Source organism: Putridiphycobacter roseus (assembly GCF_003234935.1).
In the GTDB taxonomy this organism is placed as follows: domain Bacteria; phylum Bacteroidota; class Bacteroidia; order Flavobacteriales_D; family Crocinitomicaceae; genus Putridiphycobacter; species Putridiphycobacter roseus.
Genome location: NZ_QKSB01000002.1, coordinates 519,043 through 576,713 on the forward strand (window position 1 = coordinate 519,043; position 57,671 = coordinate 576,713).

At 34.9% G+C, this 57,671-nt stretch carries 54 protein-coding genes (2 of these 54 only partly in view); 29 read left to right on the forward strand and 25 right to left on the reverse strand.

Annotated features, from left to right (window positions below):
• Positions 1-683, forward strand: the 3' portion of a protein-coding gene (locus DNU06_RS06050) for a polysaccharide deacetylase family protein (RefSeq protein WP_111062327.1). It extends 580 nt beyond the left edge of the window; the window shows 683 of its 1,263 coding nt (coding positions 581-1,263); the start codon falls outside the window, past its left edge; the stop codon is at positions 681-683.
• A gap of 74 nt (positions 684-757) precedes the next feature.
• On the forward strand, positions 758-1,132 hold the full coding sequence (locus tag DNU06_RS06055) for a hypothetical protein (RefSeq protein ID WP_111062328.1): 375 nt from the start codon (positions 758-760) through the stop codon (positions 1,130-1,132).
• 34 nt (positions 1,133-1,166) lie between these two features.
• Here the strand turns inward: DNU06_RS06055 and DNU06_RS06060 are convergent, their stop codons facing one another.
• From DNU06_RS06060 to DNU06_RS06075, 4 genes are all read right to left on the reverse strand, one after another.
• On the reverse strand, positions 1,167-2,699 hold the full coding sequence (locus DNU06_RS06060) for a redoxin domain-containing protein (RefSeq protein WP_111062329.1): 1,533 nt from the start codon (positions 2,697-2,699) through the stop codon (positions 1,167-1,169).
• 75 nt (positions 2,700-2,774) lie between these two features.
• Positions 2,775-3,986 (reverse strand): ABC transporter permease family protein, encoded by a 1,212-nt coding sequence (locus DNU06_RS06065; protein ID WP_111062330.1) that lies wholly within the window; start codon positions 3,984-3,986, stop codon positions 2,775-2,777.
• Positions 3,983-4,624 (reverse strand): ATP-binding cassette domain-containing protein, encoded by a 642-nt coding sequence (locus tag DNU06_RS06070; RefSeq protein ID WP_111062331.1) that lies wholly within the window; start codon positions 4,622-4,624, stop codon positions 3,983-3,985. The genes DNU06_RS06065 and DNU06_RS06070 overlap by 4 nt, the downstream gene beginning before the upstream one ends.
• 30 nt (positions 4,625-4,654) lie before the next feature.
• The gene (locus DNU06_RS06075; protein WP_111062403.1) at positions 4,655-5,119 is read right to left on the reverse strand and encodes a GNAT family N-acetyltransferase; all 465 of its coding nucleotides are present in this window, start codon (positions 5,117-5,119) and stop codon (positions 4,655-4,657) included.
• 101 nt (positions 5,120-5,220) lie between these two features.
• Between DNU06_RS06075 and DNU06_RS06080 the strand changes: the two genes are divergently transcribed.
• The 4 genes from DNU06_RS06080 to DNU06_RS06095 all read left to right on the forward strand — a co-directional run bounded on the left by DNU06_RS06080 (position 5,221) and on the right by DNU06_RS06095 (position 9,550).
• On the forward strand, positions 5,221-6,015 hold the full coding sequence (locus tag DNU06_RS06080) for a T9SS type A sorting domain-containing protein (protein ID WP_111062332.1): 795 nt from the start codon (positions 5,221-5,223) through the stop codon (positions 6,013-6,015).
• Between the two features lie 53 nt (positions 6,016-6,068).
• Positions 6,069-6,725, forward strand: coding sequence for an HD domain-containing protein (locus tag DNU06_RS06085; protein WP_111062333.1), 657 nt, complete (start codon positions 6,069-6,071; stop codon positions 6,723-6,725).
• 9 nt (positions 6,726-6,734) lie between these two features.
• Entirely contained in the window at positions 6,735-7,346 is a 612-nt protein-coding gene (locus DNU06_RS06090) for an outer membrane beta-barrel protein (protein WP_111062334.1), read from the forward strand.
• A 77-nt stretch (positions 7,347-7,423) separates the two neighbouring features.
• Positions 7,424-9,550, forward strand: coding sequence for an OmpA family protein (locus DNU06_RS06095; protein ID WP_111062335.1), 2,127 nt, complete (start codon positions 7,424-7,426; stop codon positions 9,548-9,550).
• Positions 9,551-9,852: 302 nt separating this feature from the next.
• On the opposite strand, the gene DNU06_RS06100 is transcribed toward DNU06_RS06095, so the two are convergent.
• From DNU06_RS06100 to DNU06_RS06110, 3 genes are all read right to left on the reverse strand, one after another.
• Complete coding sequence (locus tag DNU06_RS06100) at positions 9,853-10,425, reverse strand: DUF4199 family protein (protein ID WP_111062336.1); 573 nt, start codon at positions 10,423-10,425, stop codon at positions 9,853-9,855.
• Between the two features lie 6 nt (positions 10,426-10,431).
• A complete protein-coding gene (gene yidC, locus DNU06_RS06105) occupies positions 10,432-12,366 on the reverse strand; it encodes a membrane protein insertase YidC (protein WP_111062337.1) in 1,935 nt (644 codons plus the stop codon).
• An 894-nt stretch (positions 12,367-13,260) separates the two neighbouring features.
• A complete protein-coding gene (locus DNU06_RS06110) occupies positions 13,261-14,070 on the reverse strand; it encodes a 2,3,4,5-tetrahydropyridine-2,6-dicarboxylate N-succinyltransferase (protein ID WP_111062338.1) in 810 nt (269 codons plus the stop codon).
• A 112-nt stretch (positions 14,071-14,182) separates the two neighbouring features.
• On the opposite strand from DNU06_RS06110, the gene DNU06_RS06115 reads away from it, so the two are divergent.
• The 6 genes from DNU06_RS06115 (at position 14,183) to DNU06_RS06140 (ending at position 18,024) form a co-directional block, all read left to right on the forward strand.
• On the forward strand, positions 14,183-14,473 hold the full coding sequence (locus tag DNU06_RS06115; protein WP_158526832.1) for a YbaB/EbfC family nucleoid-associated protein: 291 nt from the start codon (positions 14,183-14,185) through the stop codon (positions 14,471-14,473).
• Positions 14,473-15,258: a sulfite exporter TauE/SafE family protein gene (locus DNU06_RS06120; protein WP_111062340.1), complete on the forward strand. Its 786-nt coding sequence runs from the start codon at positions 14,473-14,475 to the stop codon at positions 15,256-15,258. Before DNU06_RS06115 ends, DNU06_RS06120 begins: the two co-directional genes overlap by 1 nt.
• Positions 15,255-15,806, forward strand: coding sequence for a 5-formyltetrahydrofolate cyclo-ligase (locus tag DNU06_RS06125; RefSeq protein ID WP_111062341.1), 552 nt, complete (start codon positions 15,255-15,257; stop codon positions 15,804-15,806). Before DNU06_RS06120 ends, DNU06_RS06125 begins: the two co-directional genes overlap by 4 nt.
• Positions 15,807-15,880: 74 nt before the next feature.
• Positions 15,881-16,912: an arsenosugar biosynthesis radical SAM (seleno)protein ArsS gene (gene arsS / locus DNU06_RS06130; protein WP_111062342.1), complete on the forward strand. Its 1,032-nt coding sequence runs from the start codon at positions 15,881-15,883 to the stop codon at positions 16,910-16,912.
• A 5-nt stretch (positions 16,913-16,917) separates the two neighbouring features.
• Complete coding sequence (locus tag DNU06_RS06135; protein WP_111062343.1) at positions 16,918-17,412, forward strand: rhodanese-like domain-containing protein; 495 nt, start codon at positions 16,918-16,920, stop codon at positions 17,410-17,412.
• A complete protein-coding gene (locus DNU06_RS06140; RefSeq protein ID WP_111062344.1) occupies positions 17,413-18,024 on the forward strand; it encodes a TIGR04282 family arsenosugar biosynthesis glycosyltransferase in 612 nt (203 codons plus the stop codon).
• A gap of 111 nt (positions 18,025-18,135) precedes the next feature.
• On the opposite strand, the gene DNU06_RS06145 is transcribed toward DNU06_RS06140, so the two are convergent.
• From DNU06_RS06145 to DNU06_RS06175, 7 genes are all read right to left on the reverse strand, one after another.
• Positions 18,136-19,326, reverse strand: a complete 1,191-nt coding sequence (locus DNU06_RS06145; RefSeq protein WP_111062345.1) for a peroxiredoxin family protein — start codon at positions 19,324-19,326, stop codon at positions 18,136-18,138.
• A gap of 224 nt (positions 19,327-19,550) precedes the next feature.
• Entirely contained in the window at positions 19,551-20,414 is an 864-nt protein-coding gene (locus DNU06_RS06150) for a hypothetical protein (RefSeq protein ID WP_146239163.1), read from the reverse strand.
• A 4-nt stretch (positions 20,415-20,418) separates the two neighbouring features.
• On the reverse strand, positions 20,419-21,324 hold the full coding sequence (locus DNU06_RS06155; RefSeq protein WP_111062347.1) for a hypothetical protein: 906 nt from the start codon (positions 21,322-21,324) through the stop codon (positions 20,419-20,421).
• A 420-nt stretch (positions 21,325-21,744) separates the two neighbouring features.
• Positions 21,745-22,935, reverse strand: a complete 1,191-nt coding sequence (locus DNU06_RS06160) for a peroxiredoxin family protein (protein WP_111062348.1) — start codon at positions 22,933-22,935, stop codon at positions 21,745-21,747.
• Positions 22,936-23,135: 200 nt separating this feature from the next.
• Positions 23,136-23,729 (reverse strand): hypothetical protein, encoded by a 594-nt coding sequence (locus DNU06_RS06165; RefSeq protein WP_111062349.1) that lies wholly within the window; start codon positions 23,727-23,729, stop codon positions 23,136-23,138.
• 140 nt (positions 23,730-23,869) lie between these two features.
• On the reverse strand, positions 23,870-24,019 hold the full coding sequence (locus tag DNU06_RS06170; protein WP_262510043.1) for a T9SS type A sorting domain-containing protein: 150 nt from the start codon (positions 24,017-24,019) through the stop codon (positions 23,870-23,872).
• 14 nt (positions 24,020-24,033) lie between these two features.
• Positions 24,034-24,243 carry a hypothetical protein gene (locus DNU06_RS06175; protein ID WP_111062351.1) on the reverse strand — a complete coding sequence of 70 codons (210 nt, stop codon included), beginning with the start codon at positions 24,241-24,243 and terminating at the stop codon, positions 24,034-24,036.
• Positions 24,244-24,322: 79 nt separating this feature from the next.
• Between DNU06_RS06175 and DNU06_RS06180 the strand changes: the two genes are divergently transcribed.
• The 6 genes from DNU06_RS06180 to DNU06_RS06205 all read left to right on the forward strand — a co-directional run bounded on the left by DNU06_RS06180 (position 24,323) and on the right by DNU06_RS06205 (position 31,288).
• The gene (locus tag DNU06_RS06180; protein ID WP_111062352.1) at positions 24,323-24,754 is read left to right on the forward strand and encodes a MarR family winged helix-turn-helix transcriptional regulator; all 432 of its coding nucleotides are present in this window, start codon (positions 24,323-24,325) and stop codon (positions 24,752-24,754) included.
• 19 nt (positions 24,755-24,773) lie between these two features.
• Entirely contained in the window at positions 24,774-27,176 is a 2,403-nt protein-coding gene (locus DNU06_RS06185; protein WP_111062353.1) for a 3-hydroxyacyl-CoA dehydrogenase/enoyl-CoA hydratase family protein, read from the forward strand.
• A gap of 49 nt (positions 27,177-27,225) precedes the next feature.
• The gene (locus DNU06_RS06190; protein WP_111062354.1) at positions 27,226-27,570 is read left to right on the forward strand and encodes a four helix bundle protein; all 345 of its coding nucleotides are present in this window, start codon (positions 27,226-27,228) and stop codon (positions 27,568-27,570) included.
• Positions 27,571-27,621: 51 nt separating this feature from the next.
• Entirely contained in the window at positions 27,622-28,800 is a 1,179-nt protein-coding gene (locus DNU06_RS06195) for an acetyl-CoA C-acyltransferase (RefSeq protein ID WP_111062355.1), read from the forward strand.
• Between the two features lie 162 nt (positions 28,801-28,962).
• A complete protein-coding gene (locus DNU06_RS06200) occupies positions 28,963-29,406 on the forward strand; it encodes a GNAT family N-acetyltransferase (RefSeq protein WP_111062356.1) in 444 nt (147 codons plus the stop codon).
• 79 nt (positions 29,407-29,485) lie between these two features.
• Complete coding sequence (locus tag DNU06_RS06205; protein ID WP_111062357.1) at positions 29,486-31,288, forward strand: acyl-CoA dehydrogenase family protein; 1,803 nt, start codon at positions 29,486-29,488, stop codon at positions 31,286-31,288.
• Between the two features lie 141 nt (positions 31,289-31,429).
• Here the strand turns inward: DNU06_RS06205 and DNU06_RS06210 are convergent, their stop codons facing one another.
• The 4 genes from DNU06_RS06210 to DNU06_RS06225 all read right to left on the reverse strand — a co-directional run bounded on the left by DNU06_RS06210 (position 31,430) and on the right by DNU06_RS06225 (position 40,352).
• Positions 31,430-33,244, reverse strand: coding sequence for a LamG-like jellyroll fold domain-containing protein (locus DNU06_RS06210; protein WP_111062358.1), 1,815 nt, complete (start codon positions 33,242-33,244; stop codon positions 31,430-31,432).
• A 151-nt stretch (positions 33,245-33,395) separates the two neighbouring features.
• Positions 33,396-35,237, reverse strand: a complete 1,842-nt coding sequence (locus tag DNU06_RS06215; RefSeq protein ID WP_111062359.1) for a LamG-like jellyroll fold domain-containing protein — start codon at positions 35,235-35,237, stop codon at positions 33,396-33,398.
• Between the two features lie 150 nt (positions 35,238-35,387).
• Positions 35,388-36,803, reverse strand: coding sequence for a DUF5723 family protein (locus tag DNU06_RS06220; protein WP_111062360.1), 1,416 nt, complete (start codon positions 36,801-36,803; stop codon positions 35,388-35,390).
• Between the two features lie 120 nt (positions 36,804-36,923).
• Complete coding sequence (locus DNU06_RS06225) at positions 36,924-40,352, reverse strand: methylmalonyl-CoA mutase family protein (RefSeq protein ID WP_111062361.1); 3,429 nt, start codon at positions 40,350-40,352, stop codon at positions 36,924-36,926.
• A 108-nt stretch (positions 40,353-40,460) separates the two neighbouring features.
• On the opposite strand from DNU06_RS06225, the gene DNU06_RS06230 reads away from it, so the two are divergent.
• Complete coding sequence (locus DNU06_RS06230) at positions 40,461-40,778, forward strand: hypothetical protein (protein ID WP_111062362.1); 318 nt, start codon at positions 40,461-40,463, stop codon at positions 40,776-40,778.
• Positions 40,779-40,821: 43 nt separating this feature from the next.
• Here DNU06_RS06230 and DNU06_RS06235 read toward each other — a convergent pair whose 3' ends face one another.
• Complete coding sequence (locus DNU06_RS06235) at positions 40,822-43,200, reverse strand: outer membrane beta-barrel family protein (protein WP_111062363.1); 2,379 nt, start codon at positions 43,198-43,200, stop codon at positions 40,822-40,824.
• Between the two features lie 198 nt (positions 43,201-43,398).
• Between DNU06_RS06235 and DNU06_RS06240 the strand changes: the two genes are divergently transcribed.
• A complete protein-coding gene (locus DNU06_RS06240; RefSeq protein WP_111062364.1) occupies positions 43,399-44,325 on the forward strand; it encodes an SRPBCC family protein in 927 nt (308 codons plus the stop codon).
• Here the strand turns inward: DNU06_RS06240 and DNU06_RS06245 are convergent.
• The 5 genes from DNU06_RS06245 to dnaA all read right to left on the reverse strand — a co-directional run bounded on the left by DNU06_RS06245 (position 44,322) and on the right by dnaA (position 49,332).
• Positions 44,322-44,786, reverse strand: a complete 465-nt coding sequence (locus tag DNU06_RS06245; protein WP_111062365.1) for a DinB family protein — start codon at positions 44,784-44,786, stop codon at positions 44,322-44,324. The two genes, DNU06_RS06240 and DNU06_RS06245, sit on opposite strands and share 4 nt — an antisense overlap.
• A complete protein-coding gene (locus DNU06_RS06250; RefSeq protein WP_317048233.1) occupies positions 44,786-46,651 on the reverse strand; it encodes a M1 family metallopeptidase in 1,866 nt (621 codons plus the stop codon). Before DNU06_RS06250 ends, DNU06_RS06245 begins: the two co-directional genes overlap by 1 nt.
• A 13-nt stretch (positions 46,652-46,664) precedes the next feature.
• Positions 46,665-47,372: an SAM-dependent methyltransferase gene (locus tag DNU06_RS06255; RefSeq protein ID WP_111062367.1), complete on the reverse strand. Its 708-nt coding sequence runs from the start codon at positions 47,370-47,372 to the stop codon at positions 46,665-46,667.
• Positions 47,373-47,828: a low molecular weight protein-tyrosine-phosphatase gene (locus DNU06_RS06260; RefSeq protein WP_111062368.1), complete on the reverse strand. Its 456-nt coding sequence runs from the start codon at positions 47,826-47,828 to the stop codon at positions 47,373-47,375.
• 64 nt (positions 47,829-47,892) lie between these two features.
• A complete protein-coding gene (gene dnaA, locus DNU06_RS06265; protein ID WP_111062369.1) occupies positions 47,893-49,332 on the reverse strand; it encodes a chromosomal replication initiator protein DnaA in 1,440 nt (479 codons plus the stop codon).
• A 224-nt stretch (positions 49,333-49,556) separates the two neighbouring features.
• On the opposite strand from dnaA, the gene DNU06_RS06270 reads away from it, so the two are divergent.
• Positions 49,557-49,964, forward strand: a complete 408-nt coding sequence (locus DNU06_RS06270; RefSeq protein WP_111062370.1) for an acyl-CoA thioesterase — start codon at positions 49,557-49,559, stop codon at positions 49,962-49,964.
• Here DNU06_RS06270 and DNU06_RS06275 read toward each other — a convergent pair.
• Positions 49,961-50,251 (reverse strand): hypothetical protein, encoded by a 291-nt coding sequence (locus DNU06_RS06275; RefSeq protein WP_111062371.1) that lies wholly within the window; start codon positions 50,249-50,251, stop codon positions 49,961-49,963. The two genes, DNU06_RS06270 and DNU06_RS06275, sit on opposite strands and share 4 nt — an antisense overlap.
• Positions 50,252-50,284: 33 nt before the next feature.
• Between DNU06_RS06275 and mnmD the strand changes: the two genes are divergently transcribed.
• From mnmD to DNU06_RS06315, 8 genes are all read left to right on the forward strand, one after another.
• Positions 50,285-50,953, forward strand: coding sequence for a tRNA (5-methylaminomethyl-2-thiouridine)(34)-methyltransferase MnmD (mnmD, locus tag DNU06_RS06280; protein WP_111062372.1), 669 nt, complete (start codon positions 50,285-50,287; stop codon positions 50,951-50,953).
• 51 nt (positions 50,954-51,004) lie between these two features.
• The gene (locus tag DNU06_RS06285; protein ID WP_111062373.1) at positions 51,005-51,826 is read left to right on the forward strand and encodes a TerC family protein; all 822 of its coding nucleotides are present in this window, start codon (positions 51,005-51,007) and stop codon (positions 51,824-51,826) included.
• Positions 51,827-51,840: 14 nt separating this feature from the next.
• The gene (gene ligA, locus DNU06_RS06290) at positions 51,841-53,841 is read left to right on the forward strand and encodes an NAD-dependent DNA ligase LigA (RefSeq protein ID WP_111062374.1); all 2,001 of its coding nucleotides are present in this window, start codon (positions 51,841-51,843) and stop codon (positions 53,839-53,841) included.
• 3 nt (positions 53,842-53,844) lie between these two features.
• Positions 53,845-54,324, forward strand: a complete 480-nt coding sequence (locus DNU06_RS06295; RefSeq protein WP_111062375.1) for a DUF6913 domain-containing protein — start codon at positions 53,845-53,847, stop codon at positions 54,322-54,324.
• A complete protein-coding gene (dapA, locus tag DNU06_RS06300) occupies positions 54,321-55,196 on the forward strand; it encodes a 4-hydroxy-tetrahydrodipicolinate synthase (RefSeq protein ID WP_111062376.1) in 876 nt (291 codons plus the stop codon). Before DNU06_RS06295 ends, dapA begins: the two co-directional genes overlap by 4 nt.
• Before the next feature lie 63 nt (positions 55,197-55,259).
• Positions 55,260-56,162 carry a hypothetical protein gene (locus tag DNU06_RS06305; RefSeq protein WP_111062377.1) on the forward strand — a complete coding sequence of 301 codons (903 nt, stop codon included), beginning with the start codon at positions 55,260-55,262 and terminating at the stop codon, positions 56,160-56,162.
• A 1-nt stretch (position 56,163) separates the two neighbouring features.
• Positions 56,164-56,700, forward strand: a complete 537-nt coding sequence (locus DNU06_RS06310) for a hypothetical protein (RefSeq protein ID WP_111062378.1) — start codon at positions 56,164-56,166, stop codon at positions 56,698-56,700.
• Positions 56,701-56,759: 59 nt separating this feature from the next.
• Positions 56,760-57,671, forward strand: the 5' portion of a protein-coding gene (locus DNU06_RS06315) for a DHH family phosphoesterase (protein ID WP_111062379.1). The gene runs 99 nt beyond the window's last position; 912 of the gene's 1,011 nt are visible here — the first part of the coding sequence; the start codon lies at positions 56,760-56,762; its stop codon lies off the right edge, out of view.

A 57,671-nucleotide genomic window follows, 5' to 3' on the forward strand; every position in this document is an offset into this window, starting at 1 on the left:
AAGCACTAAAAAAACGTCTTCGAATTTTAAATAAACAAAGTAAAGACCCTTACGACTCTTATGCCCTCATGCAAAAAGTACTTACCCAATACCAGGGGTATGTTTTTTTTCTATTGGGAGACTATGCCCCAAAGGACAAAAATATTCATTGGAAAAATAAAGCCTTAAGTAAATTGGTAAATACCATCAATACGACCGCAAAAACAGGCATACACCCGTCCTTTGCCTCCTTTTTAAACCAAGAAAAAGTGGCTATAGAAATCAACAGATTAAAAAAGATAAGCAAGGCGGAAGTCATCCATAGTAGACAGCATTTTTTACGCCTAAATTTACCCAAGTCTTACCAAATACTAATTGCCTTGGGGATTAAACACGACTTCAGTATGGGATATGCTGACCAAGTTGGTTTTAGGGCTGGAACGGCTTTCGTTTACCCATTTTTTGACTTGACAAGCAACAAAGTAACGCCACTTCAAATTCACCCATTCTGCTATATGGATGGTACCTTAAAAGAATACTTAAAACTAGAGGAGGAAACTGCCATGCAGGTCATCTCCAAATTGAAAAAAGAAGTAAAAGCGGTAGGCGGGAATTTTACAGGTATATGGCACAACCATAGTATTGGAAACCAAATGGAATGGGAAAATTGGCAAAAGGTTTTTCTACACGCATTCCCAACTTAAAATGCTTTTCTTATTCGCCCAAAACTAGCTTGTTTTTAAATTGTTATATTTGAATAAATTTTAAACCAAATACTATGAATGACAATTTTATTATTGACCAAGATGATGTTGGAGGAGCACCTTCTGAAACTGGAAAAACTAGAGCCATAATTGCACACATTACTTTAATAGGGACAATTATTGCTTTGGTCCAAAACAATAACGACAAAAATAGCTTTGCCAGCTTTTACATCCGTCAAATGTTTGGATTAGTGGTTGTAGGACTTGCTATTTATTTACTATCTTACATTATTGCCCTTGTGGTACCATCTCTTTTTATTATCGTCACCATATTAAGACTGGGCTTAATTGCTTTATGGATACTTAGCTTGATTGGCGCTGTAAATGGCGAGCGAAAATTAACACCAGGAGTGGGACAGATGTTCCAAGAATGGTTTAAAACCTTATAAAAAAAAGGGCTACAATTACTGTAGCCCTTTTTTTTTAATTTGTTGCGTTTTCTCTTTCTTCCGGATCTTCTTCCTCAATCGGGAATAACTTTTCTGCTTCTGGCACGCCTTGAATTTTATCTAAAATATCTTCCAATTGTGCAATAGAAATTCTTTTATAAATAATTTTATTGTCTTTATCTAAAACAAAAATTCTTGGTGTAGAAGTAACATCATATGTCTTGGTGTAGTTTAAACTTTCAATAGAGGTATTGTGGTCTTTAATGATACTATATGCATTCGTTTGCGCTTCTTCATATACCGACTTGGTTAAACCAACATTGATAAAAGTTAACTCATTATCTTTAATAAACTGCTTCCATTTAGCGAAGTCATCTCCCATTGCTTTACCAACAGCGTACACTTCAACATTTCTTGCTTTTAATTTTTCGGCATATAATTTTTGTAATTTTGGGGTAGATTTTTTACAATGCCCACAAGTAGCTTCCCAGAAATATAAGATTTTGTATTCTGAATCAATTTTATAAAAATCAATCCAATTTTTTTCTGTAGAATCAGGTAAACAAATTCTAGGTGCATAACTCCCAATTAAAGATGGTCGCATTTCATCTGCCCTTTTACACACTTTAGTTAAACCCTCTTCTGTCATCCATGTCGCAGTGGTTGGTGTTGGACAATAATAGGTATCTACCATGTGTACAAATACGTTTTCCATTCCCATTCTATCCGATTGCTCAGAAGTAGAAGTGACATGAGAAATAATATACTGTTTGATCGCACTTGAATCTAATGTTTTTTCAATCAAGATATCGGCATATTTACTAATCGTATCTGGAATTTGTAGCAAAACTTGACTCGACAAATATTGTTCTAGTTTTTTATGAAACAAAGGCGTTCTTACCAAAGCATCATTTTTTAAATTCGTATTGTCCCAAAAATGATGGATATAATAATTGTAAACATAATTAGAATCTGTAATTACGCCATTCTCATCTGTTGGAGCTGCTGGCAATTCCACTTCAAGCGACATGTTAATGATATCACTTAAAAATTTACCTTGAAAATCATCCACAATGGATTTTTGAAAAGCAATCACATCTTTATTAAGTCCTTTCAATTCGGCGGTAATTTCTTTTTTTCTATCCGCATCTGCAGTCTTCATTTCTTCGTTCAGCTTATTTGCTAAAATCTTCTTCGAAGTCATGTAATGTATGTACTTATAAAAAGCAATGTTTGTTCTTGATTTTTTGATCTTCATGGACCCCACTAAATCTTTTTCATTTTCAACTACCGCATCTATTTCCTCATGGTCATGTACAAAATCAAAATATTTTTGACCTGGTAAAAACACGGCATATACCCCATTTTTATGTTTGGCACCATCAAATTTAATCACCCCATTTTTCGACTGGGTAGTATCCGCATAATACATTCCCTTGCCAACATATTTTACTAAGTGAACTGTGGTATCTTTAAATCCATTTACTGTAAATTTTAATTCTTGACTCATTCCGGTATGCGCTAAAATAACGGCCAAAAAAAGTGTGAGTTTTTGTTTAATGTTCATGTTTTGAGTTTTTCTTTTTTTAAAGAGACGAAGATAATGTTAAAAGGGTTTTAACTTTAACAAAAATTTAACGTTTTAACTCTTTTTAAATATTTTTAATATAGTTTGACTTAAATTGAGCTTAAGTAGGTAATAAAATCCTACCAGGAAGATTAAAATCATGCCCACGCCGACAAATAAGCCGAGGAATGAAGGTAATAGACCTACCGACTGAAAGGAAGGATAAATAAACAGATACAAAAACAATACCACTAAAATACCTACCAGCACCCCTACCCATCCAATTATTTTAAAATTATGGGCCAATATATTTTTAGAAATTTGCTGTGGGTAATACCCCAACTTCATTAATAAGCCAATATCTTTTTTTCCATTTGCGACAATTAACTGTAAAAACTGAAGCATCACCAACACTGAAAGTAACAATATCAAGAAGGCGAATAGCATAAAAACCATCAATACTTTCATTAAGTAAGTCTTGATCTTACTCACACTTAAACTATTTTCAGAAATATCTAAATTCATTTCCTCCATTAAGGTTTGCAATTCTTGGTGGGCTCCTTTTTCCAACTTCAAAAACAAGCGGGTGGTGGGTGCATTTGCATTCCCAGTAGTACCGTATTTTTTATTAGAATATCGTATAAAAGATTCGGGCACCAATACGGAACTAACTTGTGCGGAAAACCCTACCACTTGTCCTAATACGACCCCCTTATTATTAGCGCCAATTAAATGCAGCCTTAGTCGCACTGATTTAATTAAGTCTTCAGAAATTTGGGGCAAACCTTGACTAGGCGCAATGCCGTAATTTACCAAGGTTAAAAAGTCACGTGGTAGTATAATGGGTACAATATCCTTTTCGCTTGCCCACTGCCACGCCTCCATATCTATTCCCTTGATAAAACGATTTGGTACAGACTGTAAAAACATATTGGCATAAAAGCCAGGTAAGCCATCTCCAGGATTTTCAGAAATCCCCACTTCATAATCTGCGGATTCAAATGGTGCAATATCCGTGATAAAGCTTTTATTACTAAGGTCTGTTATTTCGGCATCCGTAAAATTGGTATTATTCAGACCAAGACTAGTAAAGCTGGTTACTTTTTTTTGTATAATCACCGTATTGGAACCAAACACATCTGCATTTCCCTCCTTATTCTTTTGTAAATCGACATATAAAACTACGGTCAAAAAACTAACGAACAACCCAATAGAAAGCCCAATTACAGACAGTGTCAGCTGAAATTTTTGCTCTTTTTGCTTAAAAATATGTTTAATTACACTCACAATCTTAAAGTTTTAAGTGGATATGCTTCCAACTCATCTCCTAAGGAAGTGAGAATTAAACCTGCATTTTGTGCTGCACAAGCATCCAAAATTAACTGTAATGCCAATCCAGTATTTATTTGGTCCAAATGACTAAAAGGTTCGTCTAATAAAATCCATTCAAAAGGCTGGCAAAGTGCACGCACAATAGCCACTCTTTGCTTTTGTCCCATAGACAAGGTGCCAACTTTTTGATTTTTATGCGCAAGTACACCTAGTGTTCCTAACATTTCATCTACTTCTTTTTCCGTTTTAAAAGCAGTCAATTCATTCTTTACTTGGATATTCTCCATTAATGTTAATCCATCAAAAAGCGACAAGGTTTGAAAAACAGCCGCAATTTTTGATTGCCGATAAGCAATCCAATTGGAAAGGGACAAAGATTGTATGGAAACATCATCAAGCATGATAACTCCAGAATAATCAAAACGCAAGCCATATAGAAAAGCCATTAAGGAAGATTTCCCTTCCCCACTTTGCGCCTCTATAAGGTAATATTCTCCCGCATTAAAACAGCAGGCGTGGTTCCAAATACTATGCTCCTCAAAGACTTTTCCAATCAAAGGAGCAGGTACGATATTTTTTAAAAAAATATTCATTATTATTTCAACTTACAAATTCTTTGCCAATTAATCTTTTGGTATATAAAGCATTTCTAAATGTGGAATGCCATCCTCTAAATAGGATTTACCGGTAAATTTAAATAAAAAATGTTCATAAAACTTTTGAAGGTAAGACTGCGCAGAAATTCTGACAGGAACTTTTCCGTATAACTTTAAAACATGAGCCATGTTATTCTCCATCAAAAAGTAACCGATTTTATTCCCACGAAACTCCTTTGCTGTAGCCACCCTACCGATAGAAACTTCTGGGTAACTAATGTTTGGTGGTAAAATTCTTGAAACAGCAATTAATGTATTTTTATGATAAATTAACACATGAATAGCAACCTGGTCCTTATAATCCAACTCCGGATAAGGACAGTTTTGTTCTACTACAAACACATTTGTTCTTAAGGCTAACAAATCATATAATTCATTATTTGTTAATTCATTAAAAGCCTTAGCAATCACATTTATTTTAGTAAAGTTCATTTTATTCATTATTAACAAAATACTGTTTAGTTTTAACATTTAATAATTTGTTAAAGTTAAAATTATATAATAGCTTTGTTTAAACTTATAAAAAATATATTATGAAAAAAATTTTACTTTTTGCTTTAGCATTTGCAACTATTAATACAGCAACTGCTCAAATATATGAAGCTAGTGATTCCACTGCATTTTCAGCATGGACAGCTTATGATTTAGATGGTGACGGATTTGTATTCGAACCTTTTGGTGATGTTAATGGCATGTCTGCAGTGTCTTATTCTTATGACAATGCATCTTTTGCAGCATTAAATCCTGACAACTTATATGTATCACCTGCTATTGATTTATCAAGTGGTTCAAACTTAATGTTAAACTACCAAGTATCAGCAATTGACCAAGCTTGGTTAGTTGAAAAATATGCTATCTATGTGGTAAATAATCCTGCTGCATTAGCAGCTGGTAACTTTCCAACTGAAGTAACTGGAGAATCTTCTTTAACTACTGGTATTGTAACTAGAAATATTGATATTTCTGCAGAAGCTGATGGACAAGCTACAGTTTATATTGTAATTAGACATTACGATTGTTCTGATAACTTTGGAATTGGATTTAACAACTTAACTATAACAGGTGATTTTGCATCTGTTGAAGATAATAAAGTTGCAATTTCTAGCGCTTACCCTAACCCAACTGTGGATGTTTTAAACATTAATGTTACTGAAGAAGTAGCAAGTTTAAAAGTATTAAACTTAGAAGGAAAAGTGGTAATCAACAACAATTCAGTAAATGCAAGTGTAATTAACTTAGATGTTAACGCATTAGCTCCAGGAATGTACGTTTACGAAGTAACTACAAAAGATGGTGCAGTTGCAAGAGAAACTTTTGTGAAAAAATAATTTTTTTACACTAAATTTGAAGGGTGAAGTTTAATTAACTTCACCCTTTTTTTATGGAAGAAAATACAGTAATCAACCAAGTAGTTGAACAAATAAAAGCACAATTCAAAGATGATTCTAGTGGTCACGACTGGTTTCATATCGACAGGGTAAGGCGAACAGCAAAGAAAATTGCTACCATTGAACAGGCAGATGTATACGTTACTGAATTGGGAGCATTGTTGCATGACATTGCCGATCATAAATTTGTCGAGAATCCTGACGAAGCTGCTTTAACAAGTACAGCACAAATACTTTCGGCATTAAATGTCCCACAAAAAACCATTGAAGCAGTACAACACATTGTTTTAAATTGCTCTTTTAAAGGAGGGGTGGAAGCCAATAAAATGAAAAGCTTAGAAGGAAAAATAGTGCAAGATGCCGATAAGTTGGATGCCATTGGTGCTATTGGAATTGCCCGAACTTTTGCTTTTGGTGGTAAGTTTGGCGCCATTTTATTCGACCCAAATATTGGACCAATGGACCATAAAGATTTGGCCTCTTATCAAAAGAACAGAAGTCACACCATCAATCATTTTCATGAAAAACTATTAAAATTAAAGGATTTAATGCACACCAAAACGGCACAAAAAATGGCTTTAAAAAGACACCAGTTCATGGAAGATTATTTAATTGAGTTTCATCATGAATGGAACGCAGAAATTAATTAAATTTAACCCATGAGAAAAATAACCCTTTTATTTCTTTTCATCTGGTTAGGATCAGGTCTAAACGCCCAAAATATGGACTTTGGACTTAGTATTGCCCCTACTTATAATTTTCAGATTTTTAGGTCGACTCCGAATAATATTTGGTCGTCTCAAACTGGAAATGGCTTTTTATTTGGTGGCTTTATTCAAAAACCGATCGGTGAACACAGCTTTATAGCTTCCGCTTTGAAATTTGAATATTTCGGTTTTAACCAAAAATACAATGGCTATTTAGCACAAAGCTACCGCGTAGCAAGTATTCATATCCCAATCCTGTTTAAACAAGAAATTGGTTTGACAAAAAATTGGTTTTACGAAGTTGGCCTAGGTGTAAACTACCATTTTTTAAGCAGAAAGTATTCCGGTGGTTTTTGGCTTAACGTAAATGAATTAGCCAATAAATTTCAACCACATACCCAAATAGGCCTTTCTTATTACTCCCCACAAAACAGATATGAACTTTCTGCTTATGGTCGGTATTATTTTATCGATTTATGGAAAGGATTTGTACAAGAAAGTTCACAAACTAAAACCAAACTAATTACTTTTGAATTGGCATTAAAATATTATTTGAATAAGTAATAACTTTTATTATTACCCTTAAAAAAGAACAACCTTTACACGGTATAAAATTTGTAAAACACATTAAAATAACACGCATGACTAAAACATTCTTCTCCTCCCTATTTATATTATTATCGTCTTTAGCTTTTTCTCAGTCTGTAACGGATAATGAATCTTGCACAGCGCCAGATAAAAAGGCAATGAAATTCATCAAAGTTGCTACTTCTCCTAAATCAGATTTCCAGACAGCCTCCATGGCATTTATAGACGCCATTGCAGTAGATGATGAAAAAGCACTTCCTTATTTTCTTTACGCAGAATACTTAAATGAAAGAGCTATGCGAAAGCTAGAAGAATACCGTGCCGGACGGGCAAACCTAGTCCAAGTTAGAAATCAATTCAATGCTGTGGTAAATAAATACACTAGTGTTATCGAATTGTGCCCAGAATACCATGCGAACCCTTATTTTATGCTAGGATACATTAATTACTATGTTAAGGGAGACCAGGAGACCGCGGTTTCCTATTTCAACCAATTCCTTCAATTTTCAAGTGATGACCCAAATGCCTTTGATGATGATTATGCAGATCAAAAAAGTGAAGCCATGGCCATTGTAAAACAATTGGAAGTATCCCTTAAAAAAGCAGAAATAGCCAATGCCTTTTATGAAACTAAAGTACCATATGATCCAGTAAGAGTTCAGAATGTATCTACTGCAGATGATGAATACTTACCCATGATATCGCCTGATAATGAATTAATTTTTTATACGAGAAGAGGAGACTTCAGAAGTCTAGGGGAAGTTCAATCCAATATTAAAGAAATGTTTTCTGTTTCCCAACGTGCAAATGTCAATGCGCCATTTAATAAAGGAAAAGGATTAAACCCTCCTTTTAATACTGCGGATTTTGAAAATTATGGTGGCGTATCACTATCTATAGATAACAAAGAGATGTTTATTTGCGCCTGTAAAAATGAGGTAGTTCAAGGACAACAATTTTTAAATTGCGACATTTACGTGACTTATTTTAAACGTTCAGGTAAAGGCGGATACGATTACGAATGGACAGACTTAAAAAACTTAGGTTCAAATATTAATACGGCTACTGGCTGGGAAGCGCAACCAACTTTATCGGCAGACGGCAATACGCTTTACTTTGCTGCTTTTAGAAAGTCAACACAATTAACAGACATCTACTATTCTACTAGAAAGAAAGATGGTTCCTGGTCATTAGCTAAGCCAGTACCTGGTCCAATTAACACAGCCGGTCACGACAAGGCGCCGTTTTTACACCAAGATTCAGAAACCATGTACTTTGCTTCACAAGTGAGTGAGAAAAGAAAAGGCGCTGGTGAACCTGGCAATTACGATATTTTTTACGCGAGAAAAGACCAGGATGGAAATTGGATGGAACCAAAAAACTTAGGTTATCCAATAAACACAGAAAGTAATGAGGTTGGATTAATTGTTTCAACTGACGGTAAGCTTGCTTACATAGCTTCTGACAAAGGTAAAAATGCGGAAGGTGTAGATTTGTACTATTTTGAATTATATGAAGCAGCAAGGCCGCAAAAGGTATTATTTGTCAAAGGGCAATTAAAAGATGATTTAGGAGACCCGATACAGGATGGGAAATTGGAAATTAACTATGAAGAAAGTGGAGAATCCGTTGAAATCAATATCAATGGAGATGACGGAAAATTTGCCGCAGTTATAAAAACCGACAACCCGCAAGATGTATTAATATCCGTAAAGAAAAAGGGGTATTCTTTCGATACCCAAAAAATAAGTAAAACAGAAATTGCAGCAGCCAAATCTGGAAATTCCACTTATAAATCTAGCAATCTAGACTTAGAAATTGGAGAATTAGCCGTTGGAAAAGCATTCACCATCAATAATATACTTTTCCAAACTGATTCTTATGTACTCAGTAAAGACTCGAAATTTGTCTTGGACCAATTTGTTAAGTTCCTAAAAGTTAACCCTAGTGTTACCGTCGAATTAGAAGGACATACAGATGACCAAGGTGATGACGGTGCTAACATGAAACTAAGTCAGAATAGAGCCAATGCAACCATGGATTATATTGTAAGTAAAGGCATTTCAAAAAACCGCTTAAAAGCAATCGGCTACGGAGAAACAAAACCTATTTACGAAAACAACAAAGAAAGTAATCGCGCTAAAAATAGAAGAACCGACTTTAGGTTAACTGGAGTTTAATATTAACACTTGACTGATAGTTTATCAGTTAATTCTAGCTATGGATAATTAGCAATTGGACGATTAGTGCATAGTCCTCCCTCATGGAAACATGTACTGAGCTGCACTGTGCTGAGCTTGTCGAAGTATCGAAGTAAGCCAACAAAAAACTAGGAGCCTAGCGAACTAGAAAAAAATCTAGCAACGATTGAATGGAGCTGTGCTGAGCTGCACTGTGCTGAGCTTGTCGAAGTATCGAAGTCGGTCTAGCATCTATGAGCACAGCAGTCTGGCATCTAAAAGTACAGCGGTCTAAGACACAACTACTTTTTTCTCGACTCCAGCATGACAATACTTCGCCAGATAAAGGTAATGGCAATAGAAAAGAACATGGTTAAGAACAAGCCAATCCCAAGGTGACCTAAGGCGTAAGAATAAGCAGATAAACCAACATAAGCTTGATCTTCCTGATTTTCGATATAATCTAAATAGGTCTTATTTTTCCAAGTAAAATCTTCTGCTTGTAATTTTTTAAAAGTAGCTTCATCAGGCACATTTTCCAAGTTTGCATCCAACCTTTCATTTAGTTTTGAAGCAATAAAAGTATCGTCAATCTTGTCGTGGTAAACATAAGTAAATAAAGAAAGTAAAATTACAAAAACAAGTCCACCTTGCACTGCTACCTTAAAATCCTCTGCGAAACTAGATGCGGTACTAAAGTTTTGGCTGCGTTTAACTATGTAAAGACTCACCGCAATGGCAGAAAGCAACAAAAACATATTATACAAACCACTGATATTAGTCCCCAAGGCAGAGGCATCTGCAAAATAAAACCCAAAAGTTATCCCTACCGAAATAAGAAAACAAACCATGGCTACTCTCAAAGGGATTTTCATTGTTTATTATTTTTTTCTATTCGCTCGCTCTTGTTGTAATTTTTGAGCTTCTTCTAACCTAGCAGCAAATTTAGACTTACCTTTTTTCTTTTTTGGTGCAGCTTTTTTAGCGGCAATTTTCGCTAAAATCTTGTCCTCATCTAACATAAACTCTTTGATTGCAAACATAATCCCCATAGTCATTAAGGTAGAGATAAAGTAGTAAAAACTCAAGCCAGAAGAGTAAGAGTTAAACCAGAAAATCATCATAATTGGGAAGAAATACATGATGTATTTCATGTTCGGCATTCCCTCTTGTTGAGGCGTCTGCATATTAGAACTATTAAAGTGCGTATACAATAAAGTAGTAATCGCCATTAACAAAGTAAATAAAGATATGTGGTTACCGTATGCCCATGTTATTAATGGAATATTACCCGACCACGAAGCAATTTGATCATAAGTAGACAAATCTTCTGCCCATAAAAATGATTTTTGTCTCAACTCAATTGCTGAAGGAAATAAACGGAATATCGCAATTAAGACCGGCATTTGAATCAACATTGGAACACAACCAGCTAAAGGACTTGCCCCAGCATCTTTGTACAAGGCCATCAAAGCTTGTTGCTTTTTCATGGCATCTTCTTTTTTAGGGAATTTTTCACCTATCTCTGTAATTTCAGGCTTTAATACCCGCATGGTTGCAGAAGACTTATACATTTTATAATTCACTGGACTCAAGACTAACTTTACAAAGAAAGTCAATAATAAAATGGCAAATCCTGCACCCATTCCCCAGCTTAAAAACCAGTTCATTACCGGACGGAATGCATAAACATTCACCCATCTAAATATACCCCAACCCAGATCCACAATATCTTCTGTACCATTATCATGTAAAGCAAGTACATCATAATCATTTGGACCAAAATACCATTTTAAACTCACCGTCTCAGCCATGCTACTCATCCCTAAGTTTAATTCAGCGGTAAAATCTTTTAAGTAAGTTGAATCAAATTCAGGACGATTAGAAATTGCCAATTTTGAACCAGCACCAAAACCATCTTCTTTCATGACAATCGCAGAGAAAAATAATTGTTTAAAAGCTACCCAATTCGTTTTTTCTTCAAACTCTAAATCATCATCCCCCATTGCCGACAAGTAATCGTAAGATCCTTCCTCGTCATAATAAAAAGTAGCATTTCTTTGTTCCGTAAGCAAGTATTTTTCAGTTGACAATAACCTAAAATCTGCAAATAATTTTGTCTGACCTGGTGCTGCACTTTCAAAACCATTGAATTTTATAACATAACTCATGTCGTGAGAGCCATCTGTCAAACCATAAATAAATTCCACCGTTTTACCTGCAATATCAGCAACCATGGTCAAGTTTTTATCCGTGGAAGAAACCACTTCAAAATCATAATCATTCGTGTTAATGGTTTTTCCCGCTACGTTTAACTCAATGCCATAAGTCGACATTTGATCTAATAATTGCAAGTAAGCATCTCCGCTATCCACATAGGTTTGGTAAGACTTGTAATCTTTTACATAGGCATTGTGAATGTGACCACCTTTGGTCGTGAATTCCAATTTCAATACATCATTTTCAATGGTATGAATGGCTTCCGGTAAAACTTCCGTAATATTCGACTTCGATAAAATAACTGTATCCAATCCCGTAATGGTATCGGTATACACTATGTTATTTAAATCATCAGTAATGACTAATCCATTGGCATCCATTTTTGGAACCCATGAATTAACGGTTTCATTACTTGAAGCAATTACTTCGTTATTTTGTTTGATTTCAGCTGGTACCGCATTCACAGTTTGGCTTGAATCGTTATGTGTAATTTCAGTTTTTGGTTTTAAATCGTCTTCCGCTGGCGCATTAAAAATACTAAAGCCTAATAATATACCACCTATTAACAATAATCCAATGACAGAATTTCTATCCATTATATAAATTTTAAAAATGCAAAATTAAGAATAATAGGGAAACCCACAGAGGTTTTCACCAATTAAATCACATCTATCTGATGTTCCCCTTCTTTTTGATGCATCAGTGCGCATGTTCTTGCCTTCCCTCCTTAGTCCCTATAACTATCGGGATCGAACTGACACTTCGTTTTTCATTTCTATTAGCGAGTGTTTAGCAGCAACTTGTGCTGAGCTGCACTTGCGAAGTATTGAAATATGCGGTCTGAAAAAACAACCACCTCGGTCCTCTCTTGGTTACTGAGCAAAGTCAAAGTACAAGAGGTGGAAGAAAAATCACCAGTATTTATACGCAAAGCCAAAAATACTGGTGATATTAAAAATATATAAGCGACTCCTACAAATCGAAGCAAACTAGAAAAGAAACCTAGGCGCGTAGCGACTAGAAAAAAATTTAACAGCGACCTGTGCTGAGCCTACCGAAGTAAGTATTCTAGCATCTAGCAACACAGCGATCTAAAATCTGTGAGCGCAGCGAACAAAACAAACAAAACCTAGGCGCACAGCGACTAGAAAAAAAATCTAGCAGCGACCTGTGCTGAGCCTACCGAAGTAAGTATTCTAGCATCTAGCAACACAGCGATCTAAAATCTGTAAGCGCAGCGAACGAAACAAACAAAACCTAGGCGCACAGCGACTAGAAAAAAAATCTAGCAGCGACCTGTGCTGAGCGAAGCCGAAGTAAGCGATCTAAAATCTATGAGCGCAGCGAACAAAACCTAGGCGCGCAGCGACTAGAAAAAAGTCTAACAGCGTGCTGAACCTGCCGAAGTAAGCGATCTAAAATCTATGAGCGCAGCGAACAAAAGCGACTAGCGACTAGTGACTAGAGACTAGAGACTAGAAACTAAAAAGCTATACCGCCACATTATGCTCTCTTAAAGCATCATTCAATGAAGTCTTTTTATTAGTACTCTCTTTTCTTGTCCCAATAATTAAAGCACAAGGCACATTGTACGAACCTGCTGGAAATTCTTTGGCGTATGAACCAGGTATTACTACTGATCTCGGTGGCACAAAACCTTTTGTCTCCACTGGTTTATCTCCAGTAACATCAATAATTTTTGTCGACATGGTCAATACAACATTGGCACCTAAAACGGCCTCTTTACCGACTCTCACCCCTTCCACAACAATACATCTTGAACCAATAAAAGCATTGTCTTCAATGATTACTGGTGCAGCTTGTAATGGCTCTAATACACCACCAATTCCAACACCACCACTCAAGTGAACGTTCTTACCAATTTGTGCACATGAACCAACTGTTGCCCATGTATCCACCATAGTACCTTCATCCACATAAGCACCAATATTTACATAACTCGGCATCATAATCACACCCCTAGAGATGTAAGCACCATATCTTGCAACGGCATGAGGAACTACGCGAATACCCTTTTCTTTATAACCTGTTTTTAAAGCCATTTTATCGTGAAACTCAAAAGGACCTACTTCAATGGTTTCCATTTGACGAATTGGGAAATACATTACCACAGCTTTCTTCACCCATTCGTTGACTTGCCATTCACCGTTTTCTAAAGGTTCTGCAACCCTTAATTCTCCTGCATCAATTGCAGCTATAACGGCATCAATCGTATCTCTTACTTCTTTATTGTCTAACAAACTACGATCGTCCCAGGCCTTTTCAATAATTTCTCTCATGCTTTATTTTTTATTCCTTTAAATTTTTAAGGATTGACTATTTTTATTTTTTCCAGATTTAATGGTCAACAAATATAAGGGTTTATTTATTTTTGTAAACAAAAACGAGACTATGTTCGGAAAAGGAATGATGAAAAAGTTGGAGCAAATGCAACAACAAGTGGAAGAGACAAAATCAAGATTAGACAATGTAAAATTGATTGGTGAAGCCATGGAAGGTAAAGTACGCGTTGAAGTAAACGGAAATGGTGTAATTACTGACATTACAGCAAAGGACGACTTGCCAAAAGAGGAGTTAATCGACTTAATTATGGTGGCTGCTAATCGTGCTTTAGACCAAGCAAACAGAACAAAAGAAATGGAAATGGCACAATCTGCCAAAGGAATTATCCCAGGAATGTAATGGAAATATTCGACTATTTTGTATTAGTAATAGTCGCCTTTTCGGCCAGTTGGCTTACTTTTTTTTCAGGATTTGGGCTGGGAACTTTAATGACACCAGTATTTTTCTTTTTGTTAAAGGATTTAACCATGGCCATTGCGGCTACTGCCATTGTCCACCTGACAAATAATATTTTCAAGTTCATTTTAATGAAAAAAAGTGTCAACTGGCAAATTGTTATTCCCTTTGGGCTGGCCGCCATTCCCGCGGCTGTCCTCGGTGCTTATTTAACCAGCCATTTTACAGACGTGACACTTTATAATTATCACCTTGGGGATGGTAGTTATGACATACAACTCATCAATTTAATTTTCGGCATTATTTTAATCGGCTTTGCTTTAATTGAATTAATTCCCAAATGGTCGATTGTATTTGCCAAACAAAGCTTGTGGCTGGGTGGTGCAATATCTGGTTTCTTTGGCGGACTATCTGGACACCAAGGTGCATTGCGTACCGCTTTTTTAATCCGTTACAAACTGAGCAAAGAAGCCTTTATCGCTTCCGGTATTGTTATCGCCTTAATTATTGACTTGGCCAGAACTCCAATTTATTTTACCAATTTTGAATTAAACGGATTGAAAGATCAATGGCTCATCATAGTCATTGCTATTGGCAGTGCAATTACTGGTGCTATTATTGGAAAAATTTTCTTAAAAAAGGTTGCTTTTAACCTATTAACCATCCTTATTTCAATCGGGATGATTATATTTGGTTTAGCCCTGATTGGAGGATTTTTAGAAAAATGATGAAAGCAGAATTAAGAGAAAAATATAAGCAACTGCGCAAAGCATTGAACAACACCGAAAGAGCAGAATTATCGGAAAAGATATACCAGCATTTTGTGTCTCATTTCGACTTTACGCACGACGATATCAGTATCTTTATTCCCATTGATCGCTTTCAAGAAGTAAACACATGGTTATTCATTAAGGAATATCCTGCAAGATTTTATTTACCCATTGTTAAACCAGAAGGATTGAAACATGTTCAATATGAATCCATGGAACAATTAAAAAAAACAAGCTGGGGGATTCTAGAACCTCAGTATGGTTTAGAAGTCAATGAAGAAAAATTTGATGTCGTGATTGTACCCCTTTTGGCTTTCGACAAAGCTGGAAATCGCGTTGGGTATGGCAAGGGATTTTACGACGGTTTTTTAAAAAATTGTGTCCCCAACTGTAAATTCATTGGGGTAAGCTACTTTCCTCCAGAAGAAAACCTCATAGAAACTATTCCAACCGACATTCGGCTTCATTATTGCATAACCCCTGATAAGGTTTATCATTTTAAATAATTTTAAGGTGCATGTAAGGAATGCAAAATTTATTAGACCAAACTTTAGAACGCTAAATTAACTTTGCCTATTTTATGAGTAATATATTGACATTAGAAAAATGGACTGCAGCAAAACAAATTGACACACTTACACAATCGATTCCATTTGAAAAAGGCTTTATTAAAACCATGTCCGACCATGGGCACTTTCCTTTAAAGCCAAAGACATTAGAAATTTTACAAATTAATTTAGGTTACTTATGTAACTTAGAATGTACGCATTGTCACGTAGACGCCTCTCCTAGAAGGAAGGAAACTACCCCAATGGACATTTTAAATAAATGCTTGGCCGTAATCGACGAAACACCAAGTATCCATACGGTGGATTTAACCGGTGGAGCCCCTGAAATGAACCCTCATTTTAAATGGTTTATTGAAGAACTAGGCAGTAGAAATGTAGAGGTGTTGGTGAGAAGTAATCTGACCATTTTAGTGGAAGGAAAATTTAAAACGTATCCTGAGTTCTTAGCAAAGCACAAAGTAACTATCGTTTCTTCCTTACCTTGCTATACCGAACAAAATACAGATGCACAAAGAGGGGATGGTGTTTTTAATAAATCGGTTAAAGCATTACAAATACTAAATGGTTTTGGCTATGGAATTGATCCAGAATTAAAATTACACTTGGTATTTAACCCTGGTGGCGCTTCAATCGCACCAAGTCAAGCTAAATTAAAGCTAGATTATCAAAGAGAATTAAAGAACAATTACAACATTGTTTTTAACGAATTATATACCATTACCAACTTACCCATCAGTCGGTTTTTAGAGTACTTGAGCAACGAAGGTATGCTAGAAGACTATGTGGTGTTATTGGCCAATAGCTTTAATCCTGCTACTGCCAACGAAGTAATGTGTACCAACACCTTATCAGTTGACTGGAATGGAAATTTATTTGATTGCGATTTTAACCAAATATTAAAACTTCCCGTTGCGGTTAAAAATGCAAAAAACATCATGGATTTTGACAATGAAGAATTGAGCAAAAGAAACATTGTAGTCAACAACCATTGCTTTGGTTGTACTGCAGGAGAAGGCTCTAGTTGTCAAGGTGCTTTAACATAAACAAAATGAAAATATTCTCCCTCCTATTACTGTTATTTATAGGATCTCTATCCTTTACCCAGGAAGAGTCTTTTGATGAAATGGTCAAGTCCTATTATAAAAATACGGTGCCATTAATTTACCCCAATCAATTGTATAAAAAAATGTTGAGTGGAGAGAAAATATATATTTTGGATGCACGTGAGGGCAAGGAATACGAAGTGTCTAGCATTCAAAACGCCATTCATGTCGGTTTTTTGGGATTCAATACCCGCAAGGTAAGCGATTTCGATAAAAATAAAACCGTAATTGTGTATTGTACCATTGGAGCAAGGAGCGAAACTATTGGAGAGAAATTACAAAAGGATGGTTTTAAGGATGTATACAACTTATACGGCGGACTCATTTATTGGAAAAACCAAGGTTATAAAGTCTACCATCAAAAAGATGAATCGAGTTTTGTACACGTATATTCAAAAAAATGGGGCAAGTGGTTAACGGTAGGAAAACCTGTTTATTAAATGCAAAAGAATTTATTAATCGTATTTGCGAAAAACATCACCAAAGGAAAGGTAAAAACCCGCCTTGCTGCTAGCATTGGCAATGAAGGTGCTTTGGAAGTTTACAAAGCCTTATTTAACATTACAGAAAGAGCAAGTACGCAAGTTAAAAATGCCGATTTGCGCATTTATTTTTCTCACGAAATTTTAGCGGACACTTGGCCAAATGCCGATAAATATTTGCAATGCGAAGGCAATTTAGGCGACAAAATGAAAGCCGCATTTTCACGTGGATTTGCTGATGGTTACACCAACATTATTGGCATTGGTGCCGACTTGGCAGACCTGACTGCAGGTCTCATTGAAGACGCCTTTGAAAAACTCCAAGAAAAAGACTTTGTTTTTGGTCCGGCCGAAGATGGCGGCTATTACTTGGTAGGTACTTCCCAACCTCAGTTATATATTTTTGAAAACAAACCTTGGAGCACTGAAGCCTTACTAGACATTACCTTAAAAGAAATTAAAGCCAATCAACATTCTGTTACTACTTTGAAAACCCTAAATGACATTGATTATCTGGAGGATTTGCAAGCTTCTGTCTTGGCGGAGGAATTTAAGGGGTACTGGAGTTGAAGAAAACAAGCTTCGTACATTATAAAAAAGCCACTACAAATGAATGCAATGGCTTTTTTTACTATTCAGTTTTATAAACCATTCGCCTTATGTGAAAATTAAACTATTGTCTCATTCGTTAGCATAAAGTTTTGATAAAAAATCAATAAGGTCTTTTCCTCTCAAATCTTTTGCAATAATTTTCCCTTGCTTATCAATTAAGTAGGTAGTTGGTAGTTTTTTAATAAAATAATCAACAAACACTTCAGAGTCTGGGTTTAAATCTGACATTTGAATCCAAGGCAATTCATCATCAATTACCGCTGCCTTCCACAATGATTCACTTTCATCACGTGAAACACTTAAAACTACTAAACCATCATCACGATACTTTTCATATAGTGGCTTAACAACATTTACATTTTCTGCCCGGCAAGGTTTGCACCAAGATGCCCAAAAATCAACTAACACATAATGACCTCGAAAGCTAGACAGACTGATCAATGTATTGTTTGTGTCAGGCAAGGTAATTTCAGGGGCAATTCCACCCAAAGGCAATGTTAAATATTGTAAATTGAACATATCACTAAACTGTGTGGTATAAATATGTTTAGGATTAGAGTTTTGATACCTTTTTACTAACTTATCAAACATCACACTATCTTTTTTTACTGAGTAAAAATTAGTTGCTAGAATTGATGGAAGAAAAAACTCACTTGAATCAGAGAAGTTTTTATATCTTTTTCTTGCCTTTTCCATTATTTGAAAACCAATTGCTTTATATACTGTTAAGCTATCCTGAATAAGACCATAATTTTGGATTTTGGACAAGAGCCCATCAAGCGCAATCATCTCCATTTTTCTCAAATCACGGAATTTTGATAATTCTCTATTAACGGCATCTGCTTCCATAAACTTCGCCGATTTAGAGAAACTATTTATATCACCTTGAATAGTAAACTGGGCATCATTTGTTGGCACAAAAAAGACGAAATTTTGCTCGGATGCTTTCAAATTTAAAAAAGCACCATTAGGATATTGCTTTTTTTGAATCACATTCAACCGATATAATGTGTTAGATTTTAATACAGTATTTTTTGACAAACTAAATTCCCCATTTGTACTCATCAAAAGACTATCGTACTGCATAAAAGCAGATGTCGTTAATGCTTTACCAATATTTTTCACTTCAATTAAATAGATGCGATCTACCCAGCTTTTATCTAATCCACTTAAAGTTACATTCAAGTCGAAATTTCTAATAGTATCATTACTAAAAGCATTTAGAGAAAAAAAAAGAGATAATAAAATAATTACTTTCATTTGAGTTTAAATTAAATTATAGTGAAACAATTTATAGATTGATTAAGTATAAGTTAATCTACATCAAGGTTTTTCACATCAGTATTATACAACAATACTTAAAAAATAACACTTTTTCTAAAACAATTAAAATTTGCCTTTAAATAGTTAAAATTTGGATGTTTTAAAGCTAAAAAAGCCATTACAAATGAATGCAATGGCTTTAAAAAAACTATTCAGCTTTATTAATTTTTACTTTTCCAAGGGTAGAACTGGAATTTTCGAGAGATTTGTAATTGAAAACCACTTCCTCTACTATACGTTTCATAATGATACGTCTTTAAAAGTGTCCCGTTTTCATACACTGTGAGTTTATCTCTTGTCGCTTGCAAAACATTAAAACCAACTGTATAATTTGCAGCACAGGAAAAAAGGTACTTGTTATTGTAATTTAAATCAGAAGATAGGCCAAAAGTTAAAAAAGTGGAAAGCTTTTTAATTGCATAAACTTCATGATTCCAATACATACTGATATCATCATAATTGGCAGCCTGTCCAGCTAATGAAAAACCAGATAAAGGGTTTATCCCATTATTTACGGTATAGGGCACATACTTCATTCCGGTGCCAAATACAAAATATGAATTTTGTATATTCAAGAGTGTACTTTCCCTATTCGTTTTTATTTTTTTAAAGTATAATAATTCAAATCGGTGATTGATTGTATTAAATGTGGTAGATGTTGTATTATTAACCCCATAATCATTCGGAAAAGCTGCAGCACTACCAAATGTTGATAATTTAATTTTTGTTCCTGATTGATCTTGAGTCCAACCAACTTCTAACAAGTCATCATTTTTAAAATTTACACCTACATTAACACCAAACGTAATCGACTTAGATGTTGAAAACACTGCAGACTTAACTTCTCCGTAGGGAATACTATTATAAGTCACACTATAATTATTGTTGAAAAATGAATTTGTTTGAGGCCGTTCACTCAAACTATTGTGGACTTTATTTTCAATTTTAGGTCTAAAATAGAAATTTTTCTGTGCAAAAGTTTGCACAGAAAAATTTATAACAAATATTAATATTATTGTTTTCATTTACTTAGTAATTTACACTCGCACCAACCATGGTAGTTGTCGATCCAGATACTTTGGTCTTTACATACATGTACCAACCGTGTAAATTTCTTACATTTTGATAATGATTATAATACTCCTTAGTAACTCCTGATACATTAATCGCATTAGTATTTCTTGTTTTAACTGATGATGAATTGCATGGCTTCCTTTCGCTCCAAACTTCTGTTCCACCAAATTGGATTTGAATTCCTGAACCGACTCCAAAGTCGTCGTTTGAATCAAACCCACCTTTTAATTCGAAAAACACTCCAAATCTATTAAATTTAACATCTGTTTGATACCACACACTTGTTGTTATATACATTTTATTAGAAGATTGTCCAAATCCGCCAACACCTCCACAAGACCTATCCAGCTCTGATTCAAACCCATTAAGCAAAAGATCAATTACATCATCTCCTGTTGAAAATTCTTTTATCTCCCGATTACTTTTGTTAACCAAAGATTGATAAGCATTATTAATACTTTCAGATAGGGCAAAAACTTTTTCTCCTACAAAATCAATTTGAATAAACCATTCGCCAACTTTAAGTATTTTATTTTTATCAAGCATTGCATCCATCAAGTCAGAATCCAATTCCGATTCTTCTCCTTTTAATTTACCATAACTTAAAAAATCTAAACTTCTCAAATATAATGTTAATTCCTCAACATCATCACTCTCAACATCTTCAAGTAGTGCGTAATAAGAATCAATAGACTTGAATTCGATATAGCCATTGTTAAAGCTGATGGCCGAATACTTTTCATTAGAGTGATTATCAGTTACTATTTGATCAATTGGCTTCTCTACCTCCTCCTTCTCGCAAGAACTAAATCCAATTCCTACTAAGGCAAGGAATAATGTGCCATACATTACTTTTTTCATACTATTTATGTTTTTAAGTTATGCTCACATTTATAAAACTTGTACCTTTGCTGCAGCAAGTGAGCAATACTGTTGCTTCGGTTGCGTATGTTAATTAGCCTGGGAACAGATTAATTACGACTTTTAAGGGAAGCGTTCCAGCGCTTCTCTTTTTTTATGCTTAAAAATTGTTTTAGATTCAACTATTTTATTCTTATTCCAAAACAAACCTTTATTAGCAAATTGAATGATAATGCATTAATCATTCAACAAACCAAATCTAAAAAAAAAAACACTTTTTCTAAAACAATTAAAATTTGGCATGAAATAGTTAAAATTTGGATGTTTTAAAGCTAAAAGCCATTACAAATGAATGCAATGGCTTTTTTTACTATTCAGTTTTATAAACCATTCGCCTTATGTGAAAATTAAATTATTGTCTCATTCGTTAGCATAAAGTTTGGATAAAAAATCAATAAGGTCTTTTCCTCTCAAATCTTTTGCAATAATTTTCCCTTGCTTATCAATTAAGTAGGTAGTTGGTAGTTTTTTAATAAAATAATCAACAAACACTTCAGAATCTGGGTTTAAATCTGACACTTGAATCCAAGGCAATTCATCATCAATTACCGCTGCCTTCCACAATGATTCACTTTCATCACGTGAAACACTTAAAACTACTAAACCATCATCACGATACTTTTCATATAGTGGCTTAACAACATTTACATTTTCTGCCCGGCAAGGTTTGCACCAAGATGCCCAAAAATCAACTAACACATAATGACCTCGAAAGCTAGACAGACTGATCAATGTATTGTTTGTGTCAGGCAAGGTAATTTCAGGGGCAATTCCACCCAAAGGCAATGTTAAATATTGTAAATTGAACATATCACTAAACTGTGTGGTATAAATATGTTTAGGATTAGAGTTTTGATACCTTTTTACTAACTTATCAAACATCACACTATCTTTTTTTACTGAGTAAAAATTAGTTGCTAGAATTGATGGAAGAAAAAACTCACTTGAATCAGAGAAGTTTTTATATCTTTTTCTTGCCTTTTCCATTATTTGAAAACCAATTGCTTTATATACTGTTAAGCTATCCTGAATAAGACCATAATTTTGGATTTTGGACAAGAGCCCATCAAGCGCAATCATCTCCATTTTTCTCAAATCACGGAATTTTGATAATTCTCTATTAACGGCATCTGCTTCCATAAACTTCGCCGATTTAGAGAAACTATTTATATCACCTTGAATAGTAAACTGGGCATCATTTGTTGGCACAAAAAAGACGAAATTTTGCTCGGATGCTTTCAAATTTAAAAAAGCACCATTAGGATATTGCTTTTTTTGAATCACATTCAACCGATATAATGTGTTAGATTTTAATACAGTATTTTTTGACAAACTAAATTCCCCATTTGTACTCATCAAAAGACTATCGTACTGCATAAAAGCAGATGTCGTTAATGCTTTACCAATATTTTTCACTTCAATTAAATAGATGCGATCTACCCAGCTTTTATCTAATCCACTTAAAGTAACATTCAAGTCGAAATTTCTAATCGTATCATTACTAAAAGCATTTAGAGAAAAAAAAAGAGATAATAAAATAATTACTTTCATTTGAGTTTAAATTAAATTATAGTGAAACAATTTATAGATTGATTAAGTATAAGTCAATCTACATCAAGGTTTTTCACATCAATATTATACAACAATACTTAAAAAAAAGCACTTTTTTTTAAACAATTAAAATTTGCCTTGAAATAGTTAAAATTTGGATGTTTTTATTGCTAATTCGTGGCGCAGTCAAAAGCATAATTTTAAAAAACGATCCCTAAATTTAAACCTGTACTTTGTCCAAAAACTGAAGAGATCAATGGCTTGTAATAAGCGCCTACATTAATTGCTGTGTTCTTCAATTGAAATCGATAATAAGGATTAATTTTTGGAGCGAAATATACACCAACATCACTAGAATTCATAAAGCCAATAGACGCCCCAAAACTTGTAACAGTAGAAAAGGTCTCGTAACTAGTAACTTCAGGAATCGCATAATTACGAAAACCAGTCTCCAAACTTACGATTAATCCAAATCTTTTTTTATTGGAGTTCAAATCTAAACTAGCCACTAATCCTGCATGAAAGATACTGTATGGCGACATTTTTTGTCCTACAAAATAACCTTCTTCTTGCCTTGTTGTCGTTCTAAAACCATAAGGCCCTCCATAAGAACTTGCGACACCGACATAAAAAGGATTCCCTTTTAGTTGAAAAATCTCTCTTTGATAGGACAATCCGTATACTGCGCCGCGTGAAGGCAGGTATAAACCGTATTCTAATTCCAGTTTATTTTTTTGTTGTGCATTAGCTATTGTCGTCAAAACAATAGCAAAAGCAAGTATAATTTTTTTCATAGTGCTAGTTAACAATGAAAACCCAACTAGCTATACAACTAGATGTTAAACATGTTTAATTTTAAGTTTTTTTCATAAAAAAAGCCATTACAAATGAATGCAATGGCTTTTTGTATTTAATATCTGAGGTTGTTTACACCTTATATTTTACTGATTTTTTGTTTATAAACACTTCCTGATTCGTCAACCACATCAATGATGTACAGACCTACTTCTAAACTTGAAATAGTAATGTTTTGTTGGTATTTAGTGTTCATTACTATTTGACCGCTTAAGTTATAAGTATTAATGACTGCCTTTCAATTTAATAGCCACTTTTAAAAAATCTCCAATTAAAGGAAATAAAGGCAAAAGTTCCATCAGAAAACATACTGCTTTCGGGCTTTGTTGCATAATTAACTATTTTTTGAATTGGAACAAATCCCTTATCTAAACCCATCAACACTTCAAAGCAATGATTTTTTTTGGTTATAAAATCAATTTCTCTTTTTTTTATTTTTTGAATCGGGGTCATAAATTAACAAATTTTTAATACTGTGCTTGCATAGCATTGAAAATAATTCGTACCTTGTGCAGACAAGTTTTAGTAAAAAATGAATAAAGAAGAATTATTTGAATTTCACATCCGCAACAATTGGTTTAAAATATCGCGGTATTATAATCAGTTGGCTTCTAAATTCAACATGTCTTTTTCTTGGGGCTTTATTCTATTAAATATTGAAAAAAAAGGAACGCCTAGTACCTCACTAGGACCAAAAATGGGCATGGAATCTACCAGCTTGTCACGTACCTTAAAAAAAATGGAGGAGGATGGTATTATCATTCGTAAAAATGACGATAACGACAAAAGAAAATCTTTAGTTTTTTTAACTTCCAAAGGACTTTCTATGCGGACTGAAGCCAGAGAAGTAGTGTTAGATTTCAATCAAAAATTATACAGTAAAATTCCACCAGAAGAAGTCAGAACATTTTTTGACACCATGATGAAAGTGGATAACGTTATTACCCAATTATTAGAAAATTAATCGCATTAAAATACAAAACATGAATCGAAACATTAAAAAAGTAGCAGTATTAGGATCCGGAGTAATGGGATCTGCAATTGCTTGCCATTTTGCCAATATTGGACTTGAAGTCTTATTATTGGACATGGTTCCGCGTGAATTGACCGACAAGGATAAAGCAAAAGGTTTAACCTTAGAAGATCCGGCGGTAAGAAACAGTATTGTAAACCATCACTTTACAAATGCTTTAAAATCTAAACCCTCTCCTATTTACAAAATGGAGTTTGCTAAAAGAGTCACGACCGGAAACTTTGATGATGATTTTGAAAAAATTAAAGATTTCGATTGGATTATTGAAGTCGTAGTGGAGCGTTTAGATATCAAGCATATCATACTCGACAAGGTAGATAAATACCGTACACCAGGCACACTCATTACTTCCAACACTTCTGGTATTCCAATTCACATGATGCTAGAAGGAAAGTCTGATGATTTTCAAGCTTATTTCTGTGGGACACACTTTTTTAATCCCCCTCGTTATTTACGTTTGTTAGAAATTATTCCAACTGCTAAAACGAAACCTGAAATTGTAGATTTCTTTATGCATTACGGTGCAAGATTTTTAGGAAAGAAAACTGTTTTATGTAAAGATACTCCCGCATTTATTGCAAACCGTGTAGGTGTTTACTCTATTATGAGTTTATTCCATACTGTGGAAGAAATGGGACTGACGGTTTCTGAAGTGGATAAATTGACAGGTCCTATTTTAGGTCGACCAAAATCTGCTACTTTCCGAACTTGTGATGTGGTTGGTTTAGATACCTTGGTACATGTTGCCAATGGGGTGAGAGAAAACTGTCCAAACGACGAAGAAAAAGAATCTTTCCAACTGGCTAATTACGTCAATAAATTAGTCGAGAACAATTGGTTGGGATCCAAAACCGGTCAAGGTTTTTATAAAAAAGAAGTGGTAGATGGTAAAAAAGCCATTTTAGCTTTAAACTTAAAAACAATGGAATATGAAGCGCAACCTAAGGCGAATTTTCCTGTTTTTGCCCTGACTAAGACCATTGACAATTTAGCAGAAAGAACCAAAGTGTTGTATTATGCTAAGGATAGAGCTGGAGAATTCTACCAAAAATCATTTAATGGAATTTTTGCTTATGTTTCCAATCGTATTCCTGAAATAACCGACGATTTATACAAAATTGATGACGCCATGCGTGCTGGTTTTGGCTGGGAGTTAGGTCCCTTCGAATCTTGGGATGCAGTAGGATTAGAAAAATCATTGGCATTGGTAAAAGCAGCAGGTAAAAAAGTTGCCCCATGGGTTGACGAAATGATTGCCAATGGATTTACTAGTTTTTATAAAATCGAAAACGGTTTAAAGAAATATTACGATTTAAAAACCAAAGCATATCAAGCCATTCCAGGAACAGAAGATTTATTATTCATTGATAACTTAAGGGATGGAAAAACAGTTTGGAAAAATAACGACTGTCACTTAATTGATTTAGGAGATGGCATTTTAAACTTAGAATTCCACACTAAAATGAATACCATTGGTGGTGGTGTTTTACAAGGCATTAATAAAGGAATTGATTTAGCGGAAACAGCATACAAAGGCTTAGTGATTTCTAATACTGGTCAAAACTTTTCTGCAGGTGCCAATGTAGGTTTAATATTCATGATGGCGGTAGAACAAGAATATGATGAGTTGAATTTTGCCATCAAGCAATTTCAAGACACCATGATGCGCATCCGTTATTCTGCTTGTCCAGTAATTGTAGCGCCACATAACATGGCCTTAGGTGGTGGTTGTGAAATGTCAATGCACGCCGACAAGGTTGTGGCTCATTCGGAGTTATATATGGGCTTAGTTGAATTTGGTGTCGGCTTAATCCCTGGCGGCGGTGGATCGAAAGAGTTCGCAAAAAGAATTTCTGATAATTTAATTGAAGGTGATGTAAGAATCAACCGATTTAGAGACGCCTTTTTAACCATTGGTCAAGCCAAAGTATCCACTTCAGCTTACGAAGCATTCGACTTGGGTTACTTGAGACATGGAATTGATGAAGTGGTAATGGATCGTGACTATCAATTAACACGTGCCAAAGAAGCATGCCTAGGTTTATATAACGGTGGGTACAGTCAACCTGCAAAAGCAAAAAACATCAAAGTACTCGGACAAGAAGCATTGGGAATTGTGTATGTAGGCGCAGATTCAATGGAACATGGTAAATACATTTCTGAACACGATAAGTACATTTCTGAAAAATTAGGTTTCGTCATTGCTGGCGGTGACCTCTCAGAAGTAACCGAAGTAGACGAACAATATTTATTAGACTTAGAAAGAAAAGCTTTCTTAGACCTGTGTACGAAGAAAAAAACATTGGAAAGAATTCAGAGTATTGTGACGAAAGGGAAGGTACTTAGGAACTAGGTTCCTAAAGTATTGAGTCATGAGTCAATAGTCGTTAGAAATAAAATAAATGAATAATTATAAAGGATTAATAGTTTGGCAAAAATCGATTGAATTGGTTGAAAAAACCTATCAATTGGTGATAGAACTCCCTGAATCGGAAAAGTATACTTTTATTTCTCAAATAACACGAAGCGCTTTATCTGTCCCTTCAAACATAGCTGAAGGAGCTGGAAGAAAGAGCAATAAAGATTTTAGCAGATTTTTATCTATTGCAAATGGGTCAACATATGAATTAGAAACTCAATTAATATTGGTAAATAAAATATTTAAAATTAATACAGATACAATTTTAGCGCTTATAGAAGAGATTCAAAAAATGATATATTCTCTTGACAAGAATTTAAATAAATAATATTAACTCATTTTGTCTAAACACTAAAGACTAAAGACTAAAGACTAGAATATGACAACAGCATACATAGTAAAAGCATACAGAACCGCAGTTGGTAAAGCCAATAAAGGCGGGTTCAGATTTACAAGACCAGATGACTTGGCTGCAGATGTAATTAAATACATGTTAGCCGAAGTACCACAATTAGATCAAACATTAATTGATGATGTGATTGTGGGTAACGCCATGCCTGAAGCAGAGCAGGGATTGAATGTAGGACGTTTTATTTCCTTAATGGGCCTAGACAATAATAAGGTTCCCGGAATGACAGTAAACCGCTATTGTTCTTCCGGCATAGAAACTATGGCCATAGCCAAGTCTAAAATTGAAGCAGGCATTGCCGATATCATTATTGCTGGTGGAACAGAGTCTATGTCGGCCATTGCAATGGGTGGATGGAGAGTGGTTCCAAATGCTAAAGTTTCTAAAGAGCATGCCGACTGGTATTGGGGAATGGGAAACACTGCAGAAGAAGTTGCTGCCAAATATCACATTACCAGAGAAATGCAAGATGAATTTGCTTATCACTCTCACATGAAGTCTTTAAAAGCTATTAAAGAAGGAAAATTTAAAGATCAAATTGTTCCTATTTCAGTCAATGAGGTATATCTAGATAAAAATGGAAAAAGAGCAGAAAGAGTAAATATTGTAGATACAGATGAAGGTCCAAGATTTGGTACTTCTGTTGAAGCATTAGCCAGGTTGAGACCTGTTTTTCAAAATGGAGGGACAGTGACTGCTGGAAACTCTTCTCAAATGTCAGATGGTGCAGCTTTTGTACTCATGATGTCAGAAGAAATGGTAAAAAAATTCGATTTAGAACCAATCGCAAGACTTGTCTCTTACAAAGTAGTTGGCGTACCACCAAGAATAATGGGAGTTGGTCCGGTTGAAGCAATTCCTGGGGCAATTAAAATGGCTGGCTTAAAACAAAACGATATTGACTTATTTGAATTGAACGAGGCATTCGCTTCCCAATCTCTAGCAGTTATAAAAGAAGTTGGCTTAAATCCTGACATTGTAAATGTAAATGGAGGGGCAATCTCACTCGGTCATCCCCTAGGCTGTACAGGAGCAAAACTTTCGGTACAAGTAATGAGTGAATTGAAAAAGAGAAAACAAAAATATGGTGTTGTTACCATGTGCGTAGGAACAGGACAAGGTGCTGCAGGGGTTATTGAAATGATGTAATTGAGTAGTTAGTATTTAGCTTTTCCACCGACGCCTGAGGATAAAATGGATGATAATCTATTTTATGAACTCGAAGATGGAAGAGGGAAAAGTGAGGTAATAATTATAGCAGTACGATAGTTTAAGAATATAATAGCAGTGAAAAAACAGGAGACCAAATAAATGGAAATAAAAGCCCTAAATATCGACCAAATAAAGCAAATAAGACATGAAGTTTTATGGCCACATTTATCTTCTTCGGATGATTGTGTGCTTGGGCCCGATAATTTTAAGGCAACTTTTCATATAGGTGCCATAGAAAACCATCAAGTTATAGGAACTGCTACTTTTATTATAGAATTGAATAAGGAATTTGATACAAAAAGTCAATTCCGTTTAAGAGCCATGGCAACCTTACCCGAGGTGAGAGGCAGAAATGTAGGTCGAGGAATAGTTGAATTTGCTTTAGAAAAGTTAAAAGCTATGCAAGTGGATTTATTATGGTGCGACGCGCGGTTAAAAGCCACAGGATTTTACGAAAAAATGGGATTCAATAGCGTAGGTGACATTTACGAAGTCCCTAAAATTGGACCGCATAAATTAATGTACTACACGTTAAATGAATAACGTAAAGATATGCTACGATTACCTAAGCATATCGTAAAACAAAATAGATATAGAATAAATAAAAATTAAAATTAATATTATGGCCAAAGAAGCGATTAAAGGAGGCGAATTTATCATTAGAGAAACAGCTTGTGAAGATATTTTTACCCCAGAAGACTACACAGAAGAACAAGGTATGATAGCACAAACCTGTCTTGATTTTATCAATCAGGAAGTGATACCCAACCTAGATCGAATAGATGCCATGGAAGAAGGATTAATGCCTTCTTTACTTGAAAAAGCAGGAGAACTCGGACTATTAAGTATGTCGGTACCTCAAGAATTAGGTGGTATGGGAGTGGATTTTCCAACCTCATTATTGGCTACAGAATACACTGGGAGAGGACATTCTTTTTCAGTAGCATACGGTGCACATACAGGAATTGGCACCTTGCCTACGCTTTATTATGGAACCGAGGCACAAAAAGCCAAATACATTCCAAAATTAGCTTCTGGAGAATGGAAAGCAGCCTATTGTTTAACCGAACCTAGTTCAGGTTCAGATGCTAACTCAGGAAAGACAAAAGCTGTTTTATCTGAAGACGGAAAAACATATACCATTGACGGTCAAAAAATGTGGATTACCAACGGGGGATTTGCAGATATTTTTACTGTATTCGCTAAAATTGGTGATGACAAAAATCTAACTGGTTTTATTGTAGATGCACACTCGGAAGGCATAACTTTAAATCCTGAAGAAAAGAAAATGGGTATTAAAGGCTCCTCTACCCGTCAAGTATTTTTTAATAATGTAAAAGTACCTGCCGAAAATTTATTAGGAGAAAGAGAAGGCGGATTTAAAATCGCGTTAAACATTCTGAACATTGGTCGAATTAAATTAGCTGGTGGTGTTTTAGGTGGATGTAAAGAAGCAATTAACCACTCTGTTAAATATGCAAATGCAAGAGAGCAATTTGGTAGACCAATTTCAAAATATGGTGCTATTCAGCATAAAATTGGAGAACAAATTATTAAAACATTTTCTTTAGAATCAGCAGCATACCGTTTGGCTCAAGATATTGACAATGCTATTCATGCTTTAGCAGATGGTGGTATGGAAAAAAGTAAAGCCACTTTAAAAGGAATTGAAGAATTTGCTGCAGAGTGTGCCATGTTAAAAGTAATCGGTTCTGATGCATTAGACTATTGCGTAGATGAAGGGGTACAAATTCATGGAGGAATGGGATATTCCGCGGAATCTGCCATTGAGAGAGCTTATAGAGATGCAAGAATTAATAAAATATTTGAAGGAACCAACGAAATCAACCGCTTATTGACTGTGGATATGATTTTGAAAAAAGCCATGAAAGGTAAATTAGACTTGATGGGACCAGCAATGGCTATTTCAGGAGAATTAATGAGTATTCCTGACTTTGAAGAACCTTCAACAGAACTATTTGCGGCAGAAAAAAAATACTTGCAAAATTATAAGAAAACCATCTTAATGGTTGCTGGAACAGCAGCACAAAAATTAATGATGACCTTATCAAAAGAGCAAGAAATATTAATGAACATAGCAGATATTGCCAACGCAATTTATACTTGTGAGTCTACCCTATTAAGAGTAGAGAAAATGGTGAAGTCAAAAGGTGAAGCAGCATGTGCGGTTTATATCGATATTGTAAGAACACTAATATTTGATGCCGCTGATGCAATCAATAAAGCGGGTAAAGATGCTTTGATGTCGTTTGTAGATGCAGATGAATTAACCATGATGTTAATGGGATTAAAAAGATTTACTAAAGTTGCTGCCTTTAATACAAAGGATGCAAGAAGAAGAATCGCTGCAGTAGCAATTGAAAAAAATGAATATAGTTTTTCTGACGCGACCAATAGAGCTTAATGCCCTATAATTGAAATTCAACCACATGGAAGCACCTAGTCAAAAGCTAGGTGCTTTTTTATATCCTATAGCCTTATATAGAAAAAAAAATACGTCCCAACTAGGTCGAGACGTATTAATTTTAATTACAATTAATGGGTATTACTCTTGAATAAACTTCAAATTTTGAATGTTTTCTTCATGGTTAATACGAATAATATAAGCACCTGCTGGTAATTGCTCTTGAACCACAATTTTATTTGTATTCAAACCATTATAGCTTTTAATCACTTTCCCTTCCAAGTTCAATATTTGAATGGTAACATTTGCTTTATCTTGTCCTAAATCAATTGTAAAACCATTTACTGCTGGATTAGGAAAAATAGTAGCTGCATTTATTGCATCTTCTTCCACACCTGTAAAATCAATATTTGTACAAGAAGAAGTATTCATACAACCATTTAAATTAATTTCAACAGCATAGTTACCATTCAAGGTCGCTGTATACGATTGATTTGTTTCACCTGGAATAATGAATAAGTTAGCATCTACGCAAGAATACCATTGGTAAGTAGCTCCGCTTAAATCTGCCATTAAAGTCGCCCCTGTAACACTAACTGTATTAACCACATCTACTACAGTTAGATCAATGGTAACTATACTATCACAACCGTTCAAATTAGTAAATGTCTCGGTATAAACACCTGTAGCGCTATATAACACACCAGATGGAGAAGTATAATCTGTACAAGTTGAAGTCGTTATAGTTGAGCCTGATTCAGTATAAATAGTAACATTATAATTAATCGTACTATCACATCCTGTAGTCGTAGAAAACACCTCAGCATACATACCGCTTGTTGTCCATGTATTGTTTCCTGATAAACTGGTGTAGGCATCACAATCCCCACCAATGATAGTAGTAGAGTAGTTTTGTATAGTTAAGTCTACTGTTACCACACTATCACAACCAGCAGTGGTTAATAATGTATCGGTATATACACCTGTACTAACCCATGTATAAGCACCACTTGGTGAAGTAAAACTACTACAAGTCGTTTCTGTTATACTACTCGCTAATGGCGCAATGGTTAAATCTATTTGAATAATACTATCGCAACCTGCTGCATTAGTAATAGTTTCTGAGTATTGACCACTTGTTGTATAAACAGTTCCTGAAGGGGCAGTATAATCAGAACATTCATTAGCTACGATAGTGCTCGTTGTAAATCCACCATTCAAAACTGGACCTGTTGTCCAATTTGAAGCTACACCCGTTAAATCAAAATTATTTAATGTACCGGTGTTATTTCCTCCGGACAAATCAACTGTTGAAGCTACATTTGTTCCATTGATTATACCATCATTCATTCGGTAATATGCAACTAAGGAAGACGTGATTGTACAAACCTCATTATTCATGTCCGCTAAAATATCAGTGGCTGATCTCGCAACATTATAAACCTTTACTTCGTCAATGCTTCCTTTGAAATAAAGTGTACCACCAGCAACTCTTCTACCTATCTTCATATCTTCACCTGTAGTTGGCGTAGATATACCTGCTAAAGTTCCTGTTCCAACTTGCACACCATTTACATACAAATAACCTGCACCACCATTTAAAACAGCAGCAACATGCGTCCATTGGCCCACAGGAACATCATTATTGTTACTTGAGGATAAATTTCCACTAGTACCACCAGAAAATAAAGCTAATTTTCTACTGCCAGTTACCATAAAAGTATTTCTGTCACCCGAAGCATTTGTACCATAATCCAAAACACATAAGTTAGAGGCAGGAGCAGTAGGATCGATATAAATCCATGCTTCAAAAGTTCTATCAGTTGAACCTGTAACCCCACCAAAGGTAGTTGAAATGTAATCATTTGACCCATCAAAGTTAATGGCTGGGTTTTGACTGAATGAGATGGTAGCCGTAGCAATACCAATCATAAATAAAAGTAATTTTTTCTTCATTTTTTAGTTTTAGTTTCCGTAAAAATATAGCAATAAATTCACCTTTACTTCAAATCACCCATTTTTAACACATACAGTTATATATGTTTATTATATCACACAAACCAAATGTAAGCCAACTAAAATGAAACGAACATTATGCAAACACTACCTATTCCTGTATAAAAGTCAAATTTCGTTGCTCATCACCAACAAGGACCTGCACGATATATAAACCAGGCGTAAGTGGTTCTTGGATAAAAAATTGCTTGCCATTATATTGCATGATACTTTTAACCACTCTACCACTATAATCTAAAATATTTACTTGCGCAGAAGCATAGCTTGTACCAAGATCAATGGTGAAACCTTGTGCAGAGGGATTTGGAAAAATAACAAAATTACTATTCTGCAACTTTTCAATCCCTGTAAAGTCTATGGTAAAACAATCCGAAATATTGGTACAACCATCCAAGGACACCTCTACCGCATAACTCCCAGAATCACTTGCCGTATAACTCTGATTTGTTGCACCAAGAATTGGGGTTAAATTTCCGTTTTCACACAGTAACCATTGGTAAGTAGTATTCGCATTACTCAAAGCTGCAGTTAAAGTAGCCGCGGAAACCGTTACAGTATTGTTTAAATTTACAAGACTAAGGTTAATCGTAATAATACTGTCACAACCATTTGTCGTTGAAATAATATCAACATATGTCCCAGAAGCAGTATAAACGGCACCACTTGGCGCACCATAAGAATTTTTACAGGTTGTTTCATTAATGGTAGTACTACTGGAACCATAGATGGTTACTTCATAATTAATAATAGAGTCACACCCTACAGCATTGATAAAAGATTCACTATAATTTCCGGAACTGGTCCAAGTATTATTCCCAGATAAACTGGTATAGGAACTACAATGTGCACCAATAACAGTGGTACTATAATTACTAATTGAAAGACTAATGCTAAGAATACTGTCGCAACCACTCGCTGTTTGTAAAGTGTCAGAATAAATACCAGGTATGGTCCAGGTATAGTTTCCACTAGGTGAAGTATATGTTTCACATGCAATTTGACTAAAACTATGGGTAATAGGTGCGATTGTTAAATCAATTTGGATAACGCTATCACATCCAAGACTACTCAATACCGTTTCCGTGTAATTTCCAGAGCTCGTATACACCGTTCCGCTAGGTCCGGTATAATCATCACAAGTATTTACCACCATAGCACTACTAGTTGCTCCAGGACCTAGAACAGGACCTGCAATCCAATTTGAAGTGCTACCCATTTGTGCAAAATTATGTAAAGTACCAGTATGATTCCCTCCAGACTCATCCACTGTAGATGATCCATTTGCGCCATTTATCACCCCATCATTCATGCGGTAATAAGCGACCAAGGAACTAGTAATATTACAAACCTCGTTGTTCATTTCTGCAGCAATTTCCGTAGCAGATCTGGCATAATTATAAACCCTTACCTCATCAATATCTCCTTCAAAATAACGGGTTCCACTAATACTTCTCCCTATTCTTAAATCACCCGTACTACTGGTATTAGTTGTTGAGGTGATGTTACCCGCATTTTCTAATACACCATCTAAATACAAACTATATTTTAATGCTGCTGTGGGATCAAAAACTACTGCTACATGGTGCCAAACACCATCATTCACAGCTGTCACTCCTCCTAGACCACTACCTCCAACTTCAATTCGGATAGCATCTCCCCATAAAATATTAAACGTAAATCTTTGCCCAGTCGTAAATGTTCCCCAATCTACAATAACTTGTTGCAAACCACTATTATTTGGATCGGCATTTGCCGTGGTTCTTATCCATGCTTCTACCGTTCTAGCCGCTCCACCAGTTACCCCAGTGTAGGTAGTCTGAATATAATCATCAACACCATCAAAACTAATTGCCGCATTCTGAGAAAAAATAGAAAATGAAATGAAAGTTGAAAAAATTAAAATACAGTTCCTGAAACAGTCTATTACCCTCATGATTTTTAGTTTGTACCAAAAATACAAAAAATAACCTAAAGTTGCATCTTGTTTATGAGTGACTTAGAAACAGACACATGTTAAAACAGATAAAAATGAAACAAGTATCTACTTCTTTGTTATTTTTTACTACTTAAAGATAACCCCAGATTAACGGTATGCGGCGCAAACCTTACGCTTTTTATGCTTACGCTTTCCACTCCTGCTTTTCGAACGACCATTCTTTTCTTTACAAGCCGGATTTTTAAATAAAGGCACCTTCAATTGAGCATATATATCAGCACCGTACATGTTTGAACGCACGAGAGTACTCCATAACTTATCTGTTCCAATAGTTAAACTATATAAGCGAAGACTAAAGCCCATTTGAGGTCTACTGTATTCGTACAACGAAAAAGGAACAGCTATATCAAACCATTTGGTTTCAAAACGAGGGGTAACAGATAAACTACTAGCCCTTCTCACGCCAAAACTATTGATAAAGGGAGGGATTCCATGTGTCAATGTTCCGTTGATGTAAAATTTATTTTCCCATACATTAAAGTCAAGTTGTACACTCAAAGCGGTTGGCAAGCCAATTTTTGTTGGATTATTAATCGCACCCTCTGCAGTTCCTGTATTCACAGAACTTAAAGTATTCTCGGAAATGGTCAAATCTCTTTCATCAACAGCATACGTTTCAGGATCCGTATTTTCTAACTTAAGTCGACCAATATCAATGATGGAAACACCTATTTTATAGCGGTAAAATTTTGGCGTACAACCATTCCTTGAAGAATTAGGGAAATACGTACTACTCCTGTCTTTCATTTTTTGATACGTAAAACCAAGGTCTAATCCTACCCCTCCTTTTAAGGTAAAGCTAGGTGATTGACTGTACATGATATCTCCAACAAAACGGTTTATGAATACGTCATTATTTTGAAGGATTTGGTAATTTGCTTCTGAAACTTTTCCGGCTGCACCAACTATTGGAAACAACTTTTTGACTGAAACACCAATCATAAACATATCCCGGTTAATCTTTTTAAAGGTATAGGCATAAGAAATTTTCACCTCCCCGTAACTAATACCATTCGCCTTTAAATTGTTCAAGTCGAAATTGGAAAAATCATGGATTGAATCACCGCTTAACAATCGACTTAACGGTTCGGATATACTACTATTTAACCTGCGTAAATCGACAAAGGATTGCCCTTGGAAACTGAGACCAAAAGCATGGTCACCTTGACTTAAAATAACCGATAAGGCACTGACATCATTACGATTGTAAACGTGATAGTTATTTCTATTGTCATTGAATGTCAGCTGATCGACTGTTATTTCCTGTCCCCTCGCCAAAGCTAAGGCGGAAGTATTTTCAATGGCCAATAAATTATTGTTTACATAACTACCCAGTCCCACAATATGAATATCGAGCCAGGTTTTGGCATCCAACATACTTGTAGGATTAATGTGCACCGAATTGGTTGGAGAATAATTAGAATGCAAAGCGCCAAACTTATCTTGGCCATAAACTGCCCCTGACCATATCAGTAAGTAAATGAAAATGAATTTAATTGACAAACCTTAATTTTTAATATTATAGTACAATAACGTGAAAAATATACTTTGGTAGCATTTTTTTTATAAAAAAAAACCGATAAGCGAACTTATCGGTTTTAAATATGAATTCAGAAATTTAAATTACATGTTCCTTCTGTACTGCCCACCTACCTCAAATAAAGCGTTGGTAATTTGTCCTAAAGAACAATATTTAGTAGCATCCATTAGGTACTCAAATATATTTTCATTTTGAATAGCAGCATGTTGAATCTTGCTTAATGTTGCTGGTATCGCCGCTGCATTTGTTTGGTGCAAGTTTTGCAACATTTCCAATTGGTATTTTTTCTCCGCTTCTGTAGCTCTTACTACCTCAGCAGGTATTATTGTTGGAGAACCATTTTTACTTAAAAAAGTATTCACCCCAATAATTGGAAATTCTCCATTGTGTTTTAATGTTTCGTAATACAAGCTTTCTTCTTGAATTTTTGAACGTTGGTACATAGTTTCCATTGCCCCTAACACACCACCTCTTTCGGTAATTCTGTCAAACTCTAACAATACAGCTTCTTCCACCAAATCCGTCAATTCTTCAATGATGAATGAACCTTGAATTGGGTTTTCGTTTTTAGTCAAACCTAATTCTTTATTGATAATTAACTGAATGGCCATGGCACGTCTTACCGATTCTTCCGTAGGCGTTGTAATGGCTTCGTCGTATGCATTTGTATGTAAAGAGTTACAGTTATCGTAAATCGCGTACAATGCTTGTAAAGTTGTTCTAATATCATTGAAGTCAATTTCTTGTGCATGTAATGAACGTCCAGAAGTTTGAATGTGATACTTTAACATTTGTGCTCTTGAATTCGCTTTGTATTTCAACTTTAAAGCTTTAGCCCATATCTTTCTAGCAACACGACCGATAACCGCGTATTCAGGATCGATTCCGTTGGAGAAAAAGAACGATAAATTCGGACCGAATGCATTAATATCCATCCCTCTACTCAAGTAGTATTCCACATAAGTAAATCCATTTGCCAAGGTCAAGGCCAATTGTGTGATTGGATTGGCACCTGCTTCTGCAATGTGGTAACCTGAAATAGAAACGGAATAAAAATTTCTAACCCCATTATCAATAAAGTACTCCTGTACATCTCCCATCAAACGCAAAGCGAATTCTGTAGAGAAAATACAAGTGTTTTGTGCTTGGTCTTCTTTTAAAATATCTGCTTGAACTGTACCACGCACTTGGGCCAAGGTTTCTATTTTAATTTTAGCGTATACATCCGCTGGCAATACCTCATCCCCTGTAATACCTAATAACATTAGACCTAAGCCATTGTTACTTTCTGGCAATTTACCTTGGTATTTCGGACGAATTGTTCCAGCCTTTTTATATTTCGCAGCAATCTTAGCTTCTACTTCTTTTTCTAGTCCGTTTTCAACGATATATTTTTCACAATTTTGATCTATTGCCGCATTCATAAAGAACCCTAACAACATTGGTGCTGGACCGTTAATGGTCATGGATACAGAAGTCAAAGCATGGGATAAATCGAACCCGGAATACAATTTCTTCGCATCATCTAGACAACAAATTGAAACACCTGAATTTCCAACTTTTCCATAAATATCTGGTCTTGGGTCTGGATCATTTCCATATAATGTCACAGAATCAAATGCAGTAGACAATCGTTTGGCAGGCATTCCCTCACTTACATAATGAAAACGTTTATTCGTTCTCTCTGGTCCGCCTTCTCCAGCAAACATTCTTGAAGGATCTTCTCCTTGACGTTTAAATGGATATAATCCTGAAGCGTAAGGAAACTCACCAGGTACATTTTCTTGTAAAATCCATTTTAATAAATCACCCCATGCTGTATATTTCGGTAAGGAAATTTTAGGAATTTGTAAATGTGATAATGATTCTGAGTGCGTCTCAATTTTTATTTCTTTATCTCTTACTTTAAATACATAGAGTGGATCTTTATAGCGCTTCACTTTGTCAGCCCAATTCACAATGTGATCTAAATTATGTGGATCAAGGTCCATTTTTACCCTTGCAAATTCTTTTAATAAAAGAGATAAAAATTCTTCATTCTCTTTACTTACTTTAATTTTATCTTCTTCTAATCCAATAGTCGTTAATCCTATTTCTTGTCCACTGATAGATTCAATAGTTTTGTATATCCCGAATAATTTTTGAGCTGTTTTCGATTGTTCTGTTGCCCATTCATCATACCCCCTATTGCTTTCCGAAATTTCAGACAAATAACGGGTTCTTGAAGGAGGAATTACGAATATTTTTTCAGACATTTCGTCTGTAATATCAATTTTTGAAACCAAATCCTTTGCCGCAGTTTTTTCAACTACCTTGTCCATAATTGCTTTATACAAGGTATTCATGCCTGGATCATTAAACTGAGAAGCAATTGTACCATAAACAGGTAAATCATCTTGGTTCACATCCCATAAACCATGGTTACGCATGTATTGCTTTTTCACATCTCTCAATGCGTCTAAAGAGCCACGTTTATCAAACTTATTAATCGCCACTAAATCAGCAAAATCAAGCATGTCAATTTTCTCCAATTGCGTAGCCGCACCAAATTCAGGAGTCATTACATATAAGGAAACATCTGAATGATCCATAATCTCGGTATCGGACTGACCGATTCCAGAGGTTTCTAAAATAATTAAATCGTAATTCGCTGCCTTTAAAATACTCAATGCTTCAGCAACATGCTTACTTAATGCTAAATTAGATTGACGCGTTGCCAATGAACGCATATATACGCGATCATTTTTAATGGCATTCATTCTGATCCTATCTCCTAACAAGGCGCCACCTGTTTTTCTTTTAGAAGGGTCTACAGAAACAATGGCTATTGTTTTATCCGTAAAGTCAATTAAAAATCGGCGTACCAGTTCGTCCACTAAAGATGATTTTCCAGAACCTCCAGTCCCTGTAATCCCCAATATTGGTGTATCTCCTTCTTTTGCTAAATTGTGTATCTGATCTAATATTTCTTTTGAAGCTTCTGGAAAATTTTCTGCAGCAGAAATCAACCTGGCGATAGCTGTTACTTTCTTTTCTTTTATGTGTTTAATTTCTCCATTCAATTGATTGCCCACTGGAAAATCAGATTCCTCCACCAAATCATTGATCATCCCTTGTAAGCCCATAGTTCTGCCATCATCTGGATGATAGATACGTGTAATACCGTATCCATGCAGCTCTTCTATTTCTGTCGGTAAGATGGTACCACCACCACCTGCAAATATCTTAATGTGTGTTGCGCCTTTTTCTTGCAACAAATCGTACATGTATTTTAAATACTCTGTATGACCTCCTTGGTAAGAAGTCATAGCAATCGCCTGCACATCTTCTTGAATAGCACAATTAACTACTTCTTCTACACTTCTATCGTGACCTAAATGTATGACCTCACATCCTGTGGACTGAATAATCCTCCTCATGATGTTAATGGCTGCATCATGCCCGTCGAATAGAGAGGCTGCTGTAACAATTCGAACTTTATATTTAGGTTTATATGGTGTAATTGGTTCCATGTATTTTTTGATTTTGAATAACCACAAATATAATACATTTCCGAGCAAAGTGGAACGGAATTTGGTATAGATTGACAAACCATTGAACAAACTTTAAAAATTAAGCCCATGAAAAAATTAGGATTTATTGCCGTTGCGATCTTTGTGATGGCCAGTTGTGCAAAAACAACCAAAGCGGAATGGATGGTTTACGAAGAAACAGCATGTTTACCTTTCTGGACTGACGAGGATAGTCAATCTAAATCAAAAGATAATTTAGAACTATTTTTAAAGGCAGAAGGAATCATCCCATTAAAGATAAAAATAGAAGGGGAAAGAAACTTCTCTTGTGATGCCTGCGATTGTGAAACTGGCATTGACTACTTAGTACAAGTCGACGAAAGTCAGGCTGGACTAATGCTTTACTATGGCTTCAAAAGCAGATAAAACAGTAGCAATCTGATCTTCAAAGACTAAACCACACCCAATACTAAATCCGGTCTCCTTGATTCGATTTAGATTCTTGAATGTTAGTCGGCGCTTTTAAACGACCAAACTTCATGAAGAACCCTAATTTAAAGGTGGTAAATTGATTTTGACTGGTGGAGTTATAAATATAATTACCCGAATAAGTTTCACTTGCGTATTTTGGTGGAATTATATTTCCAAGGTCGAAATACAATTGAAATTTATTGCCATTGAATTTTTTAGTGGCTCTTAAGCCCCAATTCACTACCACTTTATTAACAGATGTTGAACCACCCCATTTATTAACGTGAAAACGATTGGTGATGTCAAATGATTTTGGCAACTTAAAAGTTAAATAGGAATACAAACCATAAGTTAAATTGGTAAAAGTTTCACGTCCAAAAATTGGTGTAAAAGTATACTTCGCATAATTTACCCAAACAGAATTCCAACCAGTCAACCATTTCAATTGAAAAGGGACACTTATACTACTGCTGAAGGTTTCTACTGCTTCCGCATTCCAAGGGGTTGTTTCCGTTAAAAAAGAATTATCCTTGATAAAAGAAACAGAACTCATTGGGTCTTTTTCGTGGGTATAACTCAACGACAAGTTGTATTTGTAAAACAAATCAAAATCTAACCCAATGGTTTGCTGAATGGCTGGACGTAAAAAAGGATTGCCGTAATCGATTCTTAAACTATCGCTTTGTACCACAAATGGATCATAATTATCAAATTGAGGTCGGTCTATTCCTGCATCATAAGAAACAGTTACAGCCACCTTATCGCTCGCTTGATACATGATGCTCGCACTCGGAAACGGTATAATGTACAAGGAATCGATAAACTCTTTATTTAAAGACTTGCTAAAGCCATTTAAGTTGGTGTACTCTGTTCTCAAACCGGCCCTTGCACTAATTTTATCCCAATTCTTGGTCACCTCCACGAATACCGCTCCAATATTTTCAGTATAGTCATAGGCATTTGATTGTGTTTCATCAATTTCCCAATCTCCATTCACATCATTGAATCTATTCAAGCTTTTTCCATTGATCAAGGCACTGTAAGAAACCCCAACCCCCAACTCCCAACCTGTAGTATCGAAAATATGCTCATAATTCATTCTTAACTCTCCAATGTTTGGTATATCTTTTGAATCGTTTCTAATGGCATAGCTTGTCGTGTTATTGGTCGAAATGTTTTCAAAATTACTGATGGAAGCATTGTCAGAATTACTAATTTTATTGACGTAATTCAAATTAATTTCAAAATTACTTTTATTGGTATCCGTATCAACAGTATAATTGATGAATGCAGAATTATTTAACCAGGTCCATGCATTTGTTGAGTTCGCAATTGAAGAGGTGGTAATTAAATCATTCTGTAAATAATTCATTGCTGAAGTGTTTACATTTTTACCATTACTTCCATAACCATTCACCCCCATGGTAATTCTTTGTTTTTCATTCAAATTATAAGCGCCCTTCACATTGTAGTATTGCCAAGTATTCTGACTTTCAAATGAAGTCACCGAATTTAACCCCCTATTAGAATCGTCTGTGGTAACACCATCTGTAGTTCCAAATCCATTTGAAGAATTATAATTCCCTCCGAGATAACCATTCAAGGAGAATTTCTTTTTCTTTAAGCTCAATCCAAGACTTAGTCCTGCCGTTGGTTTTAACTGTGTGTTTACCCCGCCAGAACCACTAACAGTCATATTATATCCTTCTAAGTGAAAGTTTTTAGTAAAGACTTCTATCACACCATTTCCACTTCCTTGCGCTTTATATTTAGCTGAAGGATTCGTAATGATTTCTATTTTCTCAATTTGATTTGCTGGAATAGCCTTTAATTCATCATTCGAAATAATAGCTTGTCTATCTACCAGAATTAATGGACTTCCACGTCCTATGATCTCTATATTTATGTCGTCAGGAGAAGTAATTTTAGGAGAAGCTTTGAGGACTTCAAATAAGTTAGTTAAAGTTTGAAGATTTGTCCCTTCCACATTTACAGTTACCCCATCCATAGTTCGGGTATACATTTCCTTTGTGAAAACAACATCTACTGCTGCTAATTCTTTATTTTGTTCCGGAGTAACTATCCCTAGATTCACCAAGGTATCGTCGATTAATAGATCAATAATTTTATCGGAATAACCCGGTAAAGTCAATTTTATAAAATAATTTGTTTTCCCTCCAGCATTAAACGAAAAATCAATTGCATTAGAGTCTAAATATGCTCCTTTTACAAAAAGGGAATCCGCAGTTCTAAATACGGCCACATTTGCCAACGGCAGAACATCTGCTTCAGCAAGCACAATACCTTTTACATGTACTTTTTGGGAGAAAGATGAGATTGAAAATAAAAGAGCGAACAATAATAAAAAATTCTTCATAAATATGAATAAACGTTATAATTTTGGATAAAGCTACTAAATATACCCGACAATAATACTCAGTTTTCTTTATCATAAGCTGAAAATCAGGCATTGTTACCGCATAATTAACAATGTTTTACATACTTTACATTCAAATTACATAAAAGAAGCCATTATTTTCTATAATTTAGGTCAAACAATAAAGCAGACAACATCATGCCTAAAACCCACGTAAGCAAGAGTATTTTTATCGCAGCCGAACCCAATAAAGTTTATACATTAATCAACGACTTTTCACATTGGACTGCATGGTCGCCTTGGGCAATTTTAGAAACTGAAGCCAAAGTAAGTGTTGCTTCTGACGGGAAGTATTTTGAATGGGAAGGCAACAGGATCGGATCGGGTAACATGAAAATAACCAAAGAAAAGGGGCCACATAAAATATGGGCAGATTTGACTTTTTTAAAACCGTTTAAATCGAAAGCTAAAATAGAATACACCTTAACGGAATCGGAAGGCGGTACACAAGTCACTTGGGAAATGTACAGCAGTTTACCATTCTTCATGTTTTTCATGAAAGATATGATGCAAAAAATGATTGGAATGGACTTTGATCGTGGTTTAAAAATGCTAAAAGATTTAGTAGAAAACGGCAAAGTAAATTGCAAGCTAACACAAGAGAATAACCAGCTATTTGAAACAGTACATTACGTAGGTATTAAAGGCACAACCCCAATGACAGAAATGGGCTTAGACATGTCTAAAAAAATTCCACAACTCAAAGACTACATCAAGGCAAATAACTTAGAAAGTAATGGTGAAATCATTTCCATATACCACAAGTGGGACATGAAAAATCAAACTGCAACTTATACCTTAGCCGCAGTGGTAAAAACCTTACCACAAAATACAATTGGCCATATCATTTCAGGAACAATTCCTACCACCAAAGTCAACAAAGTAATCCACACTGGTGATTACGACCACCTAGGCAACGCTTGGACCATGCAAATGATGATGCAAAGAAATAAAGAATTCAAACAGAATAAAAAAATGGATCCTTTTGAAGTTTATAAAAATTCTCCTTTCCATACACCAAGCGAAGAATTAATAACTGAAGTCATGTTTCCTACCTTGGACTAGGCAGCAGAAACTACTCTTTTCAAAGCCATGATGTATCCTATGTGTAATCCTTCGTGAATATTATTAAAACGGACCGCATCCTCTACACTTTTCAAAGTAATTCCAAAGCTGGTTGGGTACTCCTTGTAGTTTTTGAAAATTGCTTTTGTTAAATCAACATCCAACTGCAAAGGCAACTGCTTGTATAACGTCAATACTTGCTCCCATTCTTGCTCTGAATAGCTTGCTTTAGGTTGAGATCCCTTTTTAAATCCCTCTACTAATTCATCAGAAATACTCATGGGTAATGCCGCCAATTTATAACACAACAGTTGCTGTGTTACAACCATATGGGCAACATTCCAAAAAATTGAATTATTAAAACCTTGGGGTATCTTGCAAATGTCTTCAAATGAAACACCTTCAATAACCCTTAAACAATTTTTTCTTGTCTCCAATAAATTTGCTACTGCTACTTGCATTATTTTTTCACTTTTGGAAAAACGTTATCCGTTCTATCCGTATCTGCCATTCTCATACTGGCATCAATCTCTACCTTTTCAATTTCTTTTTCCTTCACATCAACACATAAAGTAAAAGTAGGATTAGTCCATGCCCAGTCTTCACTGACTACCATTAAACCAGGAACACTTGTATCGGTTTTTTCGCCACGCATAATTTGCAATGGCACATTATAAACCTTCAGGCCACCATCTTTTAAAGTAACGGTAATATCAAGCGGCATTGGCATCTCACCAATTCTCTTTAATTCTATAGCCGTAGAATTTCTATCTTTTTTATCCACATCTACAATGGCGTAATTGATAGAATTCGTCGTCCCGATAAATTGTTCAAAATACCAATCCAATTCAAGACCTGACTCTTTTTCCATGATCCGTTTAAAATCATCTGGTGTAGGGTGCTTAAATTTCCATTCGTTATAGTAACGCATCATTCCACTCATGAATGCTTGGTGACCTACAATGTAATCCATTTGATCTAAAAACACAGCGCCTTTGCTATACACTGAAATTCCATAAACCATATTTTTTTTGTAATGATCGGCATGTGTTGTCAATGGCTCTTGCTCTTTTTCAACCACTGTCGCCAAGTAAACATACCCTTTTTGAGACCTAATATTTGGGTTCACCGGATTTGTTCCGTAAATATGAGACAAGGTTAAGTTTTGAACATAAGTTGTAAAACCTTCATCCATCCAAGGATATTTCGATTCATCTGTCGCCATCATTCCCTGGTACCAACTGTGAATACTTTCGTGTACAATTACACTCACTAAAGCTTTAAAACTACCATGAGCAGTTATTAAAGTCGCCATTGGATATTCCATACCGCCATCTCCACCTTGGATAATGGAATAATCAGAATAAGCGTACTCACCAAAGTTTGCGTTTACAAATTCAAAAGACTTGACGGTATAATCTTGTACATTTTTCCAATTTTCAATTAAACTATCTACTTGATAGAAAAAGTGAATTTTTGTCCCATTGTTCAACATTTTTATATCGTGTACGTAATCTGGATCTGCAGCCCAAGCAAAATCATGTACATTTTCCGCTTTAAAGTGCCATCTTAATTTACCATTTTCAGTTGGCTCTGGCGTCACATCTTCAGTTGCATATCCTTTTCCAATATCTCCAGGATTTTGTAAAACACCTGTACCACCAATAGTATACTTATTATCCATATGAATGGTCACGTCAAAATCACCCCACACACCGTGAAATTCACGACCAACATAAGGATTAGCATGCCATCCTTCCTTGTCATACTCACTCATTTTTGGATACCATTGCGTCATTGAATAATCAATACCTTCCATGTTATTCCTTCCACTTCTTCTAATTTGAACGGGAACCTGTGCTTGAAAAACCATATCAAAAGTAACAGTTTCACCAGCTTTGATTGGCTTTGGCAAGTTTACCTCTAAAATGGTACCTACTGTTTTAAATGTGGTAGGTATTCCATCCATTGTTAAACTTACAATATTTTGATACCCAATTTCATTTGGTTTTAATTTTGAAATCCTGTCCCCAACTCTCTTATCTGGATCAGGAATATTTCGCGAACGAACATCCATCATACTTCCAGGTTGGAACGCATTGAAATACAAATGATAAAATACTTTATCTAAATCATCTGGTGAATTATTGGTGTATTTCAGTTTTTGAATCCCTTTAAACTGATGATTTTCATGGTTAAAATCAATATCCATGGTATAATCAACTGCTTGTTGCCAATAATCTTGGGCATTTGCTATGCCGGTAAAACAAAGTAGCGTAATGAATAGAAAAGTATATTTCATAATGTTTAATTCTGTTATTTTCAAAGATAAGGTTTAATTAAAATTTCCCAAGTATAAATACACAAGGGGCTTTATCAAATGATAAGTTTTTAGATTTCCAGTCTTGCACTGTTTTGGTGACAATATATTCTTTATCACCAGTTATATCCAGAGCCACTGTCAATTGTAATTCTGGTGCAGCATGCTTTAGCAACGCGTCAAACATCACTTGATTACGATATGGTGTTTCAATAAAAATTTGCGCAAAGCCCGTTCGGAATATCACTTGACTCAACTGCTTGATACTATTTGTTCTTTCACTTTCATTTTTCGGTAAATAACCATGAAAAGTAAAACCTTGCCCGTTTAATCCACTTGTCGCCAAAGCTAAAAATAAAGAGCTAGGTCCAATCAGCGGGATCACTTTAATGCCATTTTTATGTGCCATTTGCACGACACCATTGCCAGGATCAGCAATACCTGGATAACCAGCCTCCGACATCACACCTACATTAATACCGTTTTCTAGATGGGTCAAAACGGTTTGGGTAAACTCGTAGTTGTTGTGTTTATTCAATTCATAAAAAAAAGCATCATCAATTGGAAAAGTACGATCAATTTTTCTTAAAAACTGCCTTGCCGTTTTCGTCTTTTCCACCACAAAATGTCGTAAATCTTTAGCGACATCCATAGTAGACTGTGCCAAAGTATTTTCTGGCGGTCCAACACTTATAGGTATAGGAATGACAAACAAACGCCCCTTCATTTATTGAAAGTTTTCAACAATTTTATCCGTCGCTTTATCCAACAGATCAAACACCAATCCAAAACCTGACTCGCCACCAAAATATGGATCAGGCACCTGTGCATTTTCACCAGGATGTGTTTCGTTTAAGATTAGCTTAATTTTTGCTTTTTCTTCAGGTGAGCTAGCAAGATCAGCAATATTCGAAAAATTCGAGTTATCCATTACGTAAATCAAGTCATATTTTTTAAAGTCTTTTTTCTTAAACTTTCTCGACCTTAAGTCACTGATATCAACCCCTTTTTGAATTGCCGTTCTTTGCATTCTTCTATCGGGCGCCTCCCCAATATGCTGTCCTGAAGTCCCTGCAGAATCCACCCACATCTTTAAGTTGTCCCGTTTTATTTTATCACGTAATATGCCTTCCGCCATTGGAGAACGACAAATATTACCTAAACAAACCATTAAAATTTTCATAATTTTTAAAATTAATCCTGACACAAAAAAAGTCCCTGTTTAAAACAGAGACTTTGAATATTTTTTAATTTACTGCTAGTTTCTTTTCTAAATCGTCCAGATAACCCCTAAACTGTTTATCCGTTTCTGCTAAGTTATTAACAGTTCTGCAGGCGTGTAACACTGTTGCGTGATCCTTACCACCACATTGCGCACCAATACTAGCCAACGACCACTTAGTCATCTTTTTAGCGAAGAACATTGCAATTTGACGGGCCTGAACCACTTCACGTTTACGTGTTTTAGATTTCAATAACTCAATAGGCAAATTAAAGTAATCACAAACTATTTTATGAATGTAATCCATTGATATTTCACGTGCTGTGTTTTTCACAAACTTATCAATCATCTTTTTAGCCAATTCAATATTGATTGATTTTTTATTTAAGGTTGCTTGCGCAATCAAAGAAGTCAAAGCCCCTTCCATTTCTCTAATATTGGTATTGATACTGTAAGCTAAGTATTCCAATACATCTTCTGGTAAATCTAATCCATTACCATAAATCTTCTTTTGCAAAATTGCAATACGTGTCTCTAATCCAGGAGCTTGAACATCTGCCGATAATCCCCATTTGAAACGAGACAATAATCTTTGTTCTACGCCTTTCATTTCAACAGGTGGCTTATCGGAAGTCAATACAATTTGTTTTCCTGTTTGGTGTAAATGATTGAAAATATAGAAGAAAGCATCTTGTGTTTTCTCTTTACCAGCAAAGAACTGTACATCATCTACAATTAAAACATCCATTAATTTGTAAAAGTTTACAAAATCATTGGTTGTATTATTTTTAATAGAATCTACAAATTGACGAGTAAACATCTCAGCACTAACATACAATACTGTTTTGTTTGGGAATTGATTTTTAATACCAATACCAATTGCATGCGCCAAGTGAGTTTTACCTAGACCAACACCACCGTAAATTAATAATGGGTTAAAGGCTGTTCCACCAGGCTTATTTGCTACTGCAAAACCAGCACTTCTAGCCAAACGGTTACAATCCCCCTCTACGAAATTATCAAAAGAATAAGTTGGATTCAAATTAGAGTCTACGCTTACTTTCTTTAATCCAGGAATAATAAAAGGATTTTTAATGTGATTCTCTTCAGTATTCAACGGCATACTTACCGGTGAATTTGACAAGCTTTTTTTATCGTTTGTAGGAAGGTTTACGGTATAAGGCGCCTTTTTGCTATTGGAGTTTCTATCCATAATGATAGAATACTCTAATTTCGCTTCAGCCCCAATTTCTTTTTTAATGACTTTTTTTAACAAATCAATATAGTGTTCTTCTAACCATTCGTAAAAAAAGTGAGAAGGCACTTGTATAGTCAAAACACTATCTTTCAATCTAATAGGAACGATAGGTTCAAACCACGTTTTGAAGCTTTGTAAGGATACATTGTCTTTAATGATGTCTAGACAATTTCTCCAAACTGACTCGTGGTTTTTTTTATTACTCATGTTTATATATGGGTTTCGAAAATTATTATTCCTTTGTATTAACGCAAAATTACCCTTCCGTTAATAACAAGACAAATATTCAAATAAAAAAGTTCATAAAAAAATGAATTTGGTATTGTTTTTTAACTTTTTTTTACTTCTAATGAAAAAGATTTTTTATTTAATTTTTATCGTTACTTATTGAAAAATAATCCTATTTTAATACAATTTTTTAAACGTTTATTATGTACACCTACCAAACCGAAACCCGCATTAGATATGGAGAAACAGACCAAATGGGCTACTGTTACTACGGAAATTACGCCTTATTCTTAGAAGTCGGCCGAGTAGAAGCTTTACGTAACTTAGGTATCACATATAAGTCACTCGAAAACACCGAAATTCTACTCCCAGTACTAGAGTTAAACATTAAGTATTTTAAGCCTGCTTTTTACGACGATTTGATCACCATCAAAACAACGATTGCTGCAATGCCAAATGTTAAAATATTTTTTGACTATGAAATTTATAACGAAAAAAAAGAACTACTGACAAAAGCATCTACAACACTTGTCTTTGTTTCCAAACCCACTATGCGTCCAACGAAGTGCCCTGAAAATTTAATTGAAAAACTAAAACCTTATTTTGATTAACTATCAATACAAGTATATACAAAATCTTGTTTATCTGTATTTATCTCTTCTAGCGCATAGGCGTCTTCAATGGAAAATTCTTCACTGCTCTTTACACACTCCTCGTCAAAGGTCACACCATCATCATCTACAACATAACCAGTTAAAGTGGTATCTGTAATCACTTCCCCGTTCACGGTCTGCACGGTTTCCACATAGGTGTAAGTGTAAGAACATGTTTTACATTTTTGACAACTACTCATCCAAAATAAGGCGATAAATATAACACTTAAAAGAATTCTTCTCATAACTTTGTTTACAACATTACAAATATATTTAAATTGAAAGAAAGGCAAGTAATTATAACCGGAGATAATTCAAAATCTTTGTTAATAAAGGACACTGACATCTCCTACCACTCTATTCATGGTGCAAAAACAGAATCAAATCATATCTTTATAGCACATGGTTTGAATCAATTAAACAAAAACCAACCCATTTGTATTTTTGAAATGGGCTTTGGAACTGGATTAAACGCTTTACTCACATTGGAGCAAGCCAACAAGCAGCAACTTAATATTAATTACCACAGTATTGAAAAGTACCCTTTGCACCAACAAGAGTGGGAAGATTTTACTGAGAAAAACGGATTTTCGAACGAAGAAAAAAATCATTTTAAAACTTTACACGAAACCAATTGGGAAACACAAATAAGTATAACCCCTAAATTTGAATTAAAAAAAATACAAGGAGATATTCTTACCCATACATTCGAAAGTGACTTTTATGATATCATTTATTTTGACGCCTTTGGTCCTGGATTCCAACCGGAACTATGGAAACCAAACCTACTTCAAAAACTACACAACAGTCTTAAAACTAACGGCTTTTTAATCACCTATTGCGCCCAAGGCCAATTTAAAAGAGACCTAAAAAGTGTTGGGTTCAAAGTCGAAAACCTACCTGGACCTCCAGGTAAAAGAGAAATAACAAAAGGAATAAAGTTATAATTGCAATTGAATAATTAATTTTGAATTAAATAAACATAAAACAAATAAATCATGCTCGCTGAACTATTTACAATCGAAAACCTTTTCACCCTTTTAATGCTTATATTATTACAAGCAGTTTTAGGGTTCGATAATTTGCTTTACATTTCATTGGAATCGAAAAAAGCACCTGCTGAATCTCGGAAAAAGGTACGCCAACGCGGAATAAGTATTGCCATTGTTTTAAGAATTGCACTCCTATTTTTACTCGTATCGGTTATTCAATACTTTCAAACACCTTTTTTAAGTGCTGACAAATCTTTTATTCATTTTGAATTCAACTTCCATAGCATCATAGTGCTTGGTGGTGGTGGCTTTATAATGTATACTGCAATTAAAGAAATTTGGCACATGATTTCTCACCATACCATTGAAACAAATGAAGATTCTACGCAAAAGACAGCCAAAGCAGTAATTATTTCTATTGTAATCATGAATCTCGTTTTTTCATTCGATTCTATTCTAAGTGCCATGGCCTTAACTAATCATATTGGTAATGTACCGGTAGAACTTGTACTTATGTCAATAGCCATTATTATTAGTGGACTTATTATGATTTTTATGGCAGACAAAGTAGCTGAGTTTTTACAGAAAAATAGAATGTATGAGGTCTTAGGACTTTTTGTACTATTAATTGTGGGAGTAATGTTGCTTACAGAAGGCGGACATATTGCTCATTTAAGATTTTTCGGTTATTCCATTGAACCAATGAGTAAAGTGACTTTTTACTTTATCATCATCACGCTGGTAATTGTCGACTTAATTCAATCGAAATATCAAAAAAACATTATCAAAGGAGAGCAGGCTGAAATTGAAGCCAAAAAATTGAAATAAGACGATTCACCCCAATGAACATTAAAGAAAAAATAGAACATTTAGAAGCTGAACTTGAAAGGTTCAACCATGCCTACTACATCAACAACCAATCATTAGTTTCTGACTTGGAGTACGATCTGCTTTTAAAAAAGCTGGAATCTTTAGAAAAAGAACACCCTGATTTGGCCTCTCCGAACAGCCCCACGAAAAGAGTCGGCGGTGACATCACCAAACAATTTGACACCATAAAGCATAAGCTCCCTATGCTATCCTTGGCTAACACTTATTCTAAAGAAGAGTTAACGGAATGGGAAACACGCATCAAAAAAATCATAGAACATGATGTAGAATACATTTGTGAATTAAAGTATGATGGTGTTGCCATTGGTATTCAATATGTAAACGGAGAGCTATACAGAGCAGTAACACGAGGGGATGGAACCCAAGGTGAAGATGTCACTAAAAATGTAAGAACCATCAAATCAATCCCTTTAAAACTAAAAGGGGACTATCCCCAAGATTTTGAAATTAGAGGAGAAATTTTTATGCCTCTAAAAAACTTTAAAGCGTTAAATCAAAAAAGAGAAGCTGCTGGAGAAGAACTATACGCAAACCCAAGAAATACAGCTTCTGGCACTTTAAAGTCACTCAACTCAAAAGTTGTAGCACAACGCGGACTCGACTGTTTTCTTTACGGCGTTTATGGTACTGACTTATTCGAATCACACTACCAAAGTATATTAAAAACCAAAGACTGGGGCTTTAACAGTCCAAGTCCTGAAAAAAACTACATAAAGAAAGTAAATTCTATTGATGAAATCATGGAGTTTATTCAATATTGGAATTCGGAAAGAAATAATTTACCTTTCGAAATTGACGGCATAGTATTAAAGGTTAACAATTACGACACGCAAAAAATACTTGGATACACCGCAAAAAATCCTCGCTGGGCCATTAGCTACAAATTTAAAGCAGAAAGAGCAGAAAGCATCTTGCAAGAAGTCACCTACCAAGTAGGGAGAACTGGCGCCATTACACCTGTCGCTAACCTAAAACCTGTCTTATTAGCCGGAACAACCGTTAAAAGAGCTTCACTGCACAATGCCGACCAGATTGCAAAACTAGACCTCCATATAAATGACCAAGTATATGTAGAAAAAGGAGGAGAAATCATCCCGAAAATTGTAGGCGTTAATTTGGCATATAGAAAAAACAACACCACTACCCCTATTCAATTCATTCAAACCTGTCCAGATTGCGGCACCCCCCTAACTAGAAATGAAGGTGAAGCGCAACATTATTGTCCAAATGACATTGGTTGCCCGACCCAAATACTTGGTAAAATTGAACATTTCATTTCAAGAAAGGCCATGAATATTGATGGTATTGGACCAGAAACAATTGTTTTATTCCATCAAAAAGGATTAATCAATAACGTTGCCGATTTATACACCTTAACTTTTGAAGATATTATTGACCTAGATCGCGTAGCAGATAAATCAGCAAACAACATTATCAAAGGTATCAACCTATCAAAAACAAAAGAATTTGAAAAAGTATTATTTGCTTTAGGAATTCGTTATGTAGGGGAAACTGTTGCAAAAAAACTGGCTAAATACTTTAAAAACATAGACAGACTAATGCAAGCCACATTTGAAGAATTAATAGTGGTAGATGAAATCGGAGAACGCATAGCCCAATCCGTCATTGCCTATTTCCAGAATCCTAAACATATAGACCTCATTCAGCAATTACAAAAACAAGGACTTCAATTTAACGTGATAGAAAACCTAAACGAAACCAGCAAACTCGAGGGACAAACTTTTATCATTTCAGGAGTATTCGAAACACACTCCAGAGAAGAGTTAAAACATTTGATTGAAGAAAATGGAGGCAAAAATACCAGTTCTATCTCAAAAAAGACAAATTACCTAATTGCTGGGGATAAAATGGGACCATCCAAACTTGAAAAAGCCAATAAATTAGGCGTGAAAATTATTAGTGAAACAGAATTTATTCAAATGTTAGCATAAAACATGAAAACTAAAAACTCCTACAATCCAGACGCTCGGAATATTGCACTTTTACCAAGACCAGCATATAAAGAAGTGCTTGTTATTATTAGTAAGTCAGAACAGATTAATCATAATTTATTGCACCAATACTTTCCTAATGCTACTTTTAGCTTTTTGAGTAATCGAACGGAGAAGGAAGATAATTCTAAAGGAATGAATTACACACTCCATAAAAAGGATTTCTTTTTTAAGACGCTAAAAAATGAAAGACTGAAAAATTTAACAAAAAAAACATTCGATTTATTGATCGACTTGAATGAAGATAATGATAAATTGATTTATTTTGTAGAAAATATAAATGCGGGTTTAAAAATAGGATGCTTTAACAAGCCTAATAATCACCTATACGACATCTTAACAAAACCATCTCTCGAGATTGTTGATGTGGTAAATTCTATGGTAAAACAGCTGGACATATTGACCTTAAACAATAAAAAATGATAAATCTAAAAGGCCTTGGAGTGGCCATGGTAACTCCATTCAATGCGGACATGTCAATTGACTTTGAAAGCTTGAAAAAATTAACACACTACTTAATTGATAATGGCGTTCATTATTTAGTAGTGCAAGGTACCACAGGGGAGTCTCCGGTTCTTTCTGAACAAGAAAAATTAGCCGTATTAGATACTGTCATTAAAGAAAACGCTGGAAGATTGCCTATAGTATATGGCATTGGAGGAAACAACACCCAGCAAGTAGCTAAACAACTAGCCGAATTTGATGTCCCTGGCGTAGATGCCATACTGTCTGTTTCTCCTTATTATAGTAAACCAACTCAAGAAGGTATATTTCAACATTTCAAAACTTTAGCTGCAAATAGTAAACTACCTATAATACTGTATAATGTTCCTGGTAGAACCAGTTCAAACATGCTACCAGAAACAACACTTCGTTTAGCTAAAACATGTGAAAACATTATTGGTATTAAAGAAGCTTGTGGGGACCTTAACCAAGTAATGCATTTAATAAAAGACAAACCAATGGATTTTTACATCATTTCTGGAGATGATGATCTAGCATTACCATTTATTAATATTGGTGGAGACGGAGTAATATCAGTAATTGGAAACGGATTGCCTAAAGCATTTTCTAACATGATTAATGCCGCACTAAATAACGATATTATCACAGCAAGAAAGTTTCATTATCAATGTTTTCCTTTAATTTATCATCTGTTTTCAGAAGGAAACCCGGCAGGAATTAAAGAAGTGCTAAAATATTATAACATTACTGAAACAACCGTTAGACTTCCATTAATGAACGTTTCAGCCACTACAAAAGGCAAAATTGTAGAAATTCTCAACAATCTTTGATTCAATTTTAGTCTCAAGTAAACATTTTATTTATATTTGTTAATAATAATTAAAGAAAAATTCATGAAACAACGCTTTTTAAAAGGGATAACGTTCTTTTTTATTTCTTCTGCCATATTTGTAAGTTGTGATAATTCCAAATCGGATTTAGACTTAGACTTAGAGGAGAGTAAAGATACCACAGTAATAACTACTGATGACACCCCACAGATTTCCTATGCAGTGCCAACCCCTAATGAGCTTTTTGAAATTGTAAAGTTACTTGGCGGAGAGTTAAACATAGAATTAGTTAATTCACTCGACAATAAAAATAAATACGTTGATTTAAAATCTAAAGCATTAAACTTTGGTGTTTATTCAGCAGATATTGGATACATGAGTTGTTTTGAAAATGGTATTGCTTTTTTAAAGTATACTAAAGTTTTAGAAAACTTAGGAAATGAACTAGGAATATCTGATGTGTTTGACAAAACATTAATGGATAGAATTGAAAGTAATGAAGAAAATTTTGATTCTTTATTTCATATCTCTAATGAAACTTATTACGACAGCTACCTATACTTAGAAGAAAATAAAAAAGGGCAAGAGCTTTCTTTGATAATTATTGGCGGATATGTTGAAAGTGTGTTTATTATCAGCAACCTAGTAGAGGAATATTCAAATACTAACCCAATTATTGAAAAAATTGGTGACCAACATTTAGTATTGGATAACATTATTGATTTCTGTTCTCAATATGCAGACGAGTCTGCTGTAGCTGAAGCTTTAAGTGATATTATGAAACTACAATCTATCTTTGAAGATAACATGGATTTTGTAGAATCTAATCCAGAAGGTGAAAATGGTCCAGAAATTGATGGGGTAGCTACTTTTGCAAGCAAAGGAAGTTTCACCATGAATGAAAACACCTTTAACTTGGTGAAAGAAGAAGTAATAAATTTAAGAAATAAAATAACACAAAAATAGGATGAGAAATAAAATTATTTTTGGAATAGCATTCTTGGGTCTTATTGTATTGCAGTCCCTACAGGCACAACAAAGTTGTAGAAAAGTTCATAACTTCTGTAAAGAAATGATTCCACCAGAAGAGCAATCAAAAGATTGGGATTTAGACAATCAATCGAAATCAGCAACGGTGGAAAAAGGTAAAGTATATGAAATGAGCTTTATTGCTTATCACGATTATATCTATCGTATTTCAAACTGTACTGATGTAGAAGATGGTGAGAAAATTAATTTCGAAATTTTTCACATGGAACTAGTAAGAAGACCAGACAAAAATGGCAATCCTAGAATCTTCAAAGAAAAAGTTTCTATCTATAACAATAAAACAGATGACATGTCAGCTTTTTATAAATTTAGAGTTGAAAAATCTGAAAAACTTTACGTTCAAGTAAATGTTCCTGCTTCAGGAAAAAGTGAAGCAAAACAATTTAAAGACTCAGACTTTGTTTGTGTGGGTGTTTTATTAGAACACAAAAAAGCTGGTAAATTAGGCTTTTAATAACAGAATTAATATTTTTAATAAACCGTTGCAACTTGTAACGGTTTTTTCTTTTTTATATGTTTGAATCCGATAAATTAAGTGAACTAAAACAATTACTGGACACGCCTAAAAAAATTGTAATTACGGCCCATAAATCTGCTGATGGAGACAGTGTAGGTAGCTCCTTAGCGCTTTATCATTTTCTTAAAAAATTAAACCATGATGTTTCGATTTGTCACCCCGATAAATCTCCTTTTTTCTATCAATGGTTAAGTGCCGCGGAAGATATTTTAACCTTAGAAGAAAATTCAGCTGAAATCACAGAAAAATTTAAAGCTGCGGAAATAGTTTTTGCCCTCGATTACAACCACCCAAGTAGAATTGGAGATTTACAACCTCTTTTTTTAAACAATAACGGGATAAAGGTCATGGTAGATCATCACCAAAATCCGGCGAATGAATTTTTTGATTTGAGTTTTAGCTTCCCAAAAATCTGTTCTACTTGTGAAATCATTTATGAACTAATTGTTCATATAAAAGACCAATCTTTTGTAGACGTTCCAACTGGAGAAGCAATTTACTGTGGTATTATGACGGATACTGGATCTTTTAGATTTCCTTCGACCACAGCGAGAACCCATAGAATTATCGCAGAATTACTTGAACTCGGAGTCGTAAATAACAAAGTGCATGAATCGGTTTTTGATACCAATAATATTGATAAAATTAAACTGAATGGATATGCATTATCGGAAAAACTTACCTTACTGAGTAACTTACCTGTTGCGTATATTGCCTTATCAAAAGCAGAACAAACACAGTTTAAAGCAAAAAAAGGTGACACCGAAGGATTGGTGAATAAAGCCCTTTCTATTCAAGGCGTAAAAATGGCGGTATTTTTTAAGGAAGATACTGATTATGTAAAAATATCTTTTCGTTCTAAAGGGGACACTTATGTAAATAAGCTAGCCAGTGAAAATTTTGAAGGT

Coding starts and splice junctions, on each gene's coding strand:
- DNU06_RS06055 (WP_111062328.1), top strand. CDS start 758: ATGAATGACAATTTTATTATTGACCAAGATGATGTTGGAGGAGCACCT.
- DNU06_RS06060 (WP_111062329.1), bottom strand. CDS start 2,699: ATGAACATTAAACAAAAACTCACACTTTTTTTGGCCGTTATTTTAGCG.
- DNU06_RS06070 (WP_111062331.1), bottom strand. CDS start 4,624: ATGAATATTTTTTTAAAAAATATCGTACCTGCTCCTTTGATTGGAAAA.
- DNU06_RS06075 (WP_111062403.1), bottom strand. CDS start 5,119: ATGAACTTTACTAAAATAAATGTGATTGCTAAGGCTTTTAATGAATTA.
- DNU06_RS06080 (WP_111062332.1), top strand. CDS start 5,221: ATGAAAAAAATTTTACTTTTTGCTTTAGCATTTGCAACTATTAATACA.
- DNU06_RS06085 (WP_111062333.1), top strand. CDS start 6,069: ATGGAAGAAAATACAGTAATCAACCAAGTAGTTGAACAAATAAAAGCA.
- DNU06_RS06090 (WP_111062334.1), top strand. CDS start 6,735: ATGAGAAAAATAACCCTTTTATTTCTTTTCATCTGGTTAGGATCAGGT.
- DNU06_RS06095 (WP_111062335.1), top strand. CDS start 7,424: ATGACTAAAACATTCTTCTCCTCCCTATTTATATTATTATCGTCTTTA.
- DNU06_RS06100 (WP_111062336.1), bottom strand. CDS start 10,425: ATGAAAATCCCTTTGAGAGTAGCCATGGTTTGTTTTCTTATTTCGGTA.
- yidC (WP_111062337.1), bottom strand. CDS start 12,366: ATGGATAGAAATTCTGTCATTGGATTATTGTTAATAGGTGGTATATTA.
- DNU06_RS06110 (WP_111062338.1), bottom strand. CDS start 14,070: ATGAGAGAAATTATTGAAAAGGCCTGGGACGATCGTAGTTTGTTAGAC.
- DNU06_RS06115 (WP_158526832.1), top strand. CDS start 14,183: ATGTTCGGAAAAGGAATGATGAAAAAGTTGGAGCAAATGCAACAACAA.
- DNU06_RS06120 (WP_111062340.1), top strand. CDS start 14,473: ATGGAAATATTCGACTATTTTGTATTAGTAATAGTCGCCTTTTCGGCC.
- DNU06_RS06125 (WP_111062341.1), top strand. CDS start 15,255: ATGATGAAAGCAGAATTAAGAGAAAAATATAAGCAACTGCGCAAAGCA.
- arsS (WP_111062342.1), top strand. CDS start 15,881: ATGAGTAATATATTGACATTAGAAAAATGGACTGCAGCAAAACAAATT.
- DNU06_RS06135 (WP_111062343.1), top strand. CDS start 16,918: ATGAAAATATTCTCCCTCCTATTACTGTTATTTATAGGATCTCTATCC.
- DNU06_RS06140 (WP_111062344.1), top strand. CDS start 17,413: ATGCAAAAGAATTTATTAATCGTATTTGCGAAAAACATCACCAAAGGA.
- DNU06_RS06145 (WP_111062345.1), bottom strand. CDS start 19,326: ATGAAAGTAATTATTTTATTATCTCTTTTTTTTTCTCTAAATGCTTTT.
- DNU06_RS06150 (WP_146239163.1), bottom strand. CDS start 20,414: ATGAAAACAATAATATTAATATTTGTTATAAATTTTTCTGTGCAAACT.
- DNU06_RS06155 (WP_111062347.1), bottom strand. CDS start 21,324: ATGAAAAAAGTAATGTATGGCACATTATTCCTTGCCTTAGTAGGAATT.
- DNU06_RS06160 (WP_111062348.1), bottom strand. CDS start 22,935: ATGAAAGTAATTATTTTATTATCTCTTTTTTTTTCTCTAAATGCTTTT.
- DNU06_RS06165 (WP_111062349.1), bottom strand. CDS start 23,729: ATGAAAAAAATTATACTTGCTTTTGCTATTGTTTTGACGACAATAGCT.
- DNU06_RS06175 (WP_111062351.1), bottom strand. CDS start 24,243: ATGACCCCGATTCAAAAAATAAAAAAAAGAGAAATTGATTTTATAACC.
- DNU06_RS06180 (WP_111062352.1), top strand. CDS start 24,323: ATGAATAAAGAAGAATTATTTGAATTTCACATCCGCAACAATTGGTTT.
- DNU06_RS06185 (WP_111062353.1), top strand. CDS start 24,774: ATGAATCGAAACATTAAAAAAGTAGCAGTATTAGGATCCGGAGTAATG.
- DNU06_RS06190 (WP_111062354.1), top strand. CDS start 27,226: ATGAATAATTATAAAGGATTAATAGTTTGGCAAAAATCGATTGAATTG.
- DNU06_RS06195 (WP_111062355.1), top strand. CDS start 27,622: ATGACAACAGCATACATAGTAAAAGCATACAGAACCGCAGTTGGTAAA.
- DNU06_RS06200 (WP_111062356.1), top strand. CDS start 28,963: ATGGAAATAAAAGCCCTAAATATCGACCAAATAAAGCAAATAAGACAT.
- DNU06_RS06205 (WP_111062357.1), top strand. CDS start 29,486: ATGGCCAAAGAAGCGATTAAAGGAGGCGAATTTATCATTAGAGAAACA.
- DNU06_RS06210 (WP_111062358.1), bottom strand. CDS start 33,244: ATGAAGAAAAAATTACTTTTATTTATGATTGGTATTGCTACGGCTACC.
- DNU06_RS06215 (WP_111062359.1), bottom strand. CDS start 35,237: ATGAGGGTAATAGACTGTTTCAGGAACTGTATTTTAATTTTTTCAACT.
- DNU06_RS06225 (WP_111062361.1), bottom strand. CDS start 40,352: ATGGAACCAATTACACCATATAAACCTAAATATAAAGTTCGAATTGTT.
- DNU06_RS06230 (WP_111062362.1), top strand. CDS start 40,461: ATGAAAAAATTAGGATTTATTGCCGTTGCGATCTTTGTGATGGCCAGT.
- DNU06_RS06235 (WP_111062363.1), bottom strand. CDS start 43,200: ATGAAGAATTTTTTATTATTGTTCGCTCTTTTATTTTCAATCTCATCT.
- DNU06_RS06240 (WP_111062364.1), top strand. CDS start 43,399: ATGCCTAAAACCCACGTAAGCAAGAGTATTTTTATCGCAGCCGAACCC.
- DNU06_RS06245 (WP_111062365.1), bottom strand. CDS start 44,786: ATGCAAGTAGCAGTAGCAAATTTATTGGAGACAAGAAAAAATTGTTTA.
- DNU06_RS06255 (WP_111062367.1), bottom strand. CDS start 47,372: ATGAAGGGGCGTTTGTTTGTCATTCCTATACCTATAAGTGTTGGACCG.
- DNU06_RS06260 (WP_111062368.1), bottom strand. CDS start 47,828: ATGAAAATTTTAATGGTTTGTTTAGGTAATATTTGTCGTTCTCCAATG.
- dnaA (WP_111062369.1), bottom strand. CDS start 49,332: ATGAGTAATAAAAAAAACCACGAGTCAGTTTGGAGAAATTGTCTAGAC.
- DNU06_RS06270 (WP_111062370.1), top strand. CDS start 49,557: ATGTACACCTACCAAACCGAAACCCGCATTAGATATGGAGAAACAGAC.
- DNU06_RS06275 (WP_111062371.1), bottom strand. CDS start 50,251: ATGAGAAGAATTCTTTTAAGTGTTATATTTATCGCCTTATTTTGGATG.
- DNU06_RS06285 (WP_111062373.1), top strand. CDS start 51,005: ATGCTCGCTGAACTATTTACAATCGAAAACCTTTTCACCCTTTTAATG.
- ligA (WP_111062374.1), top strand. CDS start 51,841: ATGAACATTAAAGAAAAAATAGAACATTTAGAAGCTGAACTTGAAAGG.
- DNU06_RS06295 (WP_111062375.1), top strand. CDS start 53,845: ATGAAAACTAAAAACTCCTACAATCCAGACGCTCGGAATATTGCACTT.
- dapA (WP_111062376.1), top strand. CDS start 54,321: ATGATAAATCTAAAAGGCCTTGGAGTGGCCATGGTAACTCCATTCAAT.
- DNU06_RS06305 (WP_111062377.1), top strand. CDS start 55,260: ATGAAACAACGCTTTTTAAAAGGGATAACGTTCTTTTTTATTTCTTCT.
- DNU06_RS06310 (WP_111062378.1), top strand. CDS start 56,164: ATGAGAAATAAAATTATTTTTGGAATAGCATTCTTGGGTCTTATTGTA.